At 68.4% G+C, this 56646-nt stretch carries 50 protein-coding genes (1 of these 50 cut by a window edge); 20 read left to right on the forward strand and 30 right to left on the reverse strand.

Going from position 1 to position 56646, the window contains the following annotated elements; all coding sequences use genetic code 11:
• The 4 genes from purB to QZ749_RS21385 all read left to right on the forward strand — a co-directional run.
• Positions 1-536: the end of an adenylosuccinate lyase gene (purB, locus tag QZ749_RS21370; protein ID WP_296951109.1), read on the forward strand. 844 nt of this gene lie to the left of the window's left edge; only the last 536 of its 1380 coding nucleotides appear in the window; the start codon falls outside the window, past its left edge; it ends in the stop codon at positions 534-536.
• Between the two features lie 400 nt (positions 537-936).
• A complete protein-coding gene (locus QZ749_RS21375) occupies positions 937-1476 on the forward strand; it encodes a cytochrome b (protein WP_296951112.1) in 540 nt (179 codons plus the stop codon).
• A gap of 10 nt (positions 1477-1486) precedes the next feature.
• A complete protein-coding gene (locus QZ749_RS21380; protein ID WP_296951114.1) occupies positions 1487-2041 on the forward strand; it encodes a YceI family protein in 555 nt (184 codons plus the stop codon).
• A gap of 25 nt (positions 2042-2066) precedes the next feature.
• Positions 2067-2639, forward strand: a complete 573-nt coding sequence (locus QZ749_RS21385) for a YceI family protein (protein WP_296951118.1) — start codon at positions 2067-2069, stop codon at positions 2637-2639.
• Between the two features lie 92 nt (positions 2640-2731).
• Here QZ749_RS21385 and QZ749_RS21390 read toward each other — a convergent pair whose 3' ends face one another.
• Positions 2732-4234 carry a hypothetical protein gene (locus tag QZ749_RS21390; RefSeq protein ID WP_296951121.1) on the reverse strand — a complete coding sequence of 501 codons (1503 nt, stop codon included), beginning with the start codon at positions 4232-4234 and terminating at the stop codon, positions 2732-2734.
• 276 nt (positions 4235-4510) lie between these two features.
• Here QZ749_RS21390 and QZ749_RS21395 point away from each other — a divergent pair, with 276 nt between their 5' ends.
• The 3 genes from QZ749_RS21395 (at position 4511) to QZ749_RS21405 (ending at position 8561) form a co-directional block, all read left to right on the forward strand.
• On the forward strand, positions 4511-4780 hold the full coding sequence (locus tag QZ749_RS21395; RefSeq protein ID WP_020656446.1) for a GlsB/YeaQ/YmgE family stress response membrane protein: 270 nt from the start codon (positions 4511-4513) through the stop codon (positions 4778-4780).
• Positions 4781-4882: 102 nt separating this feature from the next.
• Positions 4883-6142: a cardiolipin synthase gene (gene cls, locus QZ749_RS21400; RefSeq protein WP_296951134.1), complete on the forward strand. Its 1260-nt coding sequence runs from the start codon at positions 4883-4885 to the stop codon at positions 6140-6142.
• Positions 6143-6401: 259 nt separating this feature from the next.
• Positions 6402-8561 carry a S46 family peptidase gene (locus QZ749_RS21405; RefSeq protein ID WP_296951140.1) on the forward strand — a complete coding sequence of 720 codons (2160 nt, stop codon included), beginning with the start codon at positions 6402-6404 and terminating at the stop codon, positions 8559-8561.
• Between the two features lie 104 nt (positions 8562-8665).
• On the opposite strand, the gene QZ749_RS21410 is transcribed toward QZ749_RS21405, so the two are convergent.
• Positions 8666-9592, reverse strand: coding sequence for a LysR family transcriptional regulator (locus QZ749_RS21410; protein WP_296951143.1), 927 nt, complete (start codon positions 9590-9592; stop codon positions 8666-8668).
• A gap of 124 nt (positions 9593-9716) precedes the next feature.
• Here QZ749_RS21410 and QZ749_RS21415 point away from each other — a divergent pair, with 124 nt between their 5' ends.
• Positions 9717-10817: an NADH:flavin oxidoreductase/NADH oxidase gene (locus QZ749_RS21415; protein WP_296951146.1), complete on the forward strand. Its 1101-nt coding sequence runs from the start codon at positions 9717-9719 to the stop codon at positions 10815-10817.
• 124 nt (positions 10818-10941) lie between these two features.
• Here QZ749_RS21415 and QZ749_RS21420 read toward each other — a convergent pair whose 3' ends face one another.
• Entirely contained in the window at positions 10942-12426 is a 1485-nt protein-coding gene (locus QZ749_RS21420; RefSeq protein ID WP_296951149.1) for an APC family permease, read from the reverse strand.
• Between the two features lie 238 nt (positions 12427-12664).
• Between QZ749_RS21420 and QZ749_RS21425 the strand changes: the two genes are divergently transcribed.
• Entirely contained in the window at positions 12665-13858 is a 1194-nt protein-coding gene (locus tag QZ749_RS21425) for a globin domain-containing protein (RefSeq protein WP_296951152.1), read from the forward strand.
• 275 nt (positions 13859-14133) lie between these two features.
• On the opposite strand, the gene QZ749_RS21430 is transcribed toward QZ749_RS21425, so the two are convergent.
• From QZ749_RS21430 to QZ749_RS21475, 10 genes are all read right to left on the reverse strand, one after another.
• The gene (locus QZ749_RS21430) at positions 14134-15006 is read right to left on the reverse strand and encodes a head GIN domain-containing protein (RefSeq protein WP_296951155.1); all 873 of its coding nucleotides are present in this window, start codon (positions 15004-15006) and stop codon (positions 14134-14136) included.
• A 175-nt stretch (positions 15007-15181) separates the two neighbouring features.
• On the reverse strand, positions 15182-16297 hold the full coding sequence (locus QZ749_RS21435) for an NADH:flavin oxidoreductase/NADH oxidase (RefSeq protein ID WP_296951158.1): 1116 nt from the start codon (positions 16295-16297) through the stop codon (positions 15182-15184).
• 149 nt (positions 16298-16446) lie between these two features.
• Complete coding sequence (locus QZ749_RS21440; RefSeq protein WP_296951160.1) at positions 16447-17445, reverse strand: succinylglutamate desuccinylase; 999 nt, start codon at positions 17443-17445, stop codon at positions 16447-16449.
• Positions 17446-17448: 3 nt separating this feature from the next.
• Entirely contained in the window at positions 17449-22179 is a 4731-nt protein-coding gene (locus QZ749_RS21445) for an NAD-glutamate dehydrogenase domain-containing protein (RefSeq protein ID WP_296951163.1), read from the reverse strand.
• Between the two features lie 193 nt (positions 22180-22372).
• Complete coding sequence (gene astB / locus QZ749_RS21450; protein ID WP_296951166.1) at positions 22373-23716, reverse strand: N-succinylarginine dihydrolase; 1344 nt, start codon at positions 23714-23716, stop codon at positions 22373-22375.
• 14 nt (positions 23717-23730) lie between these two features.
• Positions 23731-25197, reverse strand: coding sequence for a succinylglutamate-semialdehyde dehydrogenase (astD, locus tag QZ749_RS21455; RefSeq protein WP_296951168.1), 1467 nt, complete (start codon positions 25195-25197; stop codon positions 23731-23733).
• Positions 25190-26224 carry an arginine N-succinyltransferase gene (gene astA / locus QZ749_RS21460; protein ID WP_296951171.1) on the reverse strand — a complete coding sequence of 345 codons (1035 nt, stop codon included), beginning with the start codon at positions 26222-26224 and terminating at the stop codon, positions 25190-25192. Before astA ends, astD begins: the two co-directional genes overlap by 8 nt.
• Before the next feature lie 13 nt (positions 26225-26237).
• The gene (locus QZ749_RS21465; RefSeq protein ID WP_296951174.1) at positions 26238-27278 is read right to left on the reverse strand and encodes an arginine N-succinyltransferase; all 1041 of its coding nucleotides are present in this window, start codon (positions 27276-27278) and stop codon (positions 26238-26240) included.
• A gap of 75 nt (positions 27279-27353) precedes the next feature.
• On the reverse strand, positions 27354-28595 hold the full coding sequence (gene astC / locus QZ749_RS21470; RefSeq protein WP_296951177.1) for an acetylornithine/succinylornithine family transaminase: 1242 nt from the start codon (positions 28593-28595) through the stop codon (positions 27354-27356).
• 356 nt (positions 28596-28951) lie between these two features.
• A complete protein-coding gene (locus QZ749_RS21475; RefSeq protein WP_296951180.1) occupies positions 28952-29893 on the reverse strand; it encodes a GlxA family transcriptional regulator in 942 nt (313 codons plus the stop codon).
• A 96-nt stretch (positions 29894-29989) separates the two neighbouring features.
• Between QZ749_RS21475 and QZ749_RS21480 the strand changes: the two genes are divergently transcribed.
• The 3 genes from QZ749_RS21480 to QZ749_RS21490 all read left to right on the forward strand — a co-directional run bounded on the left by QZ749_RS21480 (position 29990) and on the right by QZ749_RS21490 (position 31768).
• A complete protein-coding gene (locus tag QZ749_RS21480) occupies positions 29990-30586 on the forward strand; it encodes a MarR family winged helix-turn-helix transcriptional regulator (protein WP_373896846.1) in 597 nt (198 codons plus the stop codon).
• A complete protein-coding gene (locus tag QZ749_RS21485; RefSeq protein WP_296951182.1) occupies positions 30583-30864 on the forward strand; it encodes a hypothetical protein in 282 nt (93 codons plus the stop codon). The genes QZ749_RS21480 and QZ749_RS21485 overlap by 4 nt, the downstream gene beginning before the upstream one ends.
• Before the next feature lie 70 nt (positions 30865-30934).
• Positions 30935-31768: an HDOD domain-containing protein gene (locus QZ749_RS21490; protein WP_296951185.1), complete on the forward strand. Its 834-nt coding sequence runs from the start codon at positions 30935-30937 to the stop codon at positions 31766-31768.
• Between the two features lie 380 nt (positions 31769-32148).
• Here QZ749_RS21490 and secF read toward each other — a convergent pair whose 3' ends face one another.
• From secF to queA, 5 genes are all read right to left on the reverse strand, one after another.
• Positions 32149-33171 carry a protein translocase subunit SecF gene (gene secF / locus QZ749_RS21495; protein ID WP_296951190.1) on the reverse strand — a complete coding sequence of 341 codons (1023 nt, stop codon included), beginning with the start codon at positions 33169-33171 and terminating at the stop codon, positions 32149-32151.
• 16 nt (positions 33172-33187) lie between these two features.
• Positions 33188-35080 carry a protein translocase subunit SecD gene (gene secD, locus QZ749_RS21500; RefSeq protein WP_296951192.1) on the reverse strand — a complete coding sequence of 631 codons (1893 nt, stop codon included), beginning with the start codon at positions 35078-35080 and terminating at the stop codon, positions 33188-33190.
• 67 nt (positions 35081-35147) lie between these two features.
• Entirely contained in the window at positions 35148-35480 is a 333-nt protein-coding gene (gene yajC / locus QZ749_RS21505; protein ID WP_296951196.1) for a preprotein translocase subunit YajC, read from the reverse strand.
• Between the two features lie 229 nt (positions 35481-35709).
• Positions 35710-36849, reverse strand: a complete 1140-nt coding sequence (tgt, locus tag QZ749_RS21510) for a tRNA guanosine(34) transglycosylase Tgt (RefSeq protein WP_296951199.1) — start codon at positions 36847-36849, stop codon at positions 35710-35712.
• An 8-nt stretch (positions 36850-36857) separates the two neighbouring features.
• The gene (gene queA / locus QZ749_RS21515) at positions 36858-37892 is read right to left on the reverse strand and encodes a tRNA preQ1(34) S-adenosylmethionine ribosyltransferase-isomerase QueA (RefSeq protein ID WP_296951202.1); all 1035 of its coding nucleotides are present in this window, start codon (positions 37890-37892) and stop codon (positions 36858-36860) included.
• 159 nt (positions 37893-38051) lie between these two features.
• Between queA and recG the strand changes: the two genes are divergently transcribed.
• Positions 38052-40124 carry an ATP-dependent DNA helicase RecG gene (gene recG / locus QZ749_RS21520; RefSeq protein ID WP_296951206.1) on the forward strand — a complete coding sequence of 691 codons (2073 nt, stop codon included), beginning with the start codon at positions 38052-38054 and terminating at the stop codon, positions 40122-40124.
• Between the two features lie 43 nt (positions 40125-40167).
• On the opposite strand, the gene QZ749_RS21525 is transcribed toward recG, so the two are convergent.
• From QZ749_RS21525 to QZ749_RS21540, 4 genes are all read right to left on the reverse strand, one after another.
• Positions 40168-40428: a hypothetical protein gene (locus QZ749_RS21525; protein WP_296951210.1), complete on the reverse strand. Its 261-nt coding sequence runs from the start codon at positions 40426-40428 to the stop codon at positions 40168-40170.
• A gap of 40 nt (positions 40429-40468) precedes the next feature.
• Complete coding sequence (locus QZ749_RS21530) at positions 40469-40786, reverse strand: hypothetical protein (protein ID WP_296951214.1); 318 nt, start codon at positions 40784-40786, stop codon at positions 40469-40471.
• A 174-nt stretch (positions 40787-40960) separates the two neighbouring features.
• Positions 40961-41755, reverse strand: coding sequence for a fibro-slime domain-containing protein (locus QZ749_RS21535; RefSeq protein ID WP_296951218.1), 795 nt, complete (start codon positions 41753-41755; stop codon positions 40961-40963).
• Positions 41756-41941: 186 nt separating this feature from the next.
• Positions 41942-42634, reverse strand: a complete 693-nt coding sequence (locus QZ749_RS21540; protein ID WP_296951221.1) for a DJ-1/PfpI family protein — start codon at positions 42632-42634, stop codon at positions 41942-41944.
• Positions 42635-42717: 83 nt separating this feature from the next.
• Between QZ749_RS21540 and QZ749_RS21545 the strand changes: the two genes are divergently transcribed.
• Positions 42718-43692, forward strand: coding sequence for a GlxA family transcriptional regulator (locus QZ749_RS21545; protein ID WP_296951224.1), 975 nt, complete (start codon positions 42718-42720; stop codon positions 43690-43692).
• Between the two features lie 4 nt (positions 43693-43696).
• On the opposite strand, the gene QZ749_RS21550 is transcribed toward QZ749_RS21545, so the two are convergent.
• The 5 genes from QZ749_RS21550 to pyrC all read right to left on the reverse strand — a co-directional run bounded on the left by QZ749_RS21550 (position 43697) and on the right by pyrC (position 47423).
• Positions 43697-44038, reverse strand: a complete 342-nt coding sequence (locus QZ749_RS21550) for a hypothetical protein (RefSeq protein ID WP_296951229.1) — start codon at positions 44036-44038, stop codon at positions 43697-43699.
• 132 nt (positions 44039-44170) lie between these two features.
• Positions 44171-44545, reverse strand: a complete 375-nt coding sequence (locus QZ749_RS21555; RefSeq protein WP_296951231.1) for a 50S ribosome-binding protein YggL — start codon at positions 44543-44545, stop codon at positions 44171-44173.
• Between the two features lie 20 nt (positions 44546-44565).
• Positions 44566-45552 (reverse strand): Gfo/Idh/MocA family protein, encoded by a 987-nt coding sequence (locus tag QZ749_RS21560; protein ID WP_296951390.1) that lies wholly within the window; start codon positions 45550-45552, stop codon positions 44566-44568.
• 8 nt (positions 45553-45560) lie between these two features.
• Positions 45561-46367, reverse strand: coding sequence for a DUF3025 domain-containing protein (locus QZ749_RS21565; protein ID WP_296951234.1), 807 nt, complete (start codon positions 46365-46367; stop codon positions 45561-45563).
• 6 nt (positions 46368-46373) lie between these two features.
• Complete coding sequence (pyrC, locus tag QZ749_RS21570; protein ID WP_296951236.1) at positions 46374-47423, reverse strand: dihydroorotase; 1050 nt, start codon at positions 47421-47423, stop codon at positions 46374-46376.
• 218 nt (positions 47424-47641) lie between these two features.
• Here pyrC and QZ749_RS21575 point away from each other — a divergent pair, with 218 nt between their 5' ends.
• The 4 genes from QZ749_RS21575 (at position 47642) to QZ749_RS21590 (ending at position 51004) form a co-directional block, all read left to right on the forward strand.
• The gene (locus QZ749_RS21575) at positions 47642-47923 is read left to right on the forward strand and encodes a UxaA family hydrolase (protein ID WP_296951238.1); all 282 of its coding nucleotides are present in this window, start codon (positions 47642-47644) and stop codon (positions 47921-47923) included.
• A gap of 57 nt (positions 47924-47980) precedes the next feature.
• Entirely contained in the window at positions 47981-49150 is a 1170-nt protein-coding gene (locus QZ749_RS21580) for a UxaA family hydrolase (protein ID WP_296951241.1), read from the forward strand.
• Positions 49151-49241: 91 nt separating this feature from the next.
• Positions 49242-50246, forward strand: a complete 1005-nt coding sequence (locus tag QZ749_RS21585; protein WP_296951243.1) for an Ldh family oxidoreductase — start codon at positions 49242-49244, stop codon at positions 50244-50246.
• Between the two features lie 20 nt (positions 50247-50266).
• On the forward strand, positions 50267-51004 hold the full coding sequence (locus QZ749_RS21590) for a sulfite exporter TauE/SafE family protein (protein ID WP_296951246.1): 738 nt from the start codon (positions 50267-50269) through the stop codon (positions 51002-51004).
• A 150-nt stretch (positions 51005-51154) separates the two neighbouring features.
• On the opposite strand, the gene dctA is transcribed toward QZ749_RS21590, so the two are convergent.
• Both dctA and QZ749_RS21600 read right to left on the reverse strand, forming a co-directional pair.
• A complete protein-coding gene (gene dctA, locus QZ749_RS21595) occupies positions 51155-52480 on the reverse strand; it encodes a C4-dicarboxylate transporter DctA (RefSeq protein ID WP_296951249.1) in 1326 nt (441 codons plus the stop codon).
• A gap of 328 nt (positions 52481-52808) precedes the next feature.
• Complete coding sequence (locus QZ749_RS21600; protein ID WP_296951252.1) at positions 52809-53864, reverse strand: YeiH family protein; 1056 nt, start codon at positions 53862-53864, stop codon at positions 52809-52811.
• Between the two features lie 98 nt (positions 53865-53962).
• Between QZ749_RS21600 and QZ749_RS21605 the strand changes: the two genes are divergently transcribed.
• Together QZ749_RS21605 and QZ749_RS21610 are read left to right on the forward strand one after the other, a co-directional pair.
• Positions 53963-54880, forward strand: coding sequence for a LysR family transcriptional regulator (locus QZ749_RS21605; protein WP_296951256.1), 918 nt, complete (start codon positions 53963-53965; stop codon positions 54878-54880).
• A 79-nt stretch (positions 54881-54959) separates the two neighbouring features.
• Positions 54960-55730, forward strand: coding sequence for a GntR family transcriptional regulator (locus QZ749_RS21610; protein ID WP_296951259.1), 771 nt, complete (start codon positions 54960-54962; stop codon positions 55728-55730).
• Positions 55731-55888: 158 nt separating this feature from the next.
• On the opposite strand, the gene QZ749_RS21615 is transcribed toward QZ749_RS21610, so the two are convergent.
• Positions 55889-56614, reverse strand: coding sequence for an amino acid ABC transporter ATP-binding protein (locus tag QZ749_RS21615; protein WP_296951263.1), 726 nt, complete (start codon positions 56612-56614; stop codon positions 55889-55891).
• Positions 56615-56646 lie beyond the last annotated feature (32 nt).

Consider the following 56646-nt stretch of genomic DNA (forward strand, 5'->3'; position numbering starts at 1 on the left):
ATGTGTCGCTGGGCTACTTCAAGCAGAAGCTGAAGGCCGGCGAGATCGGCTCGTCGACCATGCCCCACAAGGTCAACCCGATCGACTTCGAGAATTCGGAGGGCAACCTGGGCCTGGCCAACGCCACCCTGCGCCACATGGCCGACAAGCTGCCGGTCTCGCGCATGCAGCGCGACCTGACCGACTCGACCGTGCTGCGCAATATCGGCGTCGGCTTCGGCTACGCGCTGCTGGCCTACGACAGCTGCCTGCGCGGCCTGAACAAGCTCGAAGTCAACCCGGCGCGCCTGGAGCAGGACCTGGACGCGAACTGGGAAGTGCTGGCCGAGCCGGTCCAGACCGTGATGCGCCGCTACGGCATCGAGAATCCCTACGAGCAACTGAAGGAACTGACCCGCGGCAAGGGCATCACCCGCGAGGCGCTGCAGGAATTCATCGGCAAGCTCGCCATGCCGCAGGAAGCGAAGGACCTGCTGCTGGCCATGACCCCGGCCAACTACACGGGCCTGGCGGCGCAGCTGGCCAAGGCGATCTGATCACGGCCAGTTGCGTTAGCACGTCGCCCCGGCGCAGGCCGGGGTCAAATTTTGCATGCGCTACCACGGTGCGAAAAAATTCGGCCCCGGCCTGCGCCGGGGCGACGGCGTTGCGGGCAATGATCTTGTCTCAGTCAAATAGACCTAGCGAAAACCGGGGCGCGTCCCCGGTTTTTTCATGCCTGCACGCCCCACGATTGTTCCATTAACCGAACAATGTTATCCGTTCATCTGGCTTCCTGCCGATATTTGGAACCGTTAAAGTGTCTCCATGGCATGACACGCCGGCACCGGGATTCGTGATAGTGTGCACGTGGAAATGCTTCGGCCTGCCAATGCCTGAAAACATTGGTAAGATTTGGTTCTAATCCGTACTATCAGCCCCAGCAGGAGCCGCAGCATGCAGCAGCGCTACACCACCACCGCCATCGTCATCCACTGGCTGATCGCCGTGCTGATCGTCGGCGCCTTCACGCTGGGCCTGGTGATGACGGACATCCCCGGCTTCTCGATGACCAAGCTGAAATACTTCGCCTGGCACAAATGGGCCGGCGTGACGGTGCTGGCGCTGGCCACGCTGCGCCTGCTGTGGCGCCTGTTCCACCGTCCGCCGGCGCTGCCGGACACGATGCCGGCCTGGCAGCGCGGCGCCGCCCACGGCCTGCACCACCTGCTGTACGTGTTCATGTTCGCCGTGCCGCTGTCGGGCTACTTCTACACGCTGGCGGCCGGTTTCCCGGTCGTGTACTTCAACCTGTTCACGCTGCCGGTCCTGATCGCCAAGAATCCCGATCTCGCGGCGACGCTCAAGACCGTCCATTATTGGCTCAACATGGCCATGGCCGCCCTCGTCGCCCTGCACGTGCTGGCCGCACTGAAACACACCATCGTCGACCGCGACGGCACCATGCGCCGCATGCTGCCCGGCCGTTCCCACTAAGGAGAAAACCATGCAAACCATCCGTACCGCCGTCGCCGCGATCCTGGCCGGCACCGCGCTGGTGGCCAGTGCCGCCGCGCTCAAGACCGACGCCGCCCACAGCAGCGTCACCGCCACCTTCAAGCAGATGAACGTGCCGGTCGAATCGCCGTTCAAGCGATTCACCGCCGCCATCGACTACGATGCCGCGCATCCGGAAAAGGCGACGGCGCGCGTCGACATCGACACGGCCAGCTTCGATATCGGCCAGGCCGACTACAACAAGGAGATCGCCAAGAAGGAATGGTTCAACTCGGCCCAGTTCCCGAAGGCGACCTTCGTGTCGACCGCGATCAAGCCGGCCGGCGCCGGCAAGCTGAACGTCACCGGCAACCTCACCATCAAGGGCAAGACCGCGCCCGTGTCCTTCCCGCTGACCGTGAAGGCCGAAGGCGGCAAGCAAGTGTTCGAGGGCCAGCTGCCGATCAAGCGCCTGACCTACAACATCGGCGAAGGCGAGTGGAAGGACACGAGCATGGTCGCCGACGATGTCGTCATCAAGTTCCGCGTCGCCGCGGGACAATAACAACCACCACCACAGAGGATCCACTATGAAACTGAAGCACCTGGGCATGGCCCTGCTGGCAGCCGCCTTCGCATCGAGCGCCTTCGCCGCCGACACCTACAAGATCGAGACGAACCACACCTACCCGAGCTTCGAAGCCGACCACTTCGGCGGCCTGTCGACCTGGCGCGGCAAGTTCAACAAGAGCGACGGCACCATCGTGCTGGACCGCGCCGCCAAGACCGGCACCGTCGACATCACCATCGACGCCACCACGATCGACTTCGGCCACGACAAGATGAACGAACACGCCAAGGGCCCCGACATGTTCGACGTGGCCAAGTTCCCGACCGCCACCTACAAGGGCAAGGTCGTGTTCAAGGGCGACGTCCCGGCGTCGGTCGACGGCCAGCTGACCCTGCACGGCGTGACCAAGCCGGTCACCCTGGCGATCAACAAGTTCAAGTGCATCCAGCACCCGATGCTCAAGCGCGAAGTGTGCGGCGCCGACGCCTCGGCCACCTTCAACCGCGCCGACTTCGGCGTCGACTACGGCGTCAAGATGGGCTTCAATCCGGAAGTCAAGCTGGCGATCCAGGTCGAAGCCGTCAAGCAGTAATCGACGTTCGACGGTCGCAAGAAAAAGCCCCGGGGGCCGCAAGGCCCACGGGGCTTTTTGTCGCGTGGACGGCCGCGCCGTCCACTGCCGGATCAGCGGCTGCCGCGATCCAGGTCACGTCCCGGCACGTTGCCCTCGACGCGATCCCAGGCGGCGCGGCTGGCCGACTGCGCCTGCGACCACGACAGGCGCGACGTGCCCTTCACGCGATCCCATTCATCGGCCATGTGCGGCGCGGCCAGGTCGTAGTTCGGGAAGCGGCGCGCGTTGTTGTAGCCCAGCGCGTAGGCCGGCGAGTAGTCGTCGTAGGTGTAGCCCGGGTTGTAGTACGGCTGGGTCTGGTAGTTGCTGCGCCAGTAGGCGTCTTCCTCGGTCGGGTTGACCAGGTGGCCCGCGCCCTTGCCGACCATGCCGCCGGCAATGCCGCCGATGGCCGCGCCGGCCGCCATGCCCACCGGGCCGCCCACCGCGCCCAGCGCCGCGCCGGCCATGGCGCCGCCGCCCGCGCCGACGCCGCCGGCCAGGTGATGTTCGTGCAGTTCATCGCCGGTCTTCGGGTTGGCGACTTCGCCGGCGCCCTTGCCGACCATGTCGCCGGCGATGCCGCCCGCGACCGCGCCGGCCACCATGCCGATCGGACCGCCCGCCGCGCCCGCCGCCGCGCCCAGCGCCGCGCCGGCGCCGGCACCGGTGCCCTGCGCCAGGTTATGTTCCTGCAGCTTGTCGTCGACCTTCGGATTCACGACCTCGCCCGCGCCACGGCCGGCCGCGCCGCCGGCCAGGCCGCCGATCGCGGCGCCCGCCGCCATGCCCACCGGGCCGGCCACCGCACCGGCGGCGGCGCCCATCGCCGCGCCCGTGCCGGCGCCCACGCCCTTGGCCAGGTAGTGCTGGCTCAGGTCGTCGCCGCCTTTCGGGTTGACGACTTCGCCCACGCCCTTGCCGGCCATGCCGCCGGTGATGCCGCCGATCGCGGCGCCCGCGGCCATGCCGATCGGACCGGCAGCGGCGCCGATGGCGGCGCCGGTGGCCGCGCCCGCGGCGGCGCCGATGCCGGCGCCGATCACGTGCGAGCCGCCTTCATCGCTGAAGGCCTTGTGGATGTGCGTCACGTCCTCGTCGCTGCGGGCGTTCACGCCCATCAGGATGCCGCCGCGCTCGATGCCTTCCTCGTAGTGCTTGACGCGTTCTTCCGGAATGCCCGCGCCGATCAGCGCGCCGATCAGCCCGCCGGTGATGCCACCCGCGCCGGCGCCGGCCAGGCCGGCCGCCAGCGGACCCGCCACGACCAGGCCCAGGCCCGGCAGCACCAGCGTGGTGCCCAGCGCGGCCACGCCGGCCAGCACGGCGCCGATGGTGCCGCCGATGCCGGCGCCCGCGGCCGCGCCTTCGGCGGCCTTGCTGCCCAGTTCCGTCTCGGTATCGCCGAAATGGGTCTTGCGGGTGCTGTCCGACATCATCAGGTTGACGTCGTCCTTGCCGTAGCCGCGGGTCGAGATGGTGTTGTAGGCGCGTTCGGCGCTGGCGCGGTCGGGGAACAGGCCGGTAACCATGCGGCTCTGCTTGGTGTCACGGGTGGTGTCGTAGTTGCTCATGATCGGTCCTTTCGAGGTCGGTGTGCGGTTGCACTGCTTGTGTTCGGTGATGCCAGTGGGGCCAACGATAGGCCTGTCGAGCCGCTCACCTCTGTTCGGTGACGCACCGTGCACGGGACATTCCGCACCACAAGAGGACAGGCAGAACGCGCGGCAGGTTTGCGCATCTAACGTTCGTTGCCGCACCGACCCCGGGTCGCGCACATCCCTAGACTGCATGCATGGCCTCGGCAATCAATTGGCCTGCGGTATGTTTTCCAACTTGAGGAGGAAGCAATGTTATTCATTATCTGGATCGTCGTAGGTGGCATTCTCGGCTGGCTCGCCAGCATGGTGATGAAGACGGATGCCGAGCAGGGCATGATTCTGAACGTCGTGGTCGGCATCGTCGGCGCCTTCCTGGGCGGCTGGCTGCTGTCGCCACTGTTCGGTTCGGGCACCATCAACTCGGACGACTTCAGCGTTTCGTCGCTGCTGGTCTCGTTCCTGGGCGCCGTGATCCTGCTGGCCATCGTGAACCTGCTGCGTCGCGGCCGCGTCCGCTAAGCAGCAGAGCGTACTTCCTGAAAACCAACGCTCAACGGCGTTGGTTTTTTTACGCCCCAAGATCGAGCTCATCCATTCAAGACCATGCGTATCAAGCGTCCCATGATCGTCCTGCTTTCCTGTATCGCCACGCTCGTGGCCGGCCTGCTCGTGCTGAATTTCTTGCCAGGCGAAAAGAAGATCCAGACCCAGCTCACGCGCGAGTACGAAACCAACGACCCGCAATTCCGCCGCTCGCTCGGCGTGCTGCTGGGCCCGCCCATCGTCGAGGGCAACAAGGTCGAGGTGCTGATCAACGGCGACCGCATCTTCCCCGCCATGCTCGACGCGATCCGCGGCGCGCAGAAGACCATCAATTTCGAAACCTACATCTACTGGTCGGAAACCATCGGCCGCGAATTCGCCGACGCGCTGGCCGAACGGGCGCGCGCCGGCGTCAAGGTGCACCTGCTGCTCGACTGGATCGGCAGCATCAAGATCGACGAGGCTTCACTCAAGGAAATGCACGATGCCGGTGTGGAAGTTCACCGCTACCACAAGCCGGTGTGGTGGAAGCTGGCGCGCCTGAACAACCGCACGCACCGCAAGCTGCTCGTCGTCGACGGGCGCGTCGGCTTCACGGGCGGCGTCGGCATCGCCGACAAGTGGCGCGGCGACGGCCAGGACAAGGACCACTGGCGCGACACCCATTTCCGCGTCGAGGGTCCGGTGGTCGGCCAGATGCAGGCCGTGTTCAACGACAACTGGACCAAGGCCACCGGCGTCGTGCTCGACGGCGAGGAGTATTTCCCGCACCTGGAACCGGCCGGCACGATGCCGGCCCAGATGTTCTCCAGCTCGCCGACCGGCGGCAGCGAGAGCATGCACCTGATGTACCTGATGGCGATCACGGCCGCGCGCCACACGATCCACCTGTCGAACTCGTATTTCGTGCCGGACGAACTGGCCGTGCAGGCGCTGGTCGCGGCGGCGAAGCGCGGCGTCGACGTGCGCATCATCACGCCCGGCCCCATCATCGATTCCGACATCGTGCGCGCCGCCTCGCGCGAGCGCTGGGGCGCATTGCTGGCCGCCGGCATCAAGATGGCCGAGTACCAGCCGACCATGTTCCACGTAAAAGCCCTCGTCGTCGATTCCCTGCTGGTCTCGGTGGGTTCGACCAACTTCGACAACCGCTCGTTCAGCATCAACGACGAAGCCAACCTGAACGTGCTCGACCCCGCCTTCGCGAAGGCGCAGGAAGCCGTGTTCGAGGCCGACTGGCAGCGCGCCCGGCCGATCACCCTGCAGCAGTGGGAAAACCGCCCGCTGACCGACAAGGCGGCCGGCAAGATCGCCGACCTGATCGGCGCGCAATTGTAGGGTGGACGGGTCCCCCGTCCACGCGTTCGCCCGGTGCGTGAACGGCCTCCGCGGACACGCATCCGCCGCCGGAACACGTGGACGGCGGCGCCGCCCACCCTGCGCGAGATCGGCAAGCGCGCCGCCGCGCAGGCAGGCGGGACATACATATAGTTAGCGCTCACAAGGAATTAGCGGTTGACGTTGGGCTATCGCTTTATGGATACTGTCGCGTGCTCCCCGGAGCCCACGAGACCACAGACACCATAAAGACCACGCGATGAAAAAATCCATTCTTGCGCTCGCCATCCTGACCAGCTTCGCCGCCCAGGCCGAAGAAGGGATGTGGATGCCGCAGCAGCTGCCACAAGTAGCCAAGCAACTGAAAGCCGCCGGCCTCAAGCTCGACCCGGCATCCCTGACCAAACTGACCGAGTTCCCGATGGGCGCCGTGGTGAGCCTGGGCGGTTGCTCGGCGTCCTTCGTCTCGCCGCAGGGCCTGGTGATCACCAACCACCACTGCGTGTACAACAGCGTCGCCGTGAACTCCACGACGGAGCGCGACCTGCTGACCGACGGCTTCCTGGCCAAAACGCTGGGCGAGGAATTGCCGGCCGCGCCGGGCAGCCGCGTGTTCGTGACCGAGGAAGTGGCCAACGTCACCAACCGCGTCATCTCGCCGGACGTGGCGAAGCTGACCGGCAAGGCGCGCGTGGAAGCGATGGAAAAGAACCAGAAGGTCCTGGTGTCCGAGTGCGAGAAGGACGCCGGCTACCGCTGCACCGTGGCCAGCTTCTACGGCGGCCTAGAGTTCTACCGCATCAAGCAGCTCGAGATCCGCGACGTGCGCCTGGTGCACGCGCCGCCGTCGGGCGTCGGTAAATTCGGCGGCGACACCGACAACTGGATGTGGCCGCGCCACACCGGCGACTACGGTTTCTACCGCGCCTACGTCAGCAAGGATGGCAAGGCCGCCGACTTCTCGAAGGACAACGTGCCGTACCAGCCGAAGCACTTCCTGAAGATCGCCAAGGAAGGCGTCAAGGAAGGCGACTTCATCATGGTCGTCGGCTACCCGGGCCGCACCAACCGCCACCGCCTGCCGTCGGAAGTGGCGTACACCTTCGACTGGAACTACCCGGCCTTCGTGAAGGCATCGGGCGAGACCCTGGCGATCATCGAGCGCGAGACCAAGAACGACCCGGCCGCCAAGCTGAAATACGCGGGCCAGATCGCGGGCGTGAACAACTACTACAAGAACCGCAAGGGCATGCTGACCTCGTACGAGAACAGCGACATCCTGGCGCGCAAGACCGCCGAGCACAACGCCCTGAAGGCCTGGGTCAACGGCGACGCCAAGCGCAAGGCCGAATTCGGCGCCGACATCGATACCGTCGAGAAGCTGATCGCCCAGCGCGACGCCCAGACCAAGCGCGAATTCTTCCAGTCCTACGCGACCCCGCGCTTCCTGAACTCGGCGCGCACGCTGTACCGCCTGGCCAACGAGCGCACCAAGCCGGATGCCGAGCGCAAGTCCGGCTACCAGGAACGCGACATGGCGCGCCTCAATGCCGTCATCGCCGGCCAGGACCGCACCTACGACGAGAAGGTCGACAAGGCGCTGGTGCTGAACTTCCTGAAGCAGTACAACGCGCAGCCGGCGGCCGAGCACAACGTCGCCTTCGACAATGCGCTGGGCATCAAGCCGGGCATGGACGAAGCCGCCCTGAAAGCCGCGCTGGACAAGGTCTACGCCGGTTCGAAGCTGCAGGACAAGGCATTGCGCACCAGCTGGATGACCAAGTCCCCGGCCGACTTCAAGGCCAGCGACGACGCCTTCATCAAGGCCGCCGTCGCGATGTACGACGCCGACCGCAAGGACGAGGCGGCCGAGGAAGAACTGGGCGGTAACATCCAGAAGGCCTACGCCAACTACATGAAGGCCAAGATCGCCTACATGAACAGCCGCGGCCAGGCCGTCTACCCGGATGCCAACAGCACCCTGCGCGTCACCTTCGGCAACATCAAGGGCCGCGACTACGGCGCCGACGGCACCGGTTCCTGGACCGCCTTCACCACCGTGAACGGCGTGGTCGCCAAGGCCACCGGCGAAGGCGAGTTCAACGCGCCGCAGAAGCAGCTGGACGCCATCAAGGCCAAGGACTTCGGCCGCTACGTCGATCCGAAACTGAAGACCGTGCCGGTCAACTACCTGGCCACGCTGGACATCACCGGCGGCAACTCGGGTTCGGCCGCGCTGAACGCGAAGGCCGAGCTGATCGGCCTGGCCTTCGACGGCACGCTGGACTCGATCATCTCGGACTGGGACTTCAACCCGCGCGCCACCCGCGACATCCAGGTCGACGTCCGCTACATCCTGTGGAACATGGAGAAGGTCGACCATGCCGACAACCTGCTCAAGGAGATGAACGCGCTGTAATCGCGCGTTTTCGGGCCTCATCGGCAAGCCACGCTGCGCACCGCAGCGTGGCTTTTTTTACGGCCGGCGCGCACCGAGGCGGCGCGGGCCCGGCATGCCGGCGTTCACCGGCGAGCAGCCTGCCCCGGTCCGACCGGCGCCGGCCGCTTTCCCGGCACCGGCAGCAGGCACGCCGCGCGGATGTGCTCCACCACGCGCCGGGCGCGCGCTGACAACGGCCATTCGGCGCGGTGGATCAGCCACAGCTGGTCGACCACGGGCGGGCCGCAATCGATCACCCGCACCTCGTCCGGGCGCGCGAACGCCAGGCGCGCATGGCGCGGCAGCACCGTGAAGCCGAAGCCGCGCGCCACCGGTTCCAGGATCAGGCCGATCTGGTTGACGAAGCCGCGCAGCGGCAGGCTGCGCACGCCCGGATTGCCGGGATAGCGACGGCTCAGCAGGCGCGTCGCCATCGCCTGGCCGTCGGGATGGTCGATGAAGCCCAGCCGCGCCAGGTCGTCCCAGGAATGGGCGGGGGAATGTGCCGGGGCGACCAGTTCCAGCGGTTCCTCGATGAAGGGCTGGCAGGCCAGGCGCGCATCGTCCGGCTTGAGCGTGACCAGGCCCAGTTCGTAGTCGTTCTGCAGCACGGCGTCGCGCGCCTCGGCATCGGGCGCGAAGCGGCAGCGCACCGTCAGCCCCGGATGCCGCTGCTGCAGGTCGAGCAGGACCGGGTACAGCCCCAGGCCGGTACTGCCGGGCGTGACCAGGCTGACTTCCCCGCGATCGGCCTGGTCGTCGGCCAGGCGCGCCTGCAGGCGGCGGTCGGCCTGCGCCACCTCGGCGCAGTAGTCGAGCAGCGAGCGTCCGGCCGGCGTCAGTTCGATCTGGCGCGGACGGCGGATCAGCAGGGGGCCGAGTTCGTCTTCCAGGTGCCCCAGGTGCTGGCTGACGGCGGCCTGGGTCAGCCCCAGCTTCTCGGCGGCGCGGGTGAAACTGCCGGTGTCGGCCAGTGCCGCGAAGCTGCGCAGCCATTGTCGGTTCAGCATGATTCTATAAGCATGTTTTATGGATGGGATAATCTGCCATTAGTGTACTTTATTGGCGGCCCGGCTTAGCCTATCGATCCCGCGCCGTCCATGCACCCGGCGCCCATCCACCGATCGAGAAACCATGTCAGCACTGTTCACCCCCTTCACCCTCAAGGACGTCACCCTGCGCAACCGCATCGCCGTGCCGCCGATGTGCCAGTACCGCGCCAACGACGGCTTCGTCAACGACTGGCACCAGGTCCACTACGCCGGCCTCGCGCGCGGCGGCGCCGGCCTGGTGATCGTCGAGGCGACCGCCGTGTCGCCGGAAGGCCGCATCACGCCGGGCTGCGCCGGCCTGTGGGACGACGCCCAGGTCGAGGGCATGGCGCACATCGCCGCCCGCATCAAGGCCGCCGGCGCCGTGGCCGGCATCCAGATCGGCCACGCCGGCCGCAAGGCCAGCGCCAACCGCCCGTGGGAAGGCGACGACCACATCCCGTCCGATGCGCCGTACGGCTGGGACACCATCGCGCCGTCGGCCATCGCCTTCGGCAAGGGCCTGCCGAAGGTGCCCAGGGCGATGACGCTGGACGACATCGCGCGCGTGAAGGCCGACTTCGTGGCCGCCGCGCGCCGCGCCCGCGCCGCCGGCTTCGACTGGCTGGAGCTGCACTTCGCGCACGGCTACCTGGGCCAGAGCTTCTTCTCGCCGCATGCCAACCAGCGCACCGACCAGTACGGCGGCGACTTCGCCGGCCGCAGCCGCTTCCTGCTCGAGACCCTCGAGGCCGTGCGCGAGGTCTGGCCGGCCCACCTGCCGCTGACGGCGCGCATGGGCGTGATCGAATACGACGGCAACGACGAACGGACGCTGGCCGAGTCGATCGAGCTGACCCGCATGATGCGCGCGCGCGGCCTGGACATGCTGAGCGTGAGCGTCAACTTCGTCATCCCCGACGTGGCCATCCCCTGGGGTCCGGCCTTCCTCGGCCCGGTGGCCAAGCGCGTGCGCGAGGAAGCCGGCCTGCCGGTGGCGTCGGCCTGGGGCTTCGACGGCCCGCACCTGGCCGAACGCGCGGTGGCGGACGGCCAGCTCGACCTGGTGATGGTGGGCCGCGCCCACCTGGCCAATCCGCACTACCCGCTGCAGGCCGCGCAGGAACTGGGCATCGCGCGCCCGACCTGGGTGCTGCCGGCGCCGTATGCGCACTGGCTGGAGCGCTACAGCATGCAGAAGTAAGCCAGCGCTTACCTAGCATCCACCCGTCGCCCCGGCGCAGGCCGGGGCCGAATTTTTTGGTGCAGTCGATCTGCGTGCAGAACTTGGCTCCCCGGCCTCCGCCGGGGCGACGGTGTGATGGAACCTAGTGCATCGTCTCCGACACCTGCGCCTTGTTCAGGCGGCTGTTGCGAATCCCGTAGCCGAAATAGGTCACGATCGCCACCGCCATCCACACCGTGAATACGACATAGGTCGTGTGCGACAGCCCGAACACCAGGTACAGGCAGGCCAGGATCGACAGCCCCGGCACCAGGTAGGGGCCGAACGGCACGCGAAAGCCCTTGCGGCCCGTCTCGCCCTGCTTGCGGCGGATGACCGGCACGGCGATCGAGACGACCATGAAGGCCGTCAGCGTGCCCATGCTCACCATGTCCCACAGGAAGGTCGCATCGACCAGGCCGGCGACCAGGCCCACGACGAGGCAGACGATCACGGTATTCACGACCGGCGACTTGGTGCGCGGGTTCACGGCCTGGAAGGCCTTCGGGATCAGGCCGTCGCGCGAGATCGCGTACAGGATGCGCGTCTGGCCGTAGATCGTCACCAGCGTCACCGAGAACACGGAGATCACGGCGCCGGCCGACAGCACCAGCGCCGGCCAGGCCTTGCCGGTCACGTTCTGCAGGATCACGGCGAGGCCCGCTTCCTGGCCCTCGAACATGTGGGCCGGCTGGGCGCCCATCGCGGCGATCGCCACCAGCATGTAGAACACGGTCACGATCAGCAGCGCCGCCAGGATCCCGATCGGCACGTCGCGGGTCGGGTTCTTGACCTCTTCGCCGGCGGTGGCGATGGTGTCCAGGCCGATGAAGGAAAAGAACACGGTGCCCGCCGCGGCGGTCACGCCGGCCATGCCGCCCAGGCCGTGGCTGGTGGCGGACGCGTAGAACGGGTGGAAGTTGTTGATGTCGAAGCCGGTGAAGGCGATCGCGGCGAAGAACACCAGGATCGCCAGCTTGATGACCACCATGACGGCATTCGTCGTCGCCGATTCCTTGGTGCCGCGCACCAGCAGGACGCAGCACAGGATCACCAGCAGGATCGGCGGCAGGTTGACGTGGCCGGAATGGAGCTCGACGCCGTTCTTGCCCGACACGATCATCGGCGAGCGCAGCGCGTCCGGGATGTGCCAGCCGAGGGCGTTCTGCAGGAAGTTGTTCAGGTAGTCGGACCAGCCGATCGCCGTGGCGCTGGCCGCCAGGCCGTATTCGAGCAGCAGGCAGGCGGCGACGATGAAGGCGGCGAATTCGCCCACGGTGGCGTAGGCGAAGGAATACGAGGAGCCCGACGCCGGCACGCGGTCGGCCAGTTCGGCGTAGCACAACGCCGTCAGGCCGGCCGTGATCGCCGCGAACAGGAAGGACAGCACCACGGCCGGACCGGCCTTGGGCACCGCCTCGACCATCGTGAAGAAGATACCGGTGCCGATGGTGGCGCCCACGCCGATCATCGTCAGCGGAAACAGGCCGAGCGTGCGGCCCAGGCCGTCGCCATGGGCATGCCCGGCTTCGAACTGGTGCTGGGAATTCTTGGTTCGGAAGAGCTTTTGGCCCAGGGTCTGGTTCACGGGTAGTGTCCTCTGTCGCACTGCGGTAATACGGTCGTCATGCGGATGAGATATATCCCATCCAAAGTTTGCGATTATAGGGCCTTTGCCGTTGCTATCTTCAATGCAAGAAAAAATACTTTTCTTGAAGATGCATTTTCAATGCATCTTTGTGTAGAATGGTCGAGCCAAGCGCCCGCATGACGGGCATTTTTCGAGACTTTAAGATGCATTTGAAATGCATCATCAAGGAGCCGCCATGATTTCCGAAGCATCCCGCCCCTACATCGACGCCAGCGTCCCGGTCCTGCGCGAGCACGGTCCGACCATCACGAAGCGCTTCTATGCCGACATGCTGGGCACGCACCCGCAGCTGACGCGCCTGTTCAACATGGGCAACCAGGCCCAGGGCGTGCAGCAGCAATCGCTGGCGGCGGCCGTGTTCGCGTACGCGGCGAACATCGGCAATCCGGAGGCGCTCGGGCCGGTGGTCAAGCGCATCGTCCACAAGCACGTGTCAGTCGGCCTGCGCGCCGAGCACTACCCGATCGTGGGCCACCACCTGCTCAAGGCGATCGCCGAGACGCTGGGCGACGCCGCCACCGCGCCGCTGATGGACGCCTGGAAGGAAGCCTACGGTTCGCTGGCGCGCCTGCTGATCGCGGCCGAGGCCGAGCTGTACGGCACGGCCGGCATCCAGCCGGGCGAGACGCGCCCCCTGCGCGTGACCGAGACGAAGCAGGAAAGCGCTAACGTGCTGTCGATCCGCATGGTGGCCGACGACGACCGCCCGCTGCCGCCGTTCCAGCCGGGCCAGTACGTCAGCGTGGCCGTCGACCTGCCGGGCGGCCGCCACCAGTTGCGCCAGTACAGCCTGTCGGACGCACCGGGCACGGGCAGCCTGCGCATCTCGGTCAAGCGCGAGGACGCCAGCGCCGCCGCGCCGGCCGGCGAAGTGTCGAACTGGCTGCATGCGAACGTCGCGGTGGGTTCGGTGCTGCAGGTCTCGCACCCGTTCGGCGAATTCACGCCGGACACCGAATCCGACCAGCCGCTGGTGCTGCTGTCGGCCGGCATCGGCATCACGCCGATGGTCGCGACGCTGCACCGCATCGCCCGGGTCCGGCCGCAGCGCCGCGTCCTCTTCGCGCACGCGGCGCGCGACCGGGCGCACCACGCGCTGGGCGCCGAAGTCGACGCGCTCAGGGCGACGATGCCGAACCTGTCGGTGGTGAATTTCTACGAGGATGCCGCGGGCGCGGACGGCGTGCTGGAAGGCCGCATGGACGTCGCCAGGCTGCCGTCCTGGGCACGCGAGGAGACCGACGTCTACCTGTGCGGTCCCGGCAAGTTCATGCAGGCCCAGTGGCTGGCGCTGCTGCACGCGGGCGTGCCGGCGGCGAGGCTGCACCGTGAGGTGTTCGGGCCGGAGTTGCTCGATCACCTGCTTTAAGCGGCGGTGCTGGGTTAGCGCAGGGGTTAGCGCAGGGTTAGCGCAGGGTTAGCGCAGGGGTCAGAGCCCGGTGTTGATTTTCAAAGGGCTCTGACCCCGGTTTTCGGCCCGCGCCACCAGCACACCGGGGTCAGAGCCCCTGAAAACCAACACCGGGCTCTGACCCCTGCTCTGGCCTCTGCTCTGGCCTCTGCTCTGGCCTCTGCTCTGACCCCTGCTCTGGCCTCTGCTCTGCCCCTGCTCGGCCCCCGCCCTGCCCCTGCCCTCCCGCCGCCTCAATTCACCAGCTGCACCAGATTCCCGCTCACCGACCGCTGCGCCGGATTGCCGTACACGCGGATGCCGCCCGAGCCGCCGTTCTGCGCGATCAGCGACTGCCTCACGTTGGCCGTGATCCCGCCGGACCCCGTCGACGACAGGTCGGCCTGTTCGCTCGCGAGGTGCGCGAGGTCCAGCTGGCCGGAGCCGCTCGCGCGTGCGGTGAGCGCGCGCACGCTGCCGCCCACGCGCAGCTGGCCCGACCCGTCCAGCTTGACGATCGCATAGTCGCCGCGCACCTGGCCCACGTTCATGTGGCCGGAGCCGGTCAGGCGCAGGTTGGCGCTGGCGCTCTCCAGCATGGTGGCGTCCAGGCTGCCCGAACCCGCGCTGTCCGCATCCAGGCTGGCCACGCGGCCGGCCAGCACGGTCGTGCCCGATCCCGAATTCGACACCGTCAGCGGCGCGCCGTTCAGGCCCTGCACCGACAGGCGGCCGGAACCGCCGCGGCGCACGTCGGTCAGGCGCGGCACCGTGTAGGTCACGCGCACCGGATTGCTGCTGCGCCAGGAGCGCTCGACCTCGACGACGAGGCGGTCGCCGCGCACGTCGGTGCGCACCAGCGGCAGGATGTTGCTGTCCGCCTCGACCAGCAGCGAGGTGGCCGGACCGACGCGCACGTCGACCACGATCGAGCCGCTCACCTCCAGGCCCTGCACGGTGCCGACCGCGCGCTGGTCGCTGGCGAGGACGCCGTTGCCCTGCACGCCATCCTTGGAGAACGGCGTGCGGACCTGGACGTCGCCGTCCGTGCCCGGATTGACGACGATGGCGCAGCCGCCGAGGGCGGCGCAGGTGACGGCAACGGCGATGGCGAGGGAGGTGCGCATGGAGAGTCCTTGTCTTGTTGTCTGTGGATGGGGCGGCAATGCCGACGATCCACTCTAGCAAGGCCCATGCGGACGGGTCCGCCCCGTGCGACGAACTGCAGGATTGGCGGGACGAGCGGTCGCCCGGCCTCCCTGCGCGCGTCCGCTGCGCACGGGGGGCGCAGCAGGCAGGCTCCTAGCGCTGCCCGAGCCGCGTATCGCCGAACAGCGCCTTGTGCTCGCGCGGCTGCGAGCGCCAGTACTGCGGCGGCGCCGTCACCGTCGCGCCCAGTTCGGCCGCCGCGTGCCACGGCCAGCGCGGGTCGTACAGCATGGCGCGCGCCAGCGCCACCAGGTCGGCCTGGCCGTCGGCCACGATCGCCTCGGCCTGGCGCGCCTCGGTGACCAGGCCGACGCCGATGACCGGCATCGCCACCTCCTGCTTGATGCGCGCGGCAAAGCCGATCTGGTAGCCCGGCGCGACCGGGATCTGCTGGTGCGGCGACACGCCGCCGCTGGACACGTGGAGGAACTGGCAGCCCAGCGCCTCCAGCGCGCGCGCCAGCACGACGCTCTGCTCCACGTCCCAGCCGCCCTCGACCCAGTCGGTGGCCGAGATGCGCATCCCCACCACCATCCCGGGCGAGACGGCCGCGCGGATCGCCGCGAACACCTCGAGCGGGAAGCGCATGCGGTTCTCGAGCGAACCGCCGTAGTCGTCGTCGCGCCGGTTCGCCAGCGGCGACAGGAACTGGTGCAGCAGGTAGCCGTGGGCGCCGTGGACCTCGATCGCATCGAGTCCCAGCGCATCGGCGCGGCGCGCGGCCGCCACGAAGGCGTCCTTCACGCGCTGCAGGCCGTCGCGGTCGAGCGCCAGCGGCACGGTCTCGCCGTCGGCGTGCGGCACGGCGGACGGCGCCACGGTCTGCCAGCCGCGCGCCTGGTCGGGCGGGATGTTGGCGCCGCCCTGCCAGGGCACGTCGCTGGACGCCTTGCGCCCGGCGTGGCCGAGCTGGACGGCAATCTTGATCGGCGCATGGCGGCGGATGGCGTGGACGATGGGTTCCAGCGCGGCCGCGTGCTCGTCCGACCACAGGCCCAGGTCGTCGGGCGAGATGCGGCCGTCCTCGGTGACGGCCGTGGCTTCCAGCTCCAGCATGGCCGCGCCGGACAGGGCCAGGTGGCCCAGGTGGATCATGTGCCAGTCGGTGGGAAAGCCGTCCCGGGCCGAGTACTGGCACATGGGGGCGATGACGATGCGGTTGGGCAGGTCGAGGGGACCCAGCTGGAAGGGGGAAAACAGATGGCTCATGAAAGACTCCCGTGTGATGCAAATGCCTGGTGGGCACGGGGTGCCCACCCTACGTCTTCACATGAACCGTAGGGTGGGCACCCCGTGCCCACCAAAAACCTGCGATACAGGTAGTCTAACGCGCACGAAAGATTCGTGCCGAAGGAGGATCAGCCGACACGAACCACCATGATCCCCGCCCGCAGCCCGACCCGCACGTCCGGATTCGGGAACACGACGAACTCCTCGTCGTGCTGCACGGTGTACACGGTATCGCCGTCGGTGGCGATGACGTCGCCCTTCTTCAGCGGCGTGAAGTTCTCGGTCTCGCGCCCGAACGCCATGCGGAAACCGTCGGACAGCTTCATGATCGAGCGCGCCGTGTCGAACACGCGCGGCGCCGGCCCCCCGCCCGACGCATCGCCGCGCAGCAGGCCGTGCAGGGCCGACGCCATCGCCGCGAACTGCGACAGGTCGTTCTGCCCCAGCGTCCCGATGCGCCCCAGCTCCAGCGTGGACGACGCCGCGCCGTGGTGCTGCGCCGTCCAGTAGCTGTAGGTGCCGGCCGACGCCGGATTCATGATCACGGCCTCGATGCCGCCCCTGCCCAGCCAACCGATCAGCCGGTTGCGGGCGCCCTCCTCGATCAGCTGCGGGACGATCGCGAAGCGCGGGTAGCGCGAACCGCGGATCGCCGTGTGCAGGTCGAGGTGCCAGCGGCGCGCGCCGCCGCCGTTGAAGAAGGCGGCGGTGGCCGCGATCAGCGCATCGGCGCGGCCGGCCTCGAAGGTGCCGGCCAGGTCGCCGCGCTCGCTGCGGAACATGCGGTTCAGGTCCGCGTCGATGAAGCGCTTGCCCGCCGCGATGGCGTCGATGTTCCCGACGCACAGCATCAGGTCCACCCCCAGCGCCGCGGGTTCGCGCGACAGCGCCTCGACGGCGTGCGCGACCATCTCGATCGGTCCGGTCTCGTCGCCGTGCACGCCCACCGACAGCAGCACGCTCGCGCGCTCCGGGGAGCGCGCGGCGGCGGTGACGGTCAGGACGCCCCTGGCGGGCAGCCCGACCGCGAAGCCGGCGGCGCCAAAGCGCGCGGCGACCTCGTCGAAATCGGCGCGGGCCAGGGCCCGTACCGATGCCGGCAACGCGTCATGGTTGGCCGCGCTCATGGTTCAAGCCGCCAGGCGTTCCGGGCTGGCGCCTTCCGACAGCGCCCAGACGTCCAGCATCGCCTGTTCGAGGTCGGTCGCCTGCGCGTAGCCGCTCAAGCCCATGGCCGCGGTCAGCTCCTGCACCGCCGCCAGCATGTCGCCGCCCTTGCTGCGTTCCAGCGCCAGCAGCAGCAGGCGCTGCTGCGTGCGGCGCAGGGCCTGCAGCGCGTAGTTGCGCAGCTGTTCCTGCGACTTGCTGGTGGCCGGCAGCTTCAGGCCGCGCTCCAGCGTGTCGATGCCGGCCTGCTGGCGCAGCGCCATGCCGACCTGCAGGAACTGCGCCAGCGACATGCCCTGCGGACGCTGCACCGACACCGCAGCGAACAGGAACGCCGCCAGCGATTCGATCGTGTCGACCGCCTTCCACGCCTGCGCGAAGGCCGGCGACAGGCCGCTCTGCATGTCGGCCTCGGTGCGCGGCGGCATCAGCTGCGCCACGTCGTCCGGGGACGCGAACAGCGCCGACAGTTCCTGCATGCCGCCGGCGCCGGCCTGCTCGGCCGGCAGCGACAGCACGCCCTCGATCACGGTGCGCAGCATCAGGCGGGTACGCGCATCGACCTGTTGCGAGACGTCGCGCGGCACCACCAGCGCATCCGCGTCCAGCGCGTCGAACACCGGCGCCAGGTGCAGCGCGGCCCAGGCCTGGCCCCATGCGGTGACGACGGCGGTGTCGTCGATGCGGTGTTCCAGCGCCAGGTCGCGCAGCATCAGCGGACCGCAGCGGTTGACCGATTCGTTGGCCAGCACGGTCGCCAGGATGGCGTTGGCCAGCGGGTGCGCCAGCGGATCGCGGGTGGCGACCAGCTGCGCCGGGAAGTACGGGCGCAGGATGGTCTCGGCCCACGGCTGCTCGACCAGCGGCAGCGCGGCGAGGGTGCGCTTGAAGCGGTTCTTGACGTTGGCGATGACCACCGCCAGTTCCGGCGTGGTCAAGCCCTGGCCGGCGGCCTTGCGGCGCTGCAGCTCGGCGTCGCCCGGCAGCTGTTCCAGTTCGCGCGAGACGGCGCCCTCGGCTTCCAGGCTGGCGATCAGCGCGGCATAGCCGTCGACCACGGCGGCGTTCGATTGCGCCTGCGCTTCGCGCACCAGCAGGTGGGTCTGCAGGGTGTTGTCGCGCAGGACCAGGTCTTCGATGTCGCCGGTCATCTCGTTCAGGATACGGTTGCGGTCCGCCTCGGGCAGCTGGCCCGCGTTGACTTCGGTGTCCAGCCAGATCTTGACGTTGACTTCGTGGTCGGAGCAGTCCACGCCGGCCGAGTTGTCGATCGCATCGGTGAAGATGCGGCCGCCTTGCAGGGCGAACTCGATGCGGCCGGCCTGGGTCGCGCCCAGGTTGCCGCCTTCGGCCACGACCTTCACGCGCAGCTCGTTGCCGCTGACGCGGATATTGTCGTTGGCGCGGTCCTTCACCTGCGCATGGGTCTCGGTCGACGCCTTGATGTAGGTGCCGATGCCGCCGTTGTAGAACAGGTCGACCGGCGCCAGCAGGATGCGGTGCATCAGCTCTTCAGGGCTCAGGCTGGTTTCCTGGATGTCCAGCGCGGCGCGCACTTCCGGCGAGATCTCGATGTGACGGGCGCTACGCGGATACACGCCGCCGCCCTGCGAGATCAGCGACTTGTCGTAGTCTTCCCACGAGGAGCGCGGCAGCGCGAACATGCGCTGGCGCTCGGCGAACGAGACGGCGACGTCCGGGTTCGGGTCGAGGAAGATGTGGCGGTGGTCGAACGCGGCCAGCAGCTTCAGCTGGCGCGACAGCAGCACGCCGTTGCCGAACACGTCGCCCGACATGTCGCCCACGCCGACCATCGTCACCGGGGTCGTGTTCATGTCATGGCCCATCTCGTAGAAGTGGCGCTTGACGGCTTCGAACGCGCCCTTGGCGGTGATGCCCATCTTCTTGTGGTCGTAGCCGTTCGAGCCGCCCGAGGCGAACGCGTCGCCCAGCCAGAAGCCACGCGAGACGGCGATGCCGTTGGCGATGTCGGAGAAGGTCGCGGTGCCCTTGTCGGCGGCCACCACCAGGTACGGGTCGTCCTGGTCGTAGCGCACGGTGTCCGCCGGCGGCACGATCTCGCCGCGCACGCGGTTGTCGGTCACTTCCAGCAGGCTGGCGATGAACAGGCGGTAGACGGCTTCGCCCTCGGCCGCCACGACGTCGCGCGCGGCGTTCGCCGGCATCTGCTTGCAGACGAAGCCGCCCTTCGAGCCGGCCGGCACGATGACGGCGTTCTTGACCATCTGCGCCTTCACCAGGCCCAGCACCTCGGTGCGGTAGTCTTCCATGCGGTCCGACCAGCGCAGGCCGCCGCGGGCGACCGGGCCGCCGCGCAGGTGCACGCCTTCGAAGCGGCGCGAGAACACGTAGATCTCGCGGAACGGACGCGGTTCCGGCACCAGCTGCAGGTTGCTGGTGTCGAACTTGAAGATGATTTTTTCGCCCCGGCCTTCTCCCGACTTCTGGAAGTAATTGGTGCGCACGGTCGCCATCACCAGGTCGACCAGCGCGGCCAGGATTTCCTCGGTGTCGGCGTGGTTCACGGCAGCCAGCGATTGCTTCAGCGCGTCCAGCCTGGCGACGCCGGAGGCGCGCTCTTCCTGCGACAGCGCCGGGTCGAAGCGCAGCTTGAAGCCCTCGACCAGTTCGCGCACGAGGTCGGCGCGCACGCGCAGCGTCTCGGCCATGTAGCGGGTCGAGAACTTGCTGCCGGCCTGGCGCCAGTAGCTGATGTAGGCGCGCACCAGCTGCACTTCGCGCAGCGACAGGCCGCCTTCGATCGACAGGCCGTTCAGGCGGCCGTCTTCGGCCTCGTCGTTGATCAGCGCGGCGAACAGCTCTTCCGCGACCTGCGCGATGCCCGGCCTGGCCAGGCGGGCGGCGGAATCCGCGTCGACGATCAGGCTCGTCACGTAGTGGCGGGTGCCGTCGGGGGTGGCGATCCAGAAGCTCTGCTCGCGGTCGATGGCCACGCCGGCGTTCTGCAGCGCCGGCAGGATGCGCGACAGCGACGGCACCGAGCCGGTCGAGTACAGGCGGACGGACGAGAAACTGCGGGAGCCGTCCGTTTCATTGGCTTCGATGCGCACCGAGACGTGGCCCGGCTTGCCGTTGCTCAGGATGGCGCCCACGTCGCGGAAGGCGACTTCGGGCGCGGTGGCGGCCACGTAGTTCACCGGCAGCGCCGGCAGCAACTTGCGCAGCGTGTTGCGGGTCGGGACGTCCTCGACGCTGTCGATCAGGGCGGTGTAGCGGTCGTGCCAGCCGTCCAGCACGGCCAGCAGCGGCTTCTGGATGTCGGTTTCGAGGTCGAGCGGATTGCGCGCGGCCTGGGCGATCAGGTACACGCGCGCCAGCGGGCCGTCGGCGACCAGGGTCTGGGTACGCACGTCGACGGCGCCCGAGCTGTCCTTCAGCGCCTGCGCCATCGCGGCGACGACGGCCGCGCTGTAGCGCTCGCGCGGCAGGTAGACCAGCACGTTCAGGTGGCGCGCGTAGACGTCGCGGCGCGCGAACACCTTGGCGCGCGGCTGCTTGTACAGCGACACGACCGAGCTGCACACCTGGGCCAGCCATTCCGGATCGGCTTCCAGCGCCTCGGTGCGCGGCAGCGATTCCAGGATCTCGATGAATTTCTCGGCGCGGAAGCCTTCCTGGCGCACGCCGGCGATGCCCAGCACCTTGGCCACGCGGCCGCGCGCGAACGGCAGGCGCGCCAGCGGGGTCGAGGTGGCGGCGCGGGTAAACAGGCCGACGAAGCAGTGCTCGCCGACGGTGTTGCCCTGGGCGTCGAGGGCGCGCACGCCGATGAAGTCCAGCGGCTGGTCGCGGTGCAGCGTGCCGGCCACGTCGGCCTTGACGATCGACAGCGGCTCGTCGCGCTTGGACAGGATGTTCAGGTCGCCCGGGATGTTCTGCAGGCAGGTGCCGTACACCGGGTGCGCGGTGTCCTGCAGCACGCCGATGCGGCTCGGGATGTCGCGTTCCAGCTCGGTCACGCCCGGCTTGACGAAGTAGTAGGCGTAGCCGAACGGCTCGAAGCCTTCGTTCTTGGCCCATTCGAGGAAGGAAGCGACTTCCTGGCCGTTCGGGGTGCCCTGGGCCGCGGCGGCGGCGGCCACCTGCGTCATGCGGTCGCGCATGGCCAGGTCGTCGCGATGGACGATGGCGGCGTCGCGCGCCACCATCTGCAGGCGCTCGACCAGGGCCGCCAGTTCTTCCTGCGGCAGGTCCTCGGCCAGCAGGCACAGGACGTAGGACTCGAGCGGCGCGCCGGCGTCGCCGACGGCGCTCACCTTGCCCGCCGCGTCGCGGCGCACCGGCAGCACGGCGTTCATCACGCCCGAGGCGACCACGCGCTGGCGGCGCAGCGCCATCACGAAGGAGTCGACCAGGTAGGGCATGTCCTCGTTCAGGATCAGCAATGCCGTCGACATGCCGCCGCGCCCGTCCTGGTAGCGCATCTGCGCGATCTGGCAGCCCGGCGCGGTGCGCTGGACCACCTGCGCGAAGCCGTCCCACAGGACCGGCGCCAGGGTGGCGGGGGCGATGCCGGCCAGGTCTTCCTCGTCGAGGGCGCCGAGCCAGGCGCCGATCAGCGCGCCCACCTGGTCGCCAGCGTCGGCCGGCTTGTTCTCGTTGACGAGCGCAAGGGTGCGGGTGCGCAGGTCTTGAGGCATGTCTTTGTTCATTTGCTTCTCCAAAGCTGATTGATTGCGCGGGACGCGCCGCGGCTTGTGGCGTGGGCGCTTCCCGCTTTTACGGACAGGGTTGTCCCGTCCCGATCTCGTGCTTTCTTGTTCTCGAAAGCTAATCCGTTATTAAAGCACGCCGTCATTACGCGCGCGAGTGCCGCAACGGCCGCGCGCGTGCCGGCATGCGGCTTTACGACAGGTCGTACAGTCCCGGCAGGCCGAGGTGGCGCTCCAGTTCCTCCAGCGCTGCCATGCATTCGCGCGCCAGCTGCGGGTCGGCCAGGTCCTTCGGCTCGACGCGGTCGCGGTAGTGGCGCTCGACCCACGGCACCAGGCGCGCGTACAGGTCGTCGGTCATGACCACGCCCTGGTGCATGGCCTGCGCCTCGGCATCGGTCAGCGCCACGCGCAGGCGCAGGCAGGCGGGCCCGCCGCCGTTGCGCATGCTCTGGCGCAGGTCGAATTCGACCAGTTCGTCGATCGGGCCGCCGGAGGCCACCAGCTGCTGCAGGTAGGCGGCGACCGCGGCGTTCTCGCGGCACTCGTGCGGCACCACCAGCGCCATGCGGCCGTCCGGCTTGGACAGCAGCTGGCTGTTGAACAGGTAGCTGGCCACCGCGTCGGCCACCGGCACGACGCCGGTATCGACGCGCACCGCCTGCAGGTCGGCGCCCACGCCGCCCAGCGCGCGGCGCAGCGCGTCCAGCGTGCCGGCTTCGTCGGCGAAGGCCTGCTCGTGGTAGAACAGCACGTTGCCGTTGCCGACCGCGATCACGTCGTTGTGGAACACGCCCTGGTCGATCACGTCCGGATTCTGCGACGCGAACACGGTGCGCGCCGCATCCAGCCCGTGCAGGCGCGCGATCGCCTGCGAGGCTTCGAGCGTCTGGCGCGCCGGGTATTTCTTCGGGCTGGGCGCCGACGGGTCGAACTCGACGCGGCCGTACACGAAGAACTCGACGCCGGCCGCGCCATGGCTGCTGGCAAAGCGCGTATGGTTGGCCGCGCCCTCGTCGCCGAAGGCCGGCGTGGACGGCAGCGCGTCGTGCACGACGAAGCGGTCGCTGTCGGCGAACAGCGCGCGCAGCGTGCGCGTGGCCTGCACGTGTTCCTCGGCGCGGTGCAGCTTGTTGTTCAGGTTGGCGGCGGTGAAATGCACGCGACCGTCCGCCGTGTCCGCCGAGGGGCTGACGGTGGCGGCGTTCGCGGTCCACATCGGCGCGGCCGAATACGCGCACGCCAGGATCACCGGCGCGTCGCGCCAGGCGCCGGCCAGCACGTCGGCGTCGGTGCCGGAAAAGCCCAGGCGCCGCAGCATGCGCAAGTTCGGCCGCGACTGCGGCGGCAGCAGCGCCTGCGCGAAGCCGCGCGCGGCCAGCTCGCGCATCTTGGCCAGGCCCTGCAGCGCGGCCTGGCGCGGGTTCGACGCGCTCTTGACGTTGTTGAACGAAGCGACGTTGCCGAACGAGAGGCCGGCGTAGTTGTGCGACGGACCGACCAGGCCGTCGAAGTTGAATTCACGGGCGTTGTACATGCGCGGCGTTCCCCTCAGAAGCTCAGGCCCGGCGACAGCTTGGCCGGCAGCGCCAGCTCGGCCGTCTCGATCGAGGCGACCGGGTAGGCGCAGTAGTCGGCCGCATAGTAGGCGCTGGGACGGTGGTTGCCGGACTTGCCGACGCCGCCGAACGGCGCCGAGCTGGCCGCGCCGGTGGTCGGACGGTTCCAGTTCACCACGCCGGCGCGCGCGCGCGCGGCGAAGCGCTGCCACAATGCCTCGGACGGCGACAGCAGCGCGGCGGCCAGGCCGAATGCGGTGGCGTTGGCGGCCTTGATGGCGGCATCGAAATCCTTGACGCGCACCACCTGCAGCAGGGGGCCGAACCACTCCTCGTCCGGGATGTCCCGGGCATCGGTGACGTCGACGATGCCGGCGGTGACGAAGCCGGCGTCGGGGTCGGGCTGGCGCATCTGCAGCAGCACCTTGCCGCCCTGCCGTTCCATCATCGCCTGGGCCTCGAGCAGGCGCGCGGCCACGGCGCTCGACACGACCGGCCCCATGAACGGCTGCGGCTCGGCGTTCGACGCGCCCACGGCCAGCCTGGCGGCCACTTCCACCAGGCGCGCGACGAGGGCGGCGCCTGCCGGCGTGTCCTGCACGATCAGGCGGCGCGCGCAGGTGCAACGCTGGCCGGCCGAGATGAAGGCCGACATCACGATGTGGTGCACGGCGGCGTCGACGTCCTGCACGTCCCACGCCACCAGCGGGTTGTTGCCGCCCATTTCCAGCGCCAGCAGCTTGCCCGGCTGGCCGCCGAACTGCTTGTGCAGGGCGGCGCCGGTCTGGCTGCTGCCGGTGAACAGGATGCCGTCGACGTCGCTTTGTCCCAGCGCGACGCCGGTGTCGCGGCCGCCGTTGACCAGGTTCAGCACGCCCGCCGGCAGGCCCGCCTCTTCCCACAGCTGCACGGTGCGCACGGCCGTGCGCGGCGCGTACTCGCTCGGCTTGAACACCAGCGTGTTGCCGGCGATGAGGGCCGGCACGATGTGGCCGTTGGGCAGGTGGCCGGGGAAGTTGTAGGGGCCGAACACGGCGAACACGCCGTGCGGGCGGTGGCGCAGCACGGCGGCGCCGTCGGCGATCTGCGCCACGGTCTCGCCGGTGCGCGCCGCGTGCGACTGCACCGAGATGTCGACCTTGTTGGCCATCGTCGTCACTTCGGTGCGCGCTTCCCACAGCGGCTTGCCGACTTCTTCGGCGATGATGGCGGCCAGTTCCTCGTTGTGCTCCTTGAGCAGGTCGCGGAAGCCGCGGCACACGGCGATGCGTTCCTCGAGACCGGTGAAGGCCCAGGTCTCGAAGGCGGCGCGCGCGGCCTGCACGGCGCGGGCCACGTCCTCGGCGCTGGACGCGTTGCTGGTCCAGGTCCGGCGGCCGGTGGACGGATCGATCGTCTCCAGCTCGGCGCCGCTCCCGGGCAGCCATGCGCCGTTGATGTAGTTCGACAGGTTAGCCATGAGCGTTTTTCCTTGTGTTGAGTGTCAGCGTGCGCACGTCGTCGCCCGGCCGGCAATGCAGTTGCTGCAGTTCGCGCACCGACAGCGCGACCTGCGCCTCGCCGCCGCAGCCGTGCGCCAGGATCATGCGGAAGTCGTCCAGGCGCGTGTTCGACACCAGCACCGGGTCGCCCTCGGCCGGCGGCGCGCCTTCTTCGACCGTCGCCAGCACCGAATCGCGCACGGCGCGCAGCTCGGCCACGCGTCCCTGCAGCACCGGGCCGGCGTCGAAGATGTCGACGTAGCCCTCGTAGTGCATGCCTTCCTGCTCCAGCAGCTTGCGCGCCGGCAGCGTCGAGCGGTGCACCTGGCCGATGACCTGCTGCGCATCCTCGGGCAGGTAGGCCACGTACAGCGGCTGGCGCGGCATCAGCTCGGCGATGAAGGATTTCTTGCCGAGCGCGGTGAGGCCGTCGACGTGGTCGAAGTCCATCTTGAAGAAGTGGCGTCCCAGGCCCTCGTAGAACGGCGAGGTGCCGTCGTCGAGCTGGAAGCCGCGCATCTCGGCGATGATCTTCTCGGTGAACAGGTGCTGGAACTGGGCGATGAACAGGAAGCGGCTCTTCGAGAGCCACTTGCCGTTGTGGCCGGTGCGGTATTCGGGCCGCAGGAACAGCGAGCACAGTTCGCTCGACCCGGTCAGGTCGTTGGACAGGTACAGCGTGTCCATGCGCGTGAACACCCCCAGCTCGCGGCTGGAGTGCACCAGGGTGCCGATGCGGTAGTTGTAGAACGGCTCGGTGAGGCCCACCGCGCCCTTGATGGCGCACACGCCGGCCAGGCGGCCGGCGGCGGTGTCCTCCATCACGAACATGTAGTCGCGCTCCTCGGGTACGATGGCCTGTGCGAACGAGGCGACCGCGGTCTGCACGCGCTCGCCCAGCATGGCGCGGTCCGGCTTGAGCGTCGTCATGCCGCTGCCGACCTGGCGCGCCATGTCGATCAGCGGATCGATGTCGTCGAGAGTGATTGCACGGATGACGAGCATGGATTCCCTTTCTTCAGATGCGCATGCAGATGACGTTGTCGCCGGCGTCGACGCCGAGCGCCTCGCGGGCATCGGGCGGCAGGCAGATGGTGTCGCCGCTCTCGGCCGGCAGGCAGGGCAGCACCACGGCGCGGAACTTGCGCTCGCTGCTGGCCACCGCGTAGTCGACCATCGCCGACTTGCCGCCGCGCGCGGGCGGCTGCTGCTCGGCGCAGGCCACCTTGCGCACCAGCGCACCGCGGAACGAGCGCAGGCCGTTCTTGTGCGCCTGCAGGATCGGGCCGCCATCGAAGATGTCGACGTATTCGTCGGCCTCGAAGCCCTCCTCGGCCAGCAAGTCGAAGGCGAGCTGGCCGTCGGGATGGATCTGGCCCATGGCCGCCTGCGCCGAGCCGGGCAGCAGCGGCACGTAGACCGGATAATGCGGCATCAGCTCGACGATCAGCGTGCGGTTGCGGGCACCGCCGATCGTGCGTTCGGCGTCCAGGAAATCCATCTTGAAGAACTTGCGGCCCAGCGCGTCCCAGAACGGCGACTGGCCGTTCTCGTCGGTGACGCCGGCCAGCGGCACGAAGAAGCGGTCGCCGAAGCGGTGCGGGGCCAGCACGGCGTACAGCAGGCGCGCGCGCGACAGCAGCGCCGCCTCGCGGCCCATGTCCTGCTGCTGGCGGATGTAGAAGCCGGACAGCTGGGAATACGCCGTCAGTTCCGAGCACAGGGTCAGCGCGTGCACGCTGTGGCTGATGTTCAGGTCGCGCGAGACCTGCTGGATCACGTCGTTGCGGAACGCGAAATAGGTGCCGTTCGAGCCGGCCGACGCGTGGATCGCGGCGGTGCCGACCAGCTCGCGCCGCGCGGCGTCCTCCAGCACGAACAGGTAGGACTCCTCGCTGGGAATGTCGACATGGGCGGCGAACGAGGCGCTCGATCGCTCGACGAAGGCGGCGATCTTCTCGCGCGTGCGCGGCAGGGTATGCACTCCCGGCGTGGACGCGGCGAGGAGCGTCTCGAGGGCGCCGATATCCGCGGGTTCTACCGGACGGACTACGTACATGGAAACTCCCGGAAAAACGTCAGGCCGAAGGAAACGGCCCGGTTGCCCGGGCCGTCGTGCGTCATGCGGCGCCGCTTACGCCGCGGCGAATTCGTCGGCGGCGGCGCGCATGATGCGGTCCGCTTCGGCGATCTGCTCGTCCGAGACGACCAGGGCCGGGGCCAGGCGCACCACGTCCGGGCCGGCGATCAGCAGCATCAGGCCCATCTTCTCGGCGACCTTGGTGTAGTCCTTCGACTTGCCCTTGACGCCGTCGGCCATCGGCAGGCCGATCAGGAGGCCCTTGCCGCGCGGCTTGGCGAACAGCTGCGGGTAGTCGGCGGCCAGCTTTTCCAGGTTGGCGAAGATGCTGGCGGACGCCGCGCGCACGCGCTCCAGGAAGGCCGGCTGGTTGATCTGCTCGATCACGTTCAGCGCCACGGTGGTGGCCAGCGGGTTGCCGCCGTAGGTGGTGCCGTGCGAGCCGACGTTGAAGTGCTGGGCGATCTCGTCGGTGGTCAGCATCGCGCCGATCGGGTAGCCGTTGCCCAGCGCCTTGGCCGAGGTCAGGATGTCCGGGGTCACGCCGACGTTCATGTAGTCGTACAGCGCGCCGGTGCGGCCCACGCCCGACTGCACTTCGTCGAACACCAGCAGCGCGCCGGTCTGGTCGCACAGTTCGCGCAGCGCCTTCAGGAACGCGACGTCGCCCGGGATCACGCCGCCCTCGCCCTGGATCGGCTCGACGATCACGGCGGCCACGTCGTCCTTGATGGCGGCGCGCGCGGATTCGATGTCGTTGTAGTTGATGTGGTTGATTTCCGGCGGCAGCGGCTCGAAGCCTTCGGTGTACTTCGACTGGCCACCGACCGACACGGTGAACAGCGTGCGGCCGTGGAACGAGGAGTAGCACGAGACGATGCGCGACTTGTGCGGGCCGAACTTGGTGTGCGCATACTTGCGCGCCAGCTTCAGGGCGGCCTCGTTGGCTTCGGCGCCCGAGTTGCAGAAGAACGCGCGGTCGGCGAAGGTCGCCTCGGTCAGCGCAGCGGCCAGGCGCAGCACCGGCTCGTTGGTGTAGCCGTTACCCAGGTGCCACAGGGTATTGATCTGGCGCGTCATCGCATCGACGAGGACCGGGTTGCAGTGGCCGAGGCTCGAGACGGCGATGCCGGAGGTGAAGTCGAGGTAATGCTTGCCGTCCTGGTCCCACACGTCCAGGCCCGACGCACGCACGGGCACCATCGCCGCCGGGGCGTAGGTGGGGACGAGCACCTCGTCGAAAGTCTGGCGTGTGACAGGCCGCGTGGTGACACCCGAATCGAGCTTAGCATTCATGACGTTTTCCTCATCCAAATAAAGGGGGTCGCGCGAACTCCAGCAGCCGCGCCGAGCGCCCCATTATAAGGAAGCCAAACCTTGCCGTTCTTTCCGATCTGCGACAGGCATTTTCATTTTTGGACGAACCATACCACCCGCCGCTTTCGAGCCCCGGCATAGTCACTCGCCAACTACAGGCATCTTGACCAATACCAAGCCTATGTCGCGCTAAGTCATCCATCCCTCTATCCCAGCTGCGCCACCTCAAACCGGGGTCAGAGCCGGGGTCAGAGCCCGGTTTTTGGAAATGATCTGGTGGAAATTGCCAAATTTCGGGCTCTGACCCCGGCTCTGACCCCGGCTCTGACCCCGGTTTATTCGCTGAGCTTGCGTTGACGTTCTTCGCGCGGGGTGTTGCCGAACAGGGTGCCGAAGGCGGTGGAGAAGTGCGAGCCGGAGGAGAAGCCGCACATCAGGCCGACCTGCACGATCGAATGGTTGGTGTCGCGCAGCAACTGGCGGGCGCGCTTCAGGCGCAGTTCCAGGTAGTAGCGCGAGGGAAGCGCGCCCAGGTATTGCTTGAACAGGCGCTCCAGCTGGCGCCGCGAGATGCCCGCCAACTGGGCGATCTCGTCGGTGGACAGCGGTTCCTCGATGTTCGCCTCCATCAGCGTCACGGCCTCCGTCAGCTTCGGCTGCAGCACGCCGAAGCGCGCCTGCAGGGCGACGCGCTGGCGCTCTTCCGGGCCGCGCACGCGGTCCACGCACAGGATTTCCTTGACCTGGGCCTGCACCGTCGCGCCGAACAGCATGTCGACCAGCGTCAGCGCGAAATCCAGGCTGCCGGCGCCGCCGCAGCAGGTCAGGCGCGTGCCGTCGATCTCGTACAGGTGCGGGCTGAGCAGCGCCTGGTCGGCCAGCATGTCGACGTCCGGATACAGCGACCAGGGCAAGGCGATGCGCACGCCCGGCAGCGCGCCGGCCTCGGCCAGCCACAGCACGCCGGCGCCGACGCCGCCCCAGCAGGCCGCCTCGCGGCAGCGTGCGGCCAGGAAGCGCAGGTTGGCCGGGCGCAGGCCGGCCTCGGCCTCGTCCGCCGCCAGCAGCACCAGGTGCCAGTGGCGCTGCGCCTCGCCGGTGAACTTGTCGGGACTGCGCACGTCCACGTGCAGGCGCTGCGGCCCCAGCAGCTTGGCGGCCAGGCGCAGCGGCTGCACCAGGCCCGACCAGGTCAGCGTGTCCGGCTCGCCGGCATTCAGCAGCAGGACGCGCAGCGGCGCCTCCTGCGCCAGTCGGGACAGGTCAGCTTGCGCCATGGACGGGGTGCGCGGGGAAATTCGGGGTCATTGCCGGGACGGTGCGACGCGCGGCGCGCGCGGAATTCGATCGATTGGCTATGATACTGGAGATCAATGGCATCGGCGCCAGGCCGCACCGGTTTCCCCGACGATGCCGCCTGCATGGCGGCACCGGAAACGACGCGGCCGCCCGGCGAATCGGGCGCGGGCCGCTATAATCCGGGGATGGGTGAACGATATCTGAAGAGTGTGCGCCTGCTGGCCGAGTGCCTGCAAGGCTTCGAACGCCTGACGGCCGCGCCGGTGCGCCGGTTCGGCCTCACGCATGCGCAATTCGACATCATCGCCACCCTTGGCAATACGCCGGGCATGAGCTACAAGCAACTGGGCGAGCGCACCCTGATCACGAAGGGCACGCTGACCGGCGTGATCGAGCGGCTGGAGCAGAAAGGCATCGTCGAGCGCGCACGCAGCAGCGCGGACAAGCGCTCGTTCTCCGTCCGCCTCAGCCCCGCCGGCGACGCGCTGTTCCGCCAGGTCTTCCCGGCGGTCGTCGCGCACGGCAAGCAATTGTTTGCCGACTATGGCGACAGCGATTTCGAACAACTGGACCGTGCGCTGGGCCGGCTGCGCGCCCGCCTGGACGAGGCCGGCGTGACGACGCCGGCGCACGGTTCCGCAACACGCACCACGACAAAGGACAATCCGTGAATACCGCCCTGCTGGAAGACAAGAAACCCGCCCATTTCGACAAGCACATCATCGGCAACCTGCTGCTCGACAACGCCAGTGCGGCCGAGGTGCGCGACGAGCCGATGGTGATCGGCGTGCGCAACGAAGCCGGCGACATCTACCGCCTGATCGGCGCGGCGACGCTGAACAGCTACATGAACGCCGTCGAAGAATTGTTCGACCTGGGCCTGGTGGACGAACTGGAGGACGACGAGGAGCCGAAGGACGGCTGCGACGCCATCTTCAGCGAGCCCTGAACCCAGCGAGCCGTGCCCCTGCCTGCGGGTTCTGCAGGCTGAATGTTTCTTGGGAGTATAATTTTTGCCCATGGACAGAATCGACGCCCTCAAGAGCATCGCCGCGCAAGCCGGGCGCGGCGAACTCCACTTCCCCACCAACGTCGACGCGACGCTGAAGCTGCAGCGCGCGCTGGGCGACCCCGGCTGCCACGTCGACGAGGCCGTGCGCCTGGTCCAGACCGAGCCGCTGCTGGCCGCGCGCACCGTCGCCATCGCCAACTCGGCCGCCTACAACCGCAGCGGCCACGAAGTCACCAACGTCAATGCCGCCGTCCAGCGCGTGGGTTTTCGCACGCTGGGCGCGCTGGCCGCGTCGGTGATCGTGCGCCAGCTCGCCGGCGGCCTCGTCGATCCCGCGCTGCGCGCCAGGGCCGACCAGCTGTGGCGGCGCTCGGCCCACGTGGCGGCGCTGTCGCTGGTGATCGCGCGGCGCGTCTCGCGCGTCGATCCGGAAACCGCCATGTTCGCCGGCATCGTGCACGAGGTCGGCGGCTTCTACCTGCTGTCGCGCGCCCCGGAATTCCCCGGCCTGCTGGACGGCGATCCGGACGACTGGGTCGAGCACGGCGAAGCGGCGATCGGCCGCGGCGTGCTGCTCAAGCTGGGCGTGCCGGCGCCGGTGATGGGCGCCATCGAGGCGATGTGGAACGGCATGCGCGCGCTGCCGCCGGAAACCCTGGGCGACACCCTGCTGCTGGCCACCGACCTGGCGCCGGTGCGCTCGCCCCTGCTCGACCGCCCGGCCGTGGCCGGCCTGCAGGCCACGGCCACCATCGACTTCGCGGTGGGCGCGGGCACCCTCGCCTCGGTCCTGCGCGAGTCGGAAGACGAGGTCAGGAGCCTGACGGCGGCGCTGCAGTAGGACAAAAAAAACCCGCTACGGGAGCGGGTTAAAGTCCAAAACTAGGGATGTCCTGAAAGAGACGAGTCCATCTTAGTTCCCTGCACACGCATATTCTGTGCGTTGACTCACACTTGTTAAATTTTCTTCCTTTTTTGTAAAACGATGAGATCTAGCGCAATCCGGCGCCAATCAATCGCCGGATAAAAGCTGGCCGGGCAAAAAAAAACCCGCTCCTTGCGGGAGCGGGTGAAGTCCAAAACTAGGGATGTCCTGAAAGAGACGAGTCCATCTTAAGCCTTCCCTAAGTCAAGCTCTGTGCGTCATTTCACATTCGACAAAGAAAAAGCCGCCGCGGCATGGCCGGGCGGCTTTTTCTATCGAAGCGATGCGCAGGGCGATCAGACCACGGCGCCGTCGGTCTCGTCGCGCTCCTTGACCGGCTTGATCAGGTCCTCGCGCTTGACGCCCAGCCAGCGGGCGATGGCCGCGGCCACGAACACCGACGAGTAGATGCCGAACAGGATGCCGATGGTCAGCGCCATCGCGAAGTAGTGCAGGCTCTGGCCGCCGAAGAACAGCATCGACAGCACCATCATCTCGGTACAGCCGTGGGTGATGATGGTACGCGACATGGTGCTGGTGATCGCGTGGTCCATGACCTCGGTCACGCTCATCTTGCGCTGCTTGCGGAAGGTCTCGCGGATCCGGTCGAAGATCACGACCGATTCGTTGACGGAGTAGCCCAGCACGGCCAGGATGCCGGCCAGCACGGTCAGCGAGAATTCCCACTGGAAGAAGGCGAAGAAGCCCAGGATGATCACGATGTCGTGCAGGTTGGCGATGATCGCCGCCACCGCGAACTTCCACTCGAAGCGCACGGCCAGGTAGATCATCACGCCGACCACGACCATGATCAGCGCGTTCAGGCCGTTGCGGGCCAGCTCGTCGCCGACCTGGGCGCCGACGTAGTCGACGCGCTGCAGGTTCACGACTTCGGCGCCGGCCGCGTTCACGCAGCTGGTGCGGGTGACGCTCTCGCCCTTGTCGGTGGTCTGCTGGACCTGCTTCGGCGCGCCGCTCTCGGCCGCGCACAGCGCGTTGAACACGGCGTTGGACGCGTTGTTGGCGTTGCTGCCCTGGCGGATCGGCAGGCGCAGCAGCACGTCCTGCGCATTGCCGAAGCTCGAGACTTCCGGCTGCTCGTAGCCCAGCTTGGTCAGGTTGGCGCGGATTTTCTCCTGGTCGGCCGCATGCGGGTAGCGCAGCTCCATCACGGTGCCGCCGGTGAATTCCACCGAGAAGTGCAGCGGCTTGGTCACCAGGAAGAATACCGCGGCGATGAAGGTCAGCGCCGAGATCGCGTTGAAGATCAACGCGTGGCGCATGAACGGGATGTCCCGCTTGATTTTGAAAAATTCCATGTTCTACCCCGGTTCCTTATTCCTTGGCGGCGGACTTGCGCGCGCCCGCAGCGGTCATGCCCGGCGTCCAGACGGTGCCGATGGCGATCTTGCCCAGTTTTTTCTTGCGGCCGTACCACAGGTTCACCACGCCGCGCGACAGGAACACGGCCGAGAACATCGAGGTCAGGATGCCCAGGCAGTGCACGACCGCGAAGCCGCGCACGGCGCCCGAGCCGAACACCACCAGCGCCAGGCCGACGATGAGGGTGGTCACGTTCGAGTCCAGGATGGTCGCCCAGGCATGGCTGAAGCCGGCCGAGATGGCGGCTTGCGGCGTGTTACCCGCACGCAGTTCCTCGCGGATGCGCTCGTTGATCAGCACGTTCGAGTCGATCGCCATGCCCAGCGCCAGCGCGATGGCCGCGATGCCCGGCAGCGACAGCGTCGCCTGCAGCATGGACAGCAGGGCCAGCAGGAACAGCAGGTTGCAGGCCAGCGCGATCACGCTGAAGAAGCCGAACAGCTGGTAGTAGATCACCATGAAGATGGCGATCGCCACGAAGCCCCACAGCGTCGAGTGCAGGCCCTTGCTGATGTTCTCGGCGCCCAGTTGCGGACCGACCACGCGTTCCTCGACGAATTCCATCGGCGCCGACAGCGCGCCGGCGCGCAGCAGCAGCGCGAGTTCGGCCGCGGCGGCCGGGCTCGGCATGCCGGTGGTCTGGAAGTTCGCGCCGAATTCGCCCTGGATCGTGGCGACCTGCAGCACGGTGTACTTGCCCTTTTCCTTGAGCAGCGTGGCCATGCGCTTGCCGACGCGCTCGCGCGTCATGGCGCGCATCTTGCGGCCGGCCTCGGCGTTCAGCTCGATGCTCACGGCCGGACGCTGGTTCTGGTCGAAGCTGGCGACGGCGCTGATGATCGAGTCGCCGGACACGACCACGTCCTTGGACACGACGACCGGCGCGCCCGCCCCCTGGGTGAACAGTTCCGAATTCAGCGGGATCGCGGCGGACAGCTCGGTGCCCGGAGTGACGGTGTCGTCGGTCACGCGGAATTCCAGCGTGGCGGTGCGGCCGATGATGTCCTTGGCGTGGGCGACGTCCTGCACGCCCGGCAGCTGGACGACGATGCGGTCGCGGCCCTGCTGCTGGATGATCGGCTCGGTCACGCCCAGTTCGTTGATGCGCTTGCCCAGCGAGCTGATGTTCTGCTTGACGCCCTCTTCCACCACGCGCTGCAGCGCTTCCGGCTTCATGGCGGCCACCAGCTTCAGGTCGGTGCCGTCGGCGGACTCGGTGAACGCCAGGTCGGCGTTCTGGCCCAGCACGCTGCGCGCCTTGGCGCGGGTGTCGGCGTCGCGGAACTTGATCTCGATGGCGTCGCCGACGCGGTCGATGCCGGCGTGGCGCACGTTCTGGTCGCGCAGTTGCGAGCGGATCGAGGCGAGGGTGGTCTTGATGCGGGTGTCCTGCACGGCCTTGGAATCGACCTGCAGCAGGAAGTGGACGCCGCCGCGCAGGTCCAGGCCGAGGTTCATCGGCTTGGCGCCCAGCTTTTCCATCCAGGCCGGGGTGTTCTTGGCCAGGTTGACGGTGACGATGTAGTCGGGATCGGCCGGGTCGCGGTTCAGGTCGCGCTCCAGCGCCAGCTTGGCCTTGAACTGGTCGTCGGTGCTGGCGAAGCGGGCACGCACCGCGCTGCTGTCGCCGGCGCCTTCGAGGCTGACGGCATCGGCATTGATGCCGGCGCGCTTGAGCGCTTGGGCAACCTCGGCGGTCGTGTCGCTGTTGACCTTGACGGTCGCCTTGCCGGTGGTCACCTGCAACGCCGGCGAATCGCCGAAGTAGTTGGGGGACGTATACAGCAGGCCGATCATCACCGTCACGAGGATCAGTAGGTATTTCCAGAGGGGATAGCGGTTCATGATGTTCCAGCGTTCAAGGTTGGAGCAAATGCGGGGCTGGAGCGCGGCGCGCGGCCGCGCAACCGATTTACAGGGACTTCAGCGTGCCCTTCGGCAGCACGGCGGTGATGGCGTTCTTCTGCACGAAGATCTCGGTGCCGGCCGCGATCTCGACGGTGACGTAGGTGTCGGTGACCTTGGCCACGCGGCCCAGCATGCCGCCGGCGGTGACGACTTCGTCGCCCTTGGCCAGCGCATCCATCATGCTCTTCAGCTCTTTCTGGCGCTTCTGCTGCGGGCGGATCATGAGGAAGTACATGACAACGAACATCAGGATCAGCGGTGCGAACGTGGTCAGGCTGCCCATCAGGCCAGGATCGGCGGCGCCGGCGGTTTGCGCGTAAGCGTTGGAAATGAACACAAGGACTCCGAATGTAGGTATTGGTGGTTAAAAAACGAGCGCTGTATTCTAGCACCCCGAAAAAGGCGACAGCCAGTTTCCCGGCATGTGGCATCAGGATGCCTATTTGCAAGACATTGGCATTAAATTAATTCCAGGCATGCCTGCGATGGTTGAACGCGTGGACGGGAAACCCGTCCACCTTACCCGCCATGCATGCAATCCACATCACGCCCGCCCGGACGCGACGTCAAACGCCGCGCGCACGGTCGGCATTGAACTGCAGGCGGAACGCGTGGAACCGGTCCGCATCGATCGCATCGCGCATTTCCTGCATCAGGTTCAGGTAGTAATGCAGGTTGTGGATCGTGTTCAGGCGCGCGCCCAGGATCTCCTTGGAGCGGTGCAGGTGGTGCAGGTAGGCGCGCGAGAAATTCTTGCAGCAGTAGCAGGTGCAGGACTCGTCCAGCGGCGCCTGGTCGTCCTTGTAGCGCGCGTTCTTGATCTTGAGGTCGCCGAAGCGGGTGAACAGCCAGCCGTTGCGGGCGTTGCGGGTCGGCATCACGCAGTCGAACATGTCGACGCCGTTGGCCACGCCGGCCACCAGGTCTTCCGGGGTGCCGACGCCCATCAGGTAGTGCGGCTTGTTCTCCGGCAGGCGCGGTCCGACGTGCTCCAGGATGCGCATCATGTCTTCCTTCGGCTCGCCCACCGACAGGCCGCCGATCGCCAGGCCCGGGAAGTCGATGTCTTCCAGGCCCGCCAGCGATTCGTCGCGCAGGCGCTCGTACATGCCGCCCTGGACGATGCCGAACAGCGCGTTCGGGTTCTCGCCCTTGTTGAACTCGTTCATCGAGCGCTGGGCCCAGCGCAGCGACATGCGCATCGACTTGGCCGCTTCCTCGCTGGTGGCCGGGCGGCCGTCGATCTCGTACGGGGTGCATTCGTCGAACTGCATCACGATGTCGGAGTTCAGCGAGCGCTGGATCTGCATCGAGATTTCCGGCGACAGGAACTGGCGCGAACCGTCGATCGGCGAGGCGAACTTGACGCCCTCTTCCGTGATCTTGCGCATCGCGCCCAGCGAGAACACCTGGAAGCCGCCCGAGTCGGTCAGGATCGGCTTGTCCCAGCCCATGAAGCCGTGCAGGCCGCCGAACTTGTCCATGACTTCCGTGCCCGGGCGCAGCCACAGGTGGAAGGTATTGCCGAGGATGATCTGCGAACCGACCTGCTTGAGCTCGTTCGGATCCATCGCCTTGACGGAGCCGTAGGTGCCGACCGGCATGAAGATCGGCGTCTCGATGGTGCCGTGGTTCAGCTTCAGGCGGCCGCGGCGGGCATGCGACAGGCCGCTCGTGTCTTTCTTGAGAAGGGTAAATTCCAGCATCGTGGTGGTCAGGTCTGGCTGTAGCGTGAATGGGTGGTGAGCAGCATGGCGTCGCCGTAGCTGAAGAAGCGGTATTCGCTGGCGATCGCGTGGGCGTAGGCCTTGCGGATGGCGTCGTAGCCGGCGAAGGCCGACACCAGCATCATCAGGGTGGACTTGGGCAGGTGGAAGTTCGTGATCAGGCGCGTCACCGTGCGAAACGCGTAGCCCGGCGTGATGAACAGCTTCGTGTCGCCGCTGCCGGCCGCGAGTTCGCCCGACTGCGACGCCGACTCGAGCGCGCGCAGCGAGGTCGTGCCGACGGCGACCACGTCGCGCCCGCGCGCGCGCGCGGCCTGCACGGCGTCCACGGTCTCCTGGGGGATCGTGTACCACTCGCTGTGCATCTGGTGCTCGGCGAGGTTCTCGACGCGTACCGGCTGGAAGGTGCCGGCGCCCACGTGCAGCGTGACGTAGGCGATGGTCACGCCCTTGGCGGCCAGCTCGTCCAGCAGCGGCTGGTCGAAGTGCAGGCCGGCGGTGGGCGCGGCGACGGCGCCCGGTTCCTTCGAGTACACGGTCTGGTAGCGCTGCTCGTCGAAGTCGTCGGCGTCGTGCTCGATATACGGCGGCAGCGGCAGGCGGCCGTGGGCCTCGATCAGTGCGAACACGTCGCCGTCGAAGTGCAGCGTGAAGAACTCGCCGGCGCGCTCGCCCGTCGTGACGTCGAAGGCGTCGGCCAGGCGGATGCGCGTGCCCGGCTTGGGCGACTTGGACGCGCGCACCTGGGCCAGCACGGTGCGCGGGTCGAGCACGCGCTCGACCAGCACCTCGACCTGGCCGCCGGAGGCCTTCTGGCCGAAGAAGCGCGCCTTCAGCACGCGGGTATTGTTCATCACCAGCACGTCGCCGGCCTGGAGCTGCTCGACGATGTCGGCGAAATGGCGGTCCGTGATGCGGTCGCCGTCGAGCTGCAGCAGGCGCGAGGCGCTGCGGTCGGGCAGCGGCACCTGGGCGATGCGCTCGGGTGGCAGCGTGAAATCGAAATCGGAAAGGGAATACATTCTGCTCATCTGGGAAAACAGGCCCGCGAGCCTTACAATAGGGGCTCGAGCGTGTAGGGCGAACCCTCTATTTTACACTCGCTTTCCGGCGCGAGGGCGCAGTCGAGCGGCTTTGTGGCCGATCCTGCAACGCCGCCGGCGCGCGCCAACCGATCCGCCATGCCAGCCACCAAAGCCCCAGCCGATGCCAGATCGGCACCGAAAAGCATCGAAAGCAAGCTCGCCAAGCTCGGCCTGCGCACCGACATGGACCTGGTGCTGCACCTGCCGATGCGCTACGAGGACGAGACGCAGATCGTCCCCATCCGCGAAGCCTGCCTGCGCGGCGGCCACGTGTCGCAGGTCGAGGGCGTCGTCACGAAGAACGAGGTCGCCTACAAGCCGCGGCGCCAGTTGCTGGTGACGATCGCCGACGAGTCCGGCGACATCCAGCTGCGCTTCATGAACTACTACGGCAGCCAGGTCAAGCAGCTGGCCGAGGGCACGCGCGTGCGCGCCCGCGCCGAGGTGCGCCACGGCTTCTTCGGCGCCGAGATGGTCCACCCGGTCTACAAGGTCGTCAACGAGGGCGCGCCGCTGCCCAATTCGCTCACGCCCGTGTACCCGGCCGGGGAAGGCCTGTCGCAGACCGTGCTGCGGCGGGCGATCGCCGACGCGATGAAACGGGTCGACTGGACCGACACCGTGCCGCAGGGCGTGCGCACGCGCCTGAACCTGGCCGAATTCCAGCCGGCCGTGCGCCTGCTGCACTACCCGCCGCCGGACGTCGACGAGCACGCGCTGGTCGAGCGCTCGCATCCGGCCTGGACCCGCGTGAAGTTCGACGAGCTGCTGGCCCAGCAGCTGTCGCTGAAAAAGGCCCAGCAGTCGCGCCGCGAAAAAGGCGCGCCCGTCCTCGCCGCCGTGGGCACGCTGTCCGCCGGCTTCCTGGCCGCCCTGCCCTTCCGGCTCACGCAGGCCCAGCAGCGCGTGGTCGAGGAAATCCGCGCCGACCTGCGCGAAGGCTACCCGATGCAGCGCCTGCTGCAGGGCGACGTCGGCAGCGGCAAGACCGTGGTGGCGGCGCTGGCCGCCGCCCAGGCCATCGACAGCGGCTACCAGGCGGCGCTGATGGCGCCCACCGAGATCCTGGCCGAGCAGCACTTCCGCAAGATCGCCGCCTGGATGGAACCGCTGGGGGTAAAAGTCGCCTGGCTGACGGGCAGCCTGAAGAAAAAGGACAAGCAGGCCGCCAGCGAGATGGCCGAATCGGGCGAGGCCAATCTCGTCATCGGCACGCATGCCCTGATCCAGGACACCGTGCAGTTCGCCAAACTCGGCCTGGTGCTGGTCGACGAGCAGCACCGCTTCGGCGTCGGCCAGCGCCTCACCCTGCGCAACAAGGGCAGCGACGGCCTGGTGCCGCACCAGCTCATGATGTCGGCCACGCCGATCCCGCGCACGCTGGCGATGACCTACTATGCCGACCTGGAAGTCTCGGTCATCGACGAGCTGCCGCCGGGCCGCACGCCGATCGTCACGCGCGCCATCGACCAGAACCGCCGCGACGAAGTCATCGAGCGCGTGCACGCGGCCGCGCTGGAAGGGCGCCAGGCCTACTGGGTCTGTCCGCTGATCGAGGAATCGGAAGCGCTGCAGTTGCAGACCGCCACCGAGACCTTCGAGACGCTGGCGGCGAGCCTGCCCGACCTGGTCGTCGGCCTCGTGCACGGCCGCATGAAGCCGCTTGAAAAGCAGGCGATCATGGACGCGTTCTCGCGCGGCGAGGTGCACGTGCTGGTGGCGACCACGGTGATCGAGGTGGGCGTGGACGTGCCGAACGCCTCGCTGATGGTGATCGAGCACGCCGAGCGCTTCGGCCTGTCGCAGCTGCACCAGTTGCGCGGCCGCGTGGGCCGCGGCTCGGCGGCCAGCGTGTGCCTGCTGCTGTACCAGAGCCCCCTGGGCCACGTGGCCAAGCAGCGGCTGATGACGATGCGCGAGACCACCGACGGCTTCGAGATCGCACGGCGCGACCTGGAAATCCGCGGCCCCGGCGAATTCCTGGGCGCGCGCCAGTCCGGCGAGGCGATGCTGCGCTTCGCCAACCTGGAGACCGACCAGTGGATCGTCGAGCAGGCGCGCGACGTGGCGGCCTGGCTGCTGGGTTCGAGCAAGCCGGAGGCGGAGGCGATCGTGGAGGCGCACCTGCAACGGTGGCTCGGCGGGCGCGAGGAATTCCTCAAGGTGTAGCGTGGACGGCGCAGCCGTCCACGCGAGACGATCCCGTTGCGGATTACTTGGCGGCGACCGGGGTGGTGGCCGGATCGGCCGCTTCCTTGCCGTCCTTCTTCTCCTTGGCGGGCGCGCCCTTCTTGTCGTGCTTGCCCTTGGCGTCCTTGGCATCCTTCTTCTCGTGCTTGGCGGCGGCCTTGCCGACGGCCGGCGGCGTGCTCGAATCCGGGGTGCTTGCCTGGGGCGGCGTCGTGGGCGCGGTCTGCGCGAAGGCGGTGGCGGCGAACAGGCCGGCGATCAGGGTGGCGACGGTGCGTTTCATGGGTGGCTCCTCGTTGTCTCGGGTACGGACGGCGGACGGCTTACTTGGCCGGCGCCGGGGTCACGGCGGCCACGGTCGCATCCTTGGCTTCCTTGGCCGCGTGGCCGGTCTTGGCGGCGGCATGCTTGGCGCCGGCCTTGGCGTGCTTCGCCTCGGCCTTCACGGTGTCCTTGGCCTGCTTGGCATCGGCCTTGGCATCGGCCTTGGCATCGGTCTTCGCGTCGGACTTGGCTGCCTTGGCATCGGTCTGCGCGGCCGCGGCAGGGGTGGCGGCCGGCGCGGCCGTCGTTGCCGGGGTGTGTGCGAAAGCGGCGGTGGCGAACAGACCGGCGATCAGGGCAGTGGCGATGTGTTTCATGGTAGGTCCTCGGCTAGTTTTGGAAGTGGTCCGGTGCACGTCGGCGTGTCACCTGCTCCAGAAACGAGGACGGCCGCCTGGCTGTTGACGGCCCTTACAAAGCCTTACCCGGCTGACAAATGCTTACAAACCTGCAAGGGGTGGCGGGCGCACGGAACGCGCCCGCCGGGAGGATCAACGGCGGCGGCGGCGCACGGTGGCCAGCGCGGCCAGGCCCAGGCCGGCCAGCGCCAGCGATGCCGGTTCCGGCACCTGGGTCGAGGTGTCGCCCAGGCGCAGCGACGTGGTGATGGTGAAGTTCGACTGGGTGGTGTGGCGCTCGGCCTGGAAGATGTCCAGGGTGTAGGCGCGGCCATCCAGGAGGCCGTACTGGGCGGCGAACGTGTTCAGGTCGACCTTGCCGGTTTCGACCGTGTGCACGCCGCCCAGGTCGATCGCCAGCTGGCCGTTGATGAAGACCCAGACGTCGTCGTCGCCGCTGAAGGAGAACGTGTCCTTCTTGCTGCTGTCGAACACGAACTGGCTGTGCAGTTCGGTGGTGAAGCCGAAGTTGTGGCCCTGGGCGGTCTGGTTCAGCAGCAGGCCGTCGACCGGGAAGAACGCGTTGCTGCTGTACTGGTAGGTGTTCGCCGACGTCTGGTTCAGCGTGATCGAGTACGCCATGCTGCGGTTGACGGTGGCGTCGTCGTGGTACCACTGGTAGAACGAATTGGCGCTGGCGACGGTCGAATGGGTGGTGGCGGCGTTGTAGACCGGCTTGCCGTCCGCGCCGAGCGTGCTCTGCACGATGCCTTTCTCGCTGCCGAGCTTGTTCTCGAAATCGACGTGGCCCTTGACGCCATTGTAGGTCGTGCCATAGGCATTGAAGTCGCGGACCGTGCCGCTCATGGTCAGCGTGCCCGCCTGGGCGGTGGCGGCGCCCAGCAGGGCGATCAGTGCAGCGGCGCGGGTAAAGGCCTTGACGTTCATCTCGATTGCTCCGAAAAAATGTTTGATGTAAGGACAGGAGCAAGAAGAATGCCAGCAATTGACGCAAGGAAATTTTCCTGAATAATCAAATATTTACGTGGATTAACAAAAACCTGACAATTCCTAGTGTAAAAATTTTCGACAGGAAATTGAAGTTAATTAAAATAAACACAACGAGACGATGACCTAGACGATGACCTGCCCGTGGCCGCTCCTGGCGATGGCCGCCTCGACGCGCTCCAGGCGCGGTGCCTGCAGCGCGCGCAGCCGCGCCACCAGTTCCGGCCCGGCGCGGCCGGGCGAACCGGCGTCGAACGGCGGTTGCGGATCGTACTCGAGCGCCAGCTGGATGGCGCGCGCCGTCTCCTCTCCCGCCAGTTCGGCCGCCAGCGCCAGGCCGAAGTCGATGCCCGCCGTGACGCCGCCGCCCGACAGCCGGTTGCGGTCGCGCACGATGCGCTCGGCCACCGGGATGGCGCCGAAGCGCGGCAGCAGGGGCAGCCACATCCAGTGGCAGGCGGAGCGATAGCCGCGCAGCAGCCCGGCCGCGCCGAGCACCAGGGCGCCGTTGCAGACCGAGGTCACGTAGCGCGCCCCCGCGCCCTGGCGGCGCAGGAAGGACAGCACCTCCTCGTCCTCGAACAGGAATTCGATGCCGAAGCCGCCGGGCACGCACAGCACGTCGAGCGGCGGACATGCGTAGAGGGTCGTGGTCGGATTGATCGTGAAGCCGGCATCGGTCGGTACCGGGTCGTGCGTCTTCCAGGCCAGGTGCACCTGGGCGCCGGGCACGCGGCCCAGCACCTGGACCGGCCCGGTCAGGTCGAGTTGCGTCAGGTGCGGGAACAGCAGGAAACCAATGTGAAGCGGCGGGTTCATGGTCGACTCCGGGATGGGGATGACGCCATTCTAGGAAGGGGTTAGCATTGGCAGCAATGTCAATCTCCGGTCGAATCCTGCCAATGCCGCAAGACGCCTCCCGCCACGTCGCCCTGCTCGTCTTCGACGGCATCCAGGTGCTCGACGCCAGCGGCCCCGCCGCCGTGTTCGGGGCCGCCAACGACGCCGCCGGGCGGCCGTTCTACCGCATGCACGTGCTGTCGGCGCACGGCGGCGCCATCACCAGCAATTGCGGCCTGGCCCTGCTCACCGAGCCGCTCGCCGCGCTGCGGCCCGATGCCATGGACACCGTGCTGGTCGCCGGCGGCAGCAAGCAGGGCATGCAGGAATTCATCGCGCACGCTCCAGTACGGCAGTGGACGACGCGCGCCTGCGCGGGTGCGCGCCGCTACGGCGCGATCTGCACCGGCGCGTTCGCGCTGGCCGCCTTCGGCCTGCTGGAGGGACGGCGGGTGGCCACGCACTGGGAAGCCACCGCCGCGCTCGGCCGGCGCCATCCCGGCCTGCGGGTCGATGCGAACGCGCTGTACGTCGAGGACGGGGCAGTCTGGACGTCGGCCGGCGTCACGACCGGCATCGACATGTGCCTGGCGCTGGTGGCGCGCGACCTGGGCGACGCGGTGGCGCATGCGATCGCGCGCCGCCTCGTGCTGTATGCGCGGCGTCCCGGCTACCAGACGCAATTCAGTCCGCTGCTGGCGGCCCAGGCCAGGGGCGACCACGGCTTCGAGGCGCTGGTGGACTGGATGCGCGCGCACCTGGCCGAACCGCTCGGGGTCGAGCGCCTGGCCGAGCGCGCCGGCATGGCGCCGCGCAGCTTCCACCGGCGCTTCACGGCGGCCATCGGCGAGACGCCGGCCCGCTTCGTCGAGACGCTGCGGCTCGACCACGCGCGCCAGCTGCTGCACACGCCGCTGATGCTCAAGGAAGTGGCGGCACAGGCCGGCTATGCGACGCCGGGCCTGTTTTCCAAGGCGTTCGTGCGGCGCTTCGGCATGGCCCCGAACCTGTTCCGGGACATGCACGCCGGCCGCTGAACGCTCACTCGACCCGCGTCAGCTCGACGCCGTCCACGGTCATCTTCCACTTGCCCTTGTCGCGGTGCGGCGGCTTGCTCACGACGAAGGTCGAGCGGATGATGCCGGCGCCGACGTCGAAGTCGTCGCCATTGAAACCCTGCAGGTCGACCGTGAGGTCGACGTTCTTGCCGGGGCGCTCGCGCTTGTACTCGACGTGGCCGTCCTGCCCGATCTTCAGGCGCATCTTCTCGCCCAGCCATTCGCCGACGTAGTTCGCCTTGGCCGGCGGGACCGGCACCGGATCGGCGAAACCGGGCGCGGCGGCGAACAGGCAGGCGGCAAGCAGGGCGGCGTGGAGGCGCATCGGATGTCCTTTCGGTGGCGGCGGGGAAGGCATCCAGTATCGGGCGGCGTCGCGGCGGCGTCAAACACATTCGGCTATGCATGCGGGCGAAAAAAAGCCCGCGTGGCGCGGGCTTCGTGGCGTGCGGGAGGATCAGATGCCGTAGCCGTGCCACGCATCCTTGAAGTCCTGGGCGCGCGCGTCGACCACTTCCGGACGGGCGCGCAGCCACTGCACGACGGCCTCGCGATCTTCCTCGGTGGGCGAGCCGCGCTCGATGTTGGCGACCACGCCTTCGGTCTCGCTGAACGGCTCCTTGCCGCCGAAGCCGCCGCCCAGCAGGCCGCGCTGCTCCAGGAAGCCGAAGAAGTCGTTGATGAAGTCGTGGTACGGCGCGCCGCGCATGGGGGCGTTGAACACCAGTTCGATGTCGAAGCAGTGTTCCTTGAAGTCGCCGACGCGCAGCTTCTTGCGCTGGCGCGGGTTCAGGCGGCGCAGGCGGCCGGTCGAGCGGGGATCGCGTTTCATGGATAGGTTCTCCTTGTTGGTCATTCCTGGTCGGACGCATAGCGCACGCCGACCTGGCGGCGCGCCTCGTCCATGATTCCCATCAGCGCCAGCGTGTCCGCGTGCGTCATGCCGGGGCTTTCGACGAGGCCCGCCTGCCAGCAGCGCTGGGCCTCGATGATTTCGTGCACGTAGCCGTTGCCGAGATAGGGCGTGGCCACCGTGCGGGTCGCGCCGTCGGCGCGCGCCACGCTGACGGTGCGGGCGCGGTAGAACAGCGTGTCCATGCGCACGTGGCCCCGTTCGCCGGCGATGGTCAGCTCGCCCGGCAGGCGCGCGCGCAGCGAGCAGCTGCACACCGACATGCCGCCGTTCTCGTGGCGCAGCACCAGGGCGGCCTGCTCGTCGACGCCGGTCGGCCCCAGGTCGGCCTGGGCCGCCACCGAGGCCACCGGGCCGAGCAGGGCCAGCGCGATCGACAGCGGATAGATGCCGATGTCGAGCAGCGCGCCGCCGCCCAGCGCCGGATTGAACAGGCGGTGCTCGGGGCCGACATCGGCCTTGAAGCCGATGTCGGCGATCACCTGCGTCACCTTGCCGATCTCGCCGGCATCGACGATGCGGCGCACCTCGGCCAGCGCGGGCAGGAAGCGCGTCCACATCGCCTCCATCAGGAACAGGCGCCTGGCGCGCGCCAGCGCCACCAGTTCCTCGGCCTCGCGCCGGTTCATCGTGAACGGCTTTTCGCACAGCACGCCCTTGCCCGCCTCCAGCGCCAGGCGCACGTTGGCCACGTGCATCGGGTGCGGCGTGCCGACGTAGACCAGGTCGACGTCCGGCGCGCCCACCAGCGCCTCGTAGGAGCCGTGCGGCGTGCCGCCGAATTCGGCGGCGAAGGCGGCGGCGCACTCGCTGCTGCGCGAGCCCACGCCCGCCAGCACGGCGCCGGGCGTGTCCTTCAGCGCGGTGGCGAAGGCCCTGGCGATCTTGCCGGTGCCGAGGATGCCCCAGCGAACCTGCTCGTTCATGTGCGTAGTCATGCGGTTCCCCTCTTCGGCCGGAATACGGCCTCGTCACGGTAAAAGACGTCGTCCTGTCCCGGCCACCAGCCGGGCACGCCCAGCGCCTGCAGCGGCGTGAACGCGGCATTGCTCAGGCCATCGCGCGCCAGCGCCTGCGCCAGCGTGGCGTCGATCCAGTCGCGCCGGCCGTCCCAGCCCAGCGCGAACACGTCGGCCGGGGCGAACACGATGCGCGTGTGCGCGGTGATCGCCTTGCGCGGCGCCACCAGCTTTTCCATCAGCGCGTGGCCGAACAGCCAGGCTTCGGCGCCGCCGCCGGGCGCGAACCGCGCGCGCCGCGTCCACAGCGCGTCGACCCAACGGTGCGCGCGCAGGTCGTCGGCCAGGGCGCGGCCGTCGTCGTCGTCGCGCACCAGCAGCAGCGCGGCATTCTCGTCGAAGATCGTGGCGGCGTCGCGCGCCGGACCGCGCGACTTGCCGACGCCGGCCGCCGCGATCTGCGCGGCCTGCAGCGCATTCAGTTCCCGCTTGATGCGCGGGAAGGTCTGCCACACCAGGCCGTTGAAGAAGTCGTGCAGGTTCTCGCGCGTGGGCACGCGGCCGGTGGCGCCGATGAATGCCTCGTAGGCGGTGTCCGGCGGCAGGTCGGCCTGCGGCACGAAGCGGATCGGCTGGCCGCGGTGGTTGACCAGGCCGAGCCGCGCCGCGTTCGCGTTGAACGCGGCGATGAACGGTCCCGGCGCCAGGCTGCCGAAGGCGGGACGCACCGTGTCGAACCACGGCCGCGTCCAGTCGATCTCCGCGAAGGACTCCAGCGCCATCCCCGCTTACAGCATCTTCCAGCCGATCTGCTCGCCGCCGTTCAGCGGGACCAGCTCGTGTTCGCCCATCGGCACGGTGGCCGGCAGGGTCCAGCTTTCGCGCTTGAGGGTGATGGTGCCCGCGTTGACCGGCAGGTCGTAGAAGGCCGGGCCGTTCAGGCTGGCGAAGGCTTCCAGCTTGTCCAGCGCGCCGGCCTGCTCGAAGGCGGTGGCGTACAGTTCCATCGCGTGCAGCGCGGTATAGCAGCCGGCGCAGCCGCAGGTGGTTTCCTTGGTGTGCACGGCGTGCGGGGCAGAGTCGGTGCCGAGGAAGAAGCGCTCGTCGCCGCTGGTGGCGGCCGTCACCAGCGCCAGGCGGTGTTCCTCGCGCTTGAGGACCGGCAGGCAGTAGTAGTGCGGGCGGATGCCGCCGCGGAAGATCTCGTTGCGGTTGTACAGCAGGTGGTGCGCGGTGATGGTCGCCGCGATCGGCCCCTCGGCCTCGGCCACGTACTCGGCCGCGTCCTTGGTGGTGATGTGCTCGAACACGATCTTCAGTTCCGGGAAGTCGCGGCGCAGCGGGCGCATCACGCGCTCGATGAACACGGCTTCGCGGTCGAACAGGTCGACGTGGTTGTCGGTGACTTCGCCGTGGATCAGCAGCGGCATGTCGGCTTCCTGCATCGCGTCCAGCGTCCTGACGCACTTGCGCAGGTCGGTCACGCCGGCCGCCGAGTTGGTGGTGGCGCCGGCCGGGTACAGCTTGACGGCGTGGACGAAGCCGGAATCCTTCGCGCGGCGGATCTCGTCCGGGTCGGTGTCGTCGGTCAGGTACAGCGTCATCAGCGGCTCGAAGGCCATGCCCGCGGGCAGCGCCGCCAGGATGCGGTCGCGGTAGGCCGCGGCCAGCGCGGTGGTGGTGACCGGAGGCTTGAGGTTCGGCATGACGATCGCGCGGGCGAACTGGCGCGCGCTGTGCGGCAGCACGCTGGCCATGGCGGCGCCGTCGCGCAGGTGCAGGTGCCAGTCGTCGGGACGGGCGAGGGTGATGGTGTCGGGGGATTCGATGGTGGACATGGCGGCTCTCGGATTGCGAACCCCGGCATTTTACCCGCAGGGCAGGCGCGCGGCACGCGTCGCATGCGGCCGGCGCCGTGAATTTCCGGCACGAATTTCCATGGCGGCGGCGCCACCCACGGCATAATTCATATAGATGATATGGTTGACACGCATGAATTCGCGGCGTAGCATGGATTCACGGTCGACATCGAACCGGCCGCTCAAAGGAGACAGACATGATTCATTTTGTGGTGCACGAAGAAGGCGACTCGGTGGGAACCGTCGTGGTCGAGGGCGTCAGGACCGGCGCGGCGCTGAACGGCTGGGTCATGGAGCAGGACCAGGTGGTGGAAATGCGCACGGCCAGCGACATCCCCATCGGCCACAAGATCGCGCTCAAGCCGCTGGCGGTCGGCGACACCGTGTTCAAGTACGGCGTCGACATCGGCAAGGTCGTGGCGCCCATCGCCGCGGGCGAGCACCTGCACGTCCACAACGTCAAGACCAAGCGCTGGTAAGCCGCGCCGCGCGCGCTTCCAGCAGCAGCCAGCCATCGAACCGAACGGAGACAAGCAATGATCAACCACGACACCACCTTCCTCGGCTACCGCCGCGAAAACGGCCGCGTCGGCGTGCGCAACCACGTCATCGTGCTGCCGGTGGACGACATCTCGAACGCCGCCGCGGAAGCCGTGGCCAACAACATCAAGGGCACCATGGCCCTGCCCCACCCGTACGGCCGCCTGCAGTTCGGCGCCGACCTGGAACTGCACTTCCGCACCCTGATCGGCACCGGCGCCAACCCCAACGTGGCCGCCGTCGTCGTGATCGGCATCGAGCCGCAGTGGACCCAGCTGATCGTCGACGGCATCGCCAGCACCGGCAAGCCGGTGCAGGGCTTCGCCATCGAGGGCCACGGCGACCACGACACGATCATGCGCGCCTCCCGGGCCGCGCGCGAGCTGGTGCAGTGGGCGTCCGAAAAGCAGCGCGAGCCCTGCGCCATCGGCGAGCTGTGGGTGTCGACCAAGTGCGGCGAATCGGACACCACGTCCGGCTGCGGCGCCAACCCCACCGTCGGCAACGCCTTCGACAAGCTGTACGACCTGGGCGCGACGCTGCTGTTCGGCGAGACCTCGGAGCTGACGGGCGGCGAGCACCTGGTGGCGGCGCGCTGCGTCACGCCGGAGATCAGGGAAAAGTTCATGACCACCTTCGGCAAGTACCAGGACATGATCGAGCGCCACAAGACGTCCGACCTGTCCGACTCGCAGCCGACCAAGGGCAACATCGCCGGCGGCCTGACGACGATCGAGGAAAAGGCGCTGGGCAACATCCAGAAGATCGGCAAGCGCTGCCAGGTGCACGGGGTGCTCGACAAGGCCGAGGCGCCCACCGGCCCGGGCCTGTGGTTCATGGATTCGTCCTCGGCCGCCGCCGAGATGGTCACGCTGTGCGCCGCCGCCGGCTATGCCGTGCACTTCTTCCCGACCGGCCAGGGCAACGTGATCGGCAACCCGATCGTCCCGGTCATCAAGATCTGCGCCAATCCGCGCACCGTGCGCACGATGGCCGAGCACATCGACGTCGACACGTCCGGCCTGCTGCAGCGCGAAATCAACATGGACGGCGCCGGCGACCAGCTGCTCGACGCCATGCTGCGCACCGCCAACGGCCGCCTCACCGCCGCCGAGGCGCTGGGCCACCGCGAATTCGTGCTGACGCGCCTGTACGAAAGCGCCTGACGGCGGGCGGCCACCTCGCCGCCGCCACGCTCCCCGACGCCGCTCCCGCCCCTGCGCGAGCGGCTTTTTTCATGCGTTTCCGGAGTCTCCCATGCCGACACTCAGCATCGCCGCCCTGTCCACCCTCGCCGCCGACGCCCTGCTGCACGCCGGCGCCGGCCGCGCCATGGCCGACGACACCGCCCGCGCCCTGGTCGCGGCCGACGCCCGTGGCCTGGCCTCGCACGGCCTGGCGCGCGTGCCGCAGTACTGCGCCCACCTGCGCCTGGGCCGCGTCGACGGGGCCGCCGTGCCGCGCCTGCGGCAAGCGCGCCCGGCCGCCATCCTGGTCGACGCCGGCGGCGGCCTGGCCTTCCCGGCCTGCCGCATGGCCGTCGACGCCGCCGTCGCCGCCGCCCGCGATTGCGGCGCCGCCTTCGCCGGCGTCGCCGACAGCCACCATTTCGGCGCCGCCGCCCTGCACCTGGAACCGGTGGCGCAGGCCGGCATGGTCGGCCTGGCGTTCGGCAATTCGCCGGCCGCGATGCCGGCCTGGGGCGGGCGGCGCGCGCTGTTCGGCACCAATCCCGTCGCCGCCGTGTTCCCGCGCCGCGCGGCGCCGGCGCTCATCGTCGACCTGTCGCTGTCCGAGGTGGCGCGCGGCAAGCTGATGGTGGCGGCGCGCGCGGGGCGCAGCATCCCGCCCGGCTGGGCGCTGGACCGCGACGGTAACCCGACCACCGATCCGCAGGCGGGCCTGGACGGCATGATGCTGCCGGCCGGCGGCGTCAAGGGCGCCATGCTGGCCCTCGTGGTTGAGCTATTATGTTGTGCGCTGACGGGGGCGGCGTTCGGCTTCGAGGCCGACTCCTTCTTCCGCGACGAGGGCAACCGGCCGCGCATCGGCCAGGCGTTCATGGTCGTCGACCCGGGCGCGCTGGCGGGCGACGACGTCTTCGCCGAGCGCCTCGAGACGCTGGTGGGCGCCATGCTGGCGGACCCGGACGTGCGCCTGCCCGGCGCGCGCCGGGCCGAGCTGGCCGCCCGCGCCGCCGCGCGCGGCATCGACGTCGATGCGGCCCTGCTGGACCAACTGCAAGCGCTGGCGCGCGCCTGAGACGCCGGCGGAAAGGTGCGATGGAACTCGGATTCGACACGGTCGCGCCGCTGGCGCTGATCGTCATGCTTGCCTATACCGTGTTCGGGCTGACCGGCTTCGGCTCCTCGATCACGGCCATGCCGCTGCTGGTGCAGCTGATTCCCCTGAAGATGGCGGTGCCGCTGATGCTGGTCTACGACCTGGCGTCGGGCCTGGTGCTGGGCCTGAAGAACCTGAAGGTGGTCGAGCGCCGCGAGGTGCTGCGCCTGGTCCCGTTCATGCTGGCCGGGATGGCCGCCGGCACCTTCGTGCTGGCGCACGCGCCCGAGCGCATCCTGCTGCTGGTGCTGGGCGCCTTCATCCTGTGCTACGCGGCCTACAGCCTGCTGCGGCGCGGCACGCCGCGCCCGCTCGGCGCCATCTGGTCGCTGCCCTTCGGCCTCGTCGGCGGCACGTTCACCGCCATGTTCGGCACCGGCGGGCCGTTCTACACGATCTACCTGGCGCGCCGCCTGGCCGACAAGCTGGTGCTGCGCGCCACCATCAGCGGCACGATCTTCTTCAGCGGCCTGGCGCGCCTGGCATTGTTCTCGAGCGCCGGCTTCTACCGCGACACGACGCTGCTGGCGCTGGTGGCGCTGCTGTTCCCGTTCGCGCTGGGCGGCCTGTGGCTCGGCAACCGCCTGCACAGCCGCCTGCCGGCGGCGCGCGTGGTGCAGGCGATCTGGGGGGTGCTGATCCTGGGCGGGGCCAGCCTGGTACTGAGGAACCTGTAAGCCGGCCGTGCGTGCGCCGGCCGCACGCGTGGACGGTGCAGCCGTCCACCCTACCTCTTCGCAGACGACAGTTGCGCAGGGTGGACGGGTCCCCCGTCCACGCGTCCGACCGGCATCAGCAGGCTACCCGGCAAACAGCGTCCCCACCGGTCAGACGCCCTGCGGCGCCACCGGCACCTTCACCGGCCGCAGGACCTGGCCGTCCTCGTCCTGCACCGGCACGATGTCGCCATTGAGCACGCCGCGCGCCGTCTCGAGGTCGAGTTCCTTTTCCCAGCGCGCCACCACCAGCGCGGCGACGGCGTTGCCGATCAGGTTCGTGAGGGCGCGGATCTCGTTCATCAGGCGGTCCACGCCGATCACCAGCGCGATGCCGGCCACGGGCAGGATGTGGGTCGAGCCGAGCGTCGCGGCCAGCGCCACCAGCGCCGCGCCGGCCACGCCCGCGCCGCCCTTCGAGGTCAGCATCAGGATCGCCAGCAGGCCGAGCTGCTGCCACAGCGTCAGGTCGATGTTCAGGGCCTGGGCGATGAACAGCGAGGTCATGGTCAGATAAATGGCGGCGCCGTCCAGGTTGAACGAATAGCCGGTCGGCACCACCATGCCCACCACCGAGCGCGCCACGCCCAGGCGCTCGAGCTTGAGCATCAGCTGCGGCAGCACCGATTCGGTGCTGGCCGTGCCCAGCACGATGAAGATCTCCTCGCGCAGGTACTTGATGAGCTTCCACAGCGAGACGCCGGCCAGGCGCGCCATCGAACCGAGCACGAACGTGATGAACAGGATCGTGGTGGCGTAGTAGCAGGCGATCAGCATGGCCAGCTGCTGCAGCGTGCCGATGCCGAACTTGCCGACGGTGAAGGCCATCGCGCCGAACGCACCCAGCGGCGCCAGCTTCATCACGATGCCGACGATGCCCAGCAGGGCCTTGCCGAATTCGTCGACGATCTCGCGCGCCTTGTGGCCGCGCTCGCCCAGCATCGACAGGCTGACGCCGAACAGCACCGAGAACAGCAGCACCTGCAGCAGGTTGCCCTTGGCGAAGGCGTCGACCACCGAGGGCGGGATGATGCCCATGACGAACTGCAGCGTGGTCTGCGGGTGGGCCTTGTCGGCGATCGCCGCCACCGCGCCCTTGTCGAGCGAAGCGACGTCGGCGTTGATGCCGGCGCCAGGCTGCATGACGTTGGCGACGACCAGGCCGATGACCATCGCCACCGTGGTCACCACCTCGAAGTACAGCACCGCCTTGCCGCCCACGCGGCCGACCTTCTTGAGGCTTTCCATGCCGGCGATGCCGGACACGATGGTACAGAAGATGACCGGCGTGATCACCATCTTGATGCCGTTGATGAAGGCATCGCCGAGCGGCTTGAGGTCGACCGCGATGGCCGGATACACATGCCCGACCGCGACGCCGGCGATCAGGGCTACCACTACCTGGAAATACAGACTGCGAAAAAGCGAGCTCCTCATGTTCTCCTCCATAGGCTGCTTCGATGGGTCCGTGCGGCGATGCCATCTCGGGATCCGCTTGTGCCGCGGGCACGGAACACGCAGGACGGCACGGTGGCCGCTGCGCTGCTGGTCTGGCTGGATGCTGGGTACGGGACGCCGGGCGTGCGCTCAGCGGGAGTCTGGAAAAGGCCGGCGCCGGGCCGGTCGGTGGTGCAGCGCGAACTGGATCATGCTGGTCTCCTCGTGGGGTCGGGCCTCTGCGGGCCGTGGTTGATGCTAACGCAGCGTTTCTGCGACTGTCAAACAGATCATCTATATCATTTCTAAGTGGAAATACCTCCTTGTCTTAGACGACGGCGGTCACGAAACGGTTGATGACGTAGCCGCCGCTCATCAGGAACAGGAACAGCACGCTGGCCAGCAGGATCGGCCGGGCGCCGGCCTGGCGCACGGCGCCGGCATGGGTGCGCAGGCCGAGGGCGGCCATCGCCATCGCCAGCAGCACGGTGTCGACCTGCAGGATCGCGTCCACCGCAGCGGCCGGCAGCAGGTGCAGGGAATGCAGGCCGCTGGCGCCGACGAACAGCACGGCGAACCATGGAATCGCGATGCGGCCGCGCCGCGCGCCGTCCTGCGCCGCGCCCTCGGCGTCGCCCCGCGCGCCGGCCTCCTGCGCGGCGATGCGGCTGCCCAGGATGACCAGGAACGGCGCCAGCATCATCACCCGCAGCATCTTCTCGATGACGGCGGCCGACGCCGCCGCCTCGCTGACGGCGCGGCCGGCCACCACCACCTGGGCGACTTCGTGGATCGTCGAGCCGGCGTACAGGCCGTAGGCGGTCTCGGACAGCCGCAGGTAGGGATACAGCAGCGGGTAGACGAACATCCCCAGCGTGCCGAAGATGACCACGGTGGCCACCGCCACCGACACCTTGTGCGCCTGGCCGCGCACCACCGGCTCGGTGGCCAGCACGGCGGCGGCGCCGCAGATCGAGCTGCCGGCGCCGATCAGCATCGCGGTCTGGCGGTCCAGGCCGAACACCCGGGTGCCCAGTTGCACGGCGAGCATGAACGTGGCGCCGATCACCAGCACGTCGATCAGCACGCCGGCCCAGCCGATCTGGCCGATGTCCTGGAAGGTGATGCGAAAACCGTACAGGACGATCCCCAGGCGCAGCAGCCGGGTCTTGGCGAATTCGACGCCGTCGGCGCTGAACGGCGCCAGCCGCGGGAACACCGTATTGCCCAGCGCGATGCCGAACAGGATGGCCAGCGTCAGCGCGCTCACGCCCAGCCGCTGCACGGCCGGCTGGCCGGCGCCCCATACCGCCAGCGCGGCGATCGCGCCCGCAAGCAGCAGGCCGCCGGCGAATCGGGTGGGACGGGCGGGTGTGCGATCCATGGGGTTCTCCTGTGTTGTCCAGTCCACAGGCTACGCGCGCCCAATCCATTATTAAAACGAGTTATATTGATATGATTAATCAGCATAAGTGATAAGCGATGCTGCACACCACTCTCCGGCAGGTCGAAGTGTTCGTCGCCACGGCGCAGAAAGGCAGCGTGACGCAGGCCGCCGCCGCCATCGGCATGACGCAGTCGGCGGCCAGCATGGCCCTGGCCGACTTCGAACGCCAGCTGGGCATCCTGCTGTTCGACCGCATCGGCAAGCGCCTGGCGCTGAACGGCGACGGCCGCGCGCTGTATCCGAAGGCGGTCGAGATGATCGAGCGCGCGCAGGAGATGGAACAGATGTTCCGCGGCGACGGCCGCGCCGTGGACCTGCGCCTGGGCGCCAGTTCCACCATCGGCAACTACCTGCTGCCGCGCCTGATCGGCCAGTTCCGGGCGCAGCGCCCCGGCAGCCGCCTCCGGCTCGACGTCGGCAATACCCAGCACGTCGTCAACGCCCTGCTGCACTTCGAGATCGACATCGGCTTCGTCGAGGGCCCCTGCCTGCACGAGGACATCGTGCCGATACCCTGGAGCGAGGACCAGCTGGCGATCTGCACGCGCCCGGACGATCCGCTGGCCCGGCCCGGCGGCGCCGACGCCGACGCCCTGCGCCGCGCCGACTGGATCCTGCGCGAGCGCGGCTCGGGCACGCGCGAGGTCGTCGAACAGCTGCTCACGAGCCAGCTCGGCGAGATCCGCCTGGCGATGGAACTGGGCGGCACCGAGGCGATCAAGCGCGCCGTCGAGAGCGGCCTGGGGATCTCCTGCATGTCGATGACGGCGCTGGCCGGCGCCATCGAACGCGGCAACCTGGTGGCGCTCCCGACGCCGTTCCTGTCGCTGACGCGCACGCTGCACATCCTGCTGCACCGCGACAAGCACCGCACCGAAGGCATCGACGCCTTCCTGGCGCTGTGCGCGCAGGCGCGCACGGGCGCCGCCGCGCCGAAGAATTCAACTGGATGATCTGGATGAATCAGCCGCAAGGGACGCGTATTTGCTATGATGTCCACCTCGGCCCCGCCACTTCCCGCACACATCCATCATGCACCAGGTCTTCCGCTCCGACGTCGCCCTCGGCCTCCCCCTGTACCGCGAGGTCAAGCACAAGCTGATGGAAGCGCTGCGCGACGGCGAATGGAAGCCGGGCGAGATGATCCCGGCCGAGAAGCGCCTGTGCGAACGCTTCGGCGTCAGCGTGGGCACGCTGCGCAAGGCGGTGGACGAGATGACCGCCGAGCACATCCTGATCCGCCACCAGGGCCGCGGCACCTTCGTCGCCTCGCACAGCCAGGACCGCTACATGTTCGGCTTCTTCCACATCTGCCCCAAGACCGGGCAGAAGGAATACCCGCAGGTCGAGTTCGTGGCAATGACGCGCGAAAAGGCCGACGCCGACAGCGCCAGGCGCCTGGGCCTGGGCCGCGGCGCGAAGGTCGTGCGCATCCTGAACCGCCTGAGCCTGGGCGGGCGCGCCGTCATCGTCGACGACATCCTGCTGCCGGAACGCTTCTTCGGCGCCATGACCGAGGAACAGGTGCGCGAACGCCGCACCACCCTGTACCAGCTCTACCAGGACGGCTTCGACATCGCCGTGCTGCGCACCGAGGAACGGCTGGACGCGCTCGGCGCCGACGCCCGCATCGCCGCCCTGCTCGGCATCGCCGCAGGCACGCCGCTGCTGCACATCGTGCGCCGCGCCCTGACCTTCCGCGACGAGGCGGTCGAGTTGCGCCACTCGTGGGTGCTGAGCACCGACCACGAATACGTCGTGGGGGAGGATGCGCAGCGGCGGCCGGGCGGCGCTGGCGAATAAGCCAGGGGCTGACATAGGATCGTTGGCAGCAGAGCCGTCGTCCCGGCGCAGGCCGGGACCCAATTTTCGAGCGCTGCCGTGATGCCTGCCAATTGGACCCCGGCCTGCGCCGGGGCGACGGCCTTGCTGCTCACGATTCTGTTTCGGTCAGATAGACCCTAGCGAATGATCCTGGCAAGGAATTCCCTTGCCCGCGCCGACGCCGGCGCATCGAAGAACGCGTCCTTCGGGCTGTCCTCGACGATGGCGCCGTCGTCCATGAACACGACGCGGTCGGCCACGCGGCGCGCGAAGCCCATCTCGTGCGTCACCACCATCATCGTCATGCCCTCCTGGGCCAGCCCGGTCATCACGTCCAGCACCTCGCCCACCATCTCCGGGTCGAGCGCGGACGTCGGTTCGTCGAACAGCATCGCCACCGGGTCCATCGCCAGCGCGCGCGCGATCGCCACGCGCTGCTGCTGGCCGCCGGAGAGCCGGGCCGGGAACTTGTCCTGCTGCGCCAGCAGGCCGACCCGGTCCAGGTATTTCAGGCCGTTGGCCGTCGCTTCCTCGCGCGAGCGTCCCAGCACCTTGACCTGCGCGAGGGTCAGGTTGTCGCGCACCGACAGGTGCGGGAACAGCTCGAAATTCTGGAACACCATGCCGATCCGCGCGCGCAGGGCCGGCAGGCGCGTCGCCGGGTCGCCGACCGACGTGCCGTCGACGCGGATGCTGCCCTGCTGGAAGGGCTCGAGGCCGTTGACGGTCTTGATGAGGGTCGACTTGCCGGACCCGGACGGGCCGCAGACGACCACGACGTCGCCGCGCGCCACGCTGGTGCTGCAATCGCGCAGCACCTGGAAGTCCCCGTACCACTTGCTGACTTTGTCGATCTCGATCATCGGTACATCATCCGTAAACATTTGTAGGAGCG

Origin of the sequence: uncultured Massilia sp. (genome assembly GCF_913773735.1) — a bacterium.
GTDB lineage: Bacteria > Pseudomonadota > Gammaproteobacteria > Burkholderiales > Burkholderiaceae_D > Telluria.

Excerpts from the sequence above, each read along its gene's own strand:
- QZ749_RS21410 (WP_296951143.1), bottom strand. The coding sequence starts at position 9,592 with ATGCTGAACCGACAATGGCTGCGCAGCTTCGCGGCACTGGCCGACACC.
- QZ749_RS21405 (WP_296951140.1), top strand. The coding sequence starts at position 6,402 with ATGAAAAAATCCATTCTTGCGCTCGCCATCCTGACCAGCTTCGCCGCC.
- QZ749_RS21580 (WP_296951241.1), top strand. The coding sequence starts at position 47,981 with ATGATCAACCACGACACCACCTTCCTCGGCTACCGCCGCGAAAACGGC.
- QZ749_RS21585 (WP_296951243.1), top strand. The coding sequence starts at position 49,242 with ATGCCGACACTCAGCATCGCCGCCCTGTCCACCCTCGCCGCCGACGCC.
- queA (WP_296951202.1), bottom strand. The coding sequence starts at position 37,892 with ATGTATTCCCTTTCCGATTTCGATTTCACGCTGCCACCCGAGCGCATC.
- QZ749_RS21615 (WP_296951263.1), bottom strand. The coding sequence starts at position 56,614 with ATGATCGAGATCGACAAAGTCAGCAAGTGGTACGGGGACTTCCAGGTG.
- QZ749_RS21600 (WP_296951252.1), bottom strand. The coding sequence starts at position 53,864 with ATGGATCGCACACCCGCCCGTCCCACCCGATTCGCCGGCGGCCTGCTG.
- astC (WP_296951177.1), bottom strand. The coding sequence starts at position 28,595 with ATGAATGCTAAGCTCGATTCGGGTGTCACCACGCGGCCTGTCACACGC.
- QZ749_RS21555 (WP_296951231.1), bottom strand. The coding sequence starts at position 44,545 with ATGAAACGCGATCCCCGCTCGACCGGCCGCCTGCGCCGCCTGAACCCG.
- tgt (WP_296951199.1), bottom strand. The coding sequence starts at position 36,849 with ATGCTGGAATTTACCCTTCTCAAGAAAGACACGAGCGGCCTGTCGCAT.
- recG (WP_296951206.1), top strand. The coding sequence starts at position 38,052 with ATGCCAGCCACCAAAGCCCCAGCCGATGCCAGATCGGCACCGAAAAGC.
- QZ749_RS21540 (WP_296951221.1), bottom strand. The coding sequence starts at position 42,634 with ATGAACCCGCCGCTTCACATTGGTTTCCTGCTGTTCCCGCACCTGACG.
- QZ749_RS21385 (WP_296951118.1), top strand. The coding sequence starts at position 2,067 with ATGAAACTGAAGCACCTGGGCATGGCCCTGCTGGCAGCCGCCTTCGCA.
- pyrC (WP_296951236.1), bottom strand. The coding sequence starts at position 47,423 with ATGTCCACCATCGAATCCCCCGACACCATCACCCTCGCCCGTCCCGAC.
- QZ749_RS21565 (WP_296951234.1), bottom strand. The coding sequence starts at position 46,367 with ATGGCGCTGGAGTCCTTCGCGGAGATCGACTGGACGCGGCCGTGGTTC.
- QZ749_RS21530 (WP_296951214.1), bottom strand. The coding sequence starts at position 40,786 with ATGAAACACATCGCCACTGCCCTGATCGCCGGTCTGTTCGCCACCGCC.
- QZ749_RS21435 (WP_296951158.1), bottom strand. The coding sequence starts at position 16,297 with ATGAGCCATCTGTTTTCCCCCTTCCAGCTGGGTCCCCTCGACCTGCCC.
- QZ749_RS21480 (WP_373896846.1), top strand. The coding sequence starts at position 29,990 with ATGGCATCGGCGCCAGGCCGCACCGGTTTCCCCGACGATGCCGCCTGC.
- QZ749_RS21610 (WP_296951259.1), top strand. The coding sequence starts at position 54,960 with ATGCACCAGGTCTTCCGCTCCGACGTCGCCCTCGGCCTCCCCCTGTAC.
- QZ749_RS21390 (WP_296951121.1), bottom strand. The coding sequence starts at position 4,234 with ATGAGCAACTACGACACCACCCGTGACACCAAGCAGAGCCGCATGGTT.
- QZ749_RS21490 (WP_296951185.1), top strand. The coding sequence starts at position 30,935 with ATGGACAGAATCGACGCCCTCAAGAGCATCGCCGCGCAAGCCGGGCGC.
- astB (WP_296951166.1), bottom strand. The coding sequence starts at position 23,716 with ATGTACAACGCCCGTGAATTCAACTTCGACGGCCTGGTCGGTCCGTCG.
- QZ749_RS21545 (WP_296951224.1), top strand. The coding sequence starts at position 42,718 with ATGCCGCAAGACGCCTCCCGCCACGTCGCCCTGCTCGTCTTCGACGGC.
- QZ749_RS21590 (WP_296951246.1), top strand. The coding sequence starts at position 50,267 with ATGGAACTCGGATTCGACACGGTCGCGCCGCTGGCGCTGATCGTCATG.
- QZ749_RS21575 (WP_296951238.1), top strand. The coding sequence starts at position 47,642 with ATGATTCATTTTGTGGTGCACGAAGAAGGCGACTCGGTGGGAACCGTC.
- secD (WP_296951192.1), bottom strand. The coding sequence starts at position 35,080 with ATGAACCGCTATCCCCTCTGGAAATACCTACTGATCCTCGTGACGGTG.
- QZ749_RS21525 (WP_296951210.1), bottom strand. The coding sequence starts at position 40,428 with ATGAAACGCACCGTCGCCACCCTGATCGCCGGCCTGTTCGCCGCCACC.
- QZ749_RS21465 (WP_296951174.1), bottom strand. The coding sequence starts at position 27,278 with ATGTACGTAGTCCGTCCGGTAGAACCCGCGGATATCGGCGCCCTCGAG.
- QZ749_RS21440 (WP_296951160.1), bottom strand. The coding sequence starts at position 17,445 with ATGAGCGCGGCCAACCATGACGCGTTGCCGGCATCGGTACGGGCCCTG.
- cls (WP_296951134.1), top strand. The coding sequence starts at position 4,883 with ATGATCGTCCTGCTTTCCTGTATCGCCACGCTCGTGGCCGGCCTGCTC.
- QZ749_RS21415 (WP_296951146.1), top strand. The coding sequence starts at position 9,717 with ATGTCAGCACTGTTCACCCCCTTCACCCTCAAGGACGTCACCCTGCGC.
- QZ749_RS21445 (WP_296951163.1), bottom strand. The coding sequence starts at position 22,179 with ATGAACAAAGACATGCCTCAAGACCTGCGCACCCGCACCCTTGCGCTC.
- QZ749_RS21380 (WP_296951114.1), top strand. The coding sequence starts at position 1,487 with ATGCAAACCATCCGTACCGCCGTCGCCGCGATCCTGGCCGGCACCGCG.
- QZ749_RS21605 (WP_296951256.1), top strand. The coding sequence starts at position 53,963 with ATGCTGCACACCACTCTCCGGCAGGTCGAAGTGTTCGTCGCCACGGCG.
- secF (WP_296951190.1), bottom strand. The coding sequence starts at position 33,171 with ATGGAATTTTTCAAAATCAAGCGGGACATCCCGTTCATGCGCCACGCG.
- QZ749_RS21425 (WP_296951152.1), top strand. The coding sequence starts at position 12,665 with ATGATTTCCGAAGCATCCCGCCCCTACATCGACGCCAGCGTCCCGGTC.
- astA (WP_296951171.1), bottom strand. The coding sequence starts at position 26,224 with ATGCTCGTCATCCGTGCAATCACTCTCGACGACATCGATCCGCTGATC.
- astD (WP_296951168.1), bottom strand. The coding sequence starts at position 25,197 with ATGGCTAACCTGTCGAACTACATCAACGGCGCATGGCTGCCCGGGAGC.
- dctA (WP_296951249.1), bottom strand. The coding sequence starts at position 52,480 with ATGAGGAGCTCGCTTTTTCGCAGTCTGTATTTCCAGGTAGTGGTAGCC.
- QZ749_RS21375 (WP_296951112.1), top strand. The coding sequence starts at position 937 with ATGCAGCAGCGCTACACCACCACCGCCATCGTCATCCACTGGCTGATC.
- QZ749_RS21475 (WP_296951180.1), bottom strand. The coding sequence starts at position 29,893 with ATGGCGCAAGCTGACCTGTCCCGACTGGCGCAGGAGGCGCCGCTGCGC.
- QZ749_RS21395 (WP_020656446.1), top strand. The coding sequence starts at position 4,511 with ATGTTATTCATTATCTGGATCGTCGTAGGTGGCATTCTCGGCTGGCTC.
- QZ749_RS21430 (WP_296951155.1), bottom strand. The coding sequence starts at position 15,006 with ATGCGCACCTCCCTCGCCATCGCCGTTGCCGTCACCTGCGCCGCCCTC.
- QZ749_RS21560 (WP_296951390.1), bottom strand. The coding sequence starts at position 45,552 with ATGAACGAGCAGGTTCGCTGGGGCATCCTCGGCACCGGCAAGATCGCC.
- QZ749_RS21535 (WP_296951218.1), bottom strand. The coding sequence starts at position 41,755 with ATGAACGTCAAGGCCTTTACCCGCGCCGCTGCACTGATCGCCCTGCTG.
- QZ749_RS21550 (WP_296951229.1), bottom strand. The coding sequence starts at position 44,038 with ATGCGCCTCCACGCCGCCCTGCTTGCCGCCTGCCTGTTCGCCGCCGCG.